The organism is Huijunlia imazamoxiresistens (assembly GCF_037132455.1).
GTDB classification, from domain to species: Bacteria; Bacteroidota; Bacteroidia; order Chitinophagales; family Chitinophagaceae; genus Flavisolibacter; species Flavisolibacter imazamoxiresistens.
Window position 1 is genome coordinate 1 of record NZ_JBBBEI010000034.1, and the last position, 52,493, is coordinate 52,493.

Below are 52,493 nucleotides of genomic sequence, written 5' to 3' on the forward strand. Positions count from 1 at the left end.
CGGAGATTTTTTTGGCGAACTCCAGGGCGATGGGCAGGCCTACGTAGCCCAGACCGATCACGGCCAGCTTTTCCTGCTTGGCAATAAGCTGATTATACATGTTTAACTTAGGTTTCTATTTTGACTAGAGGGATGATGATTCCTTATCGGGGTCGCTTACCTTTCGGCGTACTGCTCCTGGTAGTAATGCTGGTAGGCTCCGGAAGTGACGTTGTTCATCCATTCCGTGTTGGCCAGGCACCAGTCGATGGTGAGGCTGAGGCCTTCCTCGAAGGTAACGCTGGGTTTCCAGCCCAGTTCCCGGTTGATCTTGGTGGCGTCGATGGCGTAGCGGCGGTCGTGGCCGGGCCGGTCTTTTACGTAGGTGATCAGCTTTTCGCTTTCGCCGGGGGCGCGTCCAAGCTTCTCGTCCATCTGCTGGCAAAGGAGTTTCACCAGGTCGATGTTCTTCCATTCGTTAAAGCCGCCGATGTTGTAGGTTTCGCCTTCCTTACCCTTGTGGAAAACCAGGTCGATAGCGATGGCGTGGTCCTTTACAAACAGCCAGTCGCGGGTATACAGGCCATCGCCGTAAACCGGCAGCGGCTTTTTGTTGATGATATTGTTGATGAACAGGGGGATCAGCTTCTCGGGGAAGTGGTAGGGACCATAGTTGTTGGAGCAGTTGGAAACGACTACCGGCATATGGTAGGTTTCGCCATAAGCCCGTACGAAGTGGTCGGAAGCCGCTTTGGAAGCGGAATAGGGAGAGTTGGGATCGTAAGGCGTTTCTTCGGTAAACAGGCCGGTATCGCCCAGGGCGCCGTAAACCTCATCGGTGGATACATGATAAAACCGCTTGCCTTCATAATTGCCGTGCCATTGTTTCTTGGCGGCATTCAGGAGGTTCACGGTTCCGACCACGTTGGTATATACAAAATCCAGGGGCGACAGGATGGAGCGGTCGACATGCGATTCCGCGGCCAGGTGGATGACGCCTTCGGGCTGGTAGGTGGCGAACACCCTTTCCAGTTCCGGTGCGTCCAGCAGGTTTACTTTCTCAAAAACGTAATTGGGAGCTTCCTCAACGTCCTTCAAATTTTCCAGGTTCCCGGCATAGGTTAAAGCATCCAGGTTGACGATGCGGTAATCTTTATACTTGGTAACAAACAGACGTACTACATGGGAGCCAATGAACCCGGCTCCTCCGGTAATGAGGATTGTTTTCATGATTTTGTTTATTTCGACCTTTTATACTCCGGGGCCTCCCCGGTAAAGAATTTATTAAAGACCCAAAGGGCTCCTTAGGCAAAGTGATAGTGTTGGCGGTACCATTCGAAGGCGACTTTCAGCCCGTTGCGGATGTTCACTTCCGGGTCGTATCCCAGCAGGGCCTTTGCCTTGGAGATATCCGCCAGGCTGTGCAGCACATCGCCCTTGCGGGAAGGGCCGTATTTGGGCGCCAGGTCGCTGCCGGCAATGCTCTTGATCTCCTCGAACAACTCATTCAGCGACGTTTGTTCGCCGAACGCAATGTTGTATACCTGGTTCACCGCTTCCTTGTTCCGGGTAAACAGCGCCCGGATATTGGCCTGCACGGCATTGTCCACGAAGGTAAAGTCGCGGCTGGTGCTGCCGTCGCCGTTGATGGTGGGGGGTTCGTTGTCCAGCACTGCCTTGACAAACAGGGGAATCACGGCGGCGTAGGCGCCGGTGGGGTTCTGCTTGGGACCGAACACGTTGAAATAACGCAGGCCGACCAGTTCCAGGCCGTAAACGTTGGCGTACACCTTGGCATACAGCTCCATGACGTACTTGGTCACCGCGTAAGGAGAAAGGGGGTTACCGATCTTGTCTTCCACCTTGGGCAGGCCGGGATGGTCGCCATAGGTAGAGGAAGAGGCCGCATACACCACCCGCTGCACGCCCTGTTCCTTGGCGGCGGTGAAGATGTTCAGCGTGCCCGTGATGTTCACCTCGTTGGTGGTCAGGGGATCGTTGATGGAACGGGGAACGGAGCCCAGGGCTGCCTGGTGCGAAATGCCGTCGATGCCCTCGCAGGCCTGCAGGCAGGTCTGGTAGTCACGGATATCGCCCTGGATAAACTCGAACCGGGGATCGGACTCGAACTCTTCAATGTTCTTGAGGAAGCCTGTCGCCAGGTTATCCAGTACCCGCACCTTCGTTACGGTTTCTAACTGCAGCAGATGTTTGACGAGGTTGGAGCCGATAAATCCGGCGCCACCGGTAACCAGTATACGCATTATGCCTTTGTCTTTTTTCTTTTATTATTGTTTTTCTTCTTGAGGCCCATCCATCCAAACAAGTCGCGCAGCCCGCCGGGAGCCGGGGCGGCTTCCTCCTGGAAGTAGCCCGAACCGTAGGCCTGCCCGTAGCCGTAGCGGCCGTAACCATAATACCCGTAGCCGGCCCTTACCTTCACATCATTGAGCAATAGGGATATTTTGGGCAGCTTTTTCTGCTGGTAAAATTCATCGATCAAACCCACCTGCTTTTTGAAGGTATGTCCCTGGCGGACGATATAGAGGGTAGCATCGGCAAACTGGCTCAGCGTCATGGCGTCGCTGACCATACCTACCGGGGCCGTATCGATCACGACCACGTCGAAGTGCTGCTTCAGGTAGGCAAACAGCTCGCTCATCTTTGGATCCAGCAACAGTTCCGAAGGGTTGGGCGGCACCGGTCCGCAGGCCAGCACATACAGGTTTTCATAGCCGGGCACCTGTGTGGGCAGTTCCTCCAGGGTAGCTTTGCCCAGCAGGTAGTTGGTCAGGCCCACACGTTTCGGCAGGTTCAGGCCCGATAAGATCTTGGGCTTGCGGATATCAAATTCGAGTACAATGGTTTTCTTGTTGGCCAGCGACATTACCGCACCGATGTTGGTGCTGATGAACGACTTGCCTTCCCCGCTAAAGGAGGAGGTCACCAGCAGGACCGGCTTTTTAAGGTTGGAAAGGATAAACTGCAGGTTGGAACGCACAATACGGAACTGTTCGGCCACTACTCCGCGGTTGCCCGATTTCACCACCAGGGTTTCCTGGTTAAAGGAGTGCCCCAGTTCGCCGAGGATGGGAGCATTGGTAATCTTTACGATATCGGCCCGGCTGTCTACCCGGTCGTTCAGCATTTCCTTGAGGAAAATGATCAGGGCAGGGATGGCCAGCCCGACGATGATGGCAATCAGCTGGATCGATCTGCGGTCGGGCTTAATGGGTGTGGGGTTGACCACCGCCGGCTCCAGTACGCGGGAGTTGGAGATGGTACCGGCCAGCGACATGGAAATATCCTCTTTTTTCTCCATCAGGAAGTTCACCACCGTTTGTTTCATTTCCTGCTGCTTCTTGATCTCGGCGAGGTTCTGCTGTTTCAACGGCATTGCCTGGATCAGGGCCTGGGCCTCCCTGCTTTTGTTTTGCAGGCGGCCGATGGTGGCCCGAACATAGGATTTATAGTTCCGCATGGCTTCGAACAAGCTTTCGCGGATGCGCTGGATCTCTTCTTCTTTCTGTTTTACCTTGGGGCTGGTCACCGGCTGACGGGCATCGATGGACGCTTTACGTTCGAGCTGGGCCACATTATAAGCCGAGATCAGGGTATTTACCGGCCCGTCGGTCAGTCCGAAGGATGAAGGCACCACGTTAAAAATGGTGGCCGGGTTGGACAGGTAGCTCTCGATCATCTGGGCAACGGTCAGCTGGATCTGGAGCTCGTTGATGGCCTTGTCCGCTTCTTCGTACTTGGAAAAATAATTCTGGGACTGCGCGTCTTCGCCGAACAGGTTGTTTTCCTGGCGGTAGCGCAGCAGCTCGCGGGTGACACTATCCAGCTCGCCGGTCAACACCTTCAGCCGGCCGTCGATAAAGTCGATGGTCTTCCGTTTGGTTTCGTTTTTATCCTCGATGGTCACCACCTTGTATTCATTCATCAACTGGTTGATCAGATCGGCCGCATATTTCGGATGCTCCGCTTCCAGGCTGATGACCACGCTACCCGGGGCCCTGCCGGGAACAATCAGGATGCGGGAGCCCAGTTCCTTAGCAACGACATGGGTAGGCTTGTACACCACTTTGTATTCATTGACCAGCTCGTCAGGTCTTTTGGCCTGAAGGATAAAACTGCCGTATTTATTGGTAAATACCTCATCAAAGGCATGCAGCTTTGTTTCCTCGTTCACCCGAAACCGGCCGTTGGTAAATTCAAACTTCTGGCTGAAAGCGTGCGCGGAGTCGGACAGCGAAATGATCTTTAAGGTAATGGGCGCCTTATTGTATTCATTGATCTCCCGCACATTCCCCTTTACATAATAGATCAGGTTGATGTCGAGTTTTTCCACTACCCGTTCCAGCAGGGGCTTTGAACGGAGGATCTCGATCTCATTCTGGATATTTTTCTGGTTGTCCAGCACGAACATCTGCTGGAACTTATCGTCTCCCCCGCCGCCAGCAGCAGAAGAGCTTTCATCTTTAATGATCAGGGAACCCGATGAACTGTAGATCGGGGTCACATAGCGCAGGTACACAAAAGCGACAAATACGGCAAATACCACCGAAAGGATGAATAACGGCAGAAAGCGAACGTATTTATAAAACAGTTCCTTTATATTAAGAGACGAGGCCTCGTTTGTCTTTAGCTGTTCTTCCATGAAGAAGAAGTTGGTGTTTACTAATTATTTAAGAAGACTGATGAGCAGACCTACCGCGGTAGCGATGCTTAACGCGAACGCCATCTGCTGCCGCACCCTGCTCTGCTCGGTGGTGGTAATGCTGTACTTGGTTTTCTCCACCAGGATGACGTCGTTCTGCTGCAACTGGAAATAAGGCGATTCAAATAACTTGGAGGAGGTAACATCTACAATGCCCAGCTGTCGCTGGCCGTTCTTCTCCCGCAAAATTTTCACTTCCTTCTTTTTACCCGTGATCAGGATATCGCCGGACATGGCCAGTGCTTCCAGCAAGGTCATGTTTTCGACTTCCACGGTATGGACGCCCGGGCTTCCCACCTCGCCAATGACCACGAAGCGGAAGTTCATGAACCGGACGATGACCGTGGGATCGCTCAACTGTCCCGCCAATTTTGCTTTGATGGTCGTTACCAGTTGGCTTTTGGTGAGCCCGGCGGCATGAATGGGTCCCAACCGCGGCAGTTCCAAGTTCCCTTTCTGGTCCACGAGGTAACCGCGGAGCGGCGAGTTGCCCCCGCCGCCGCCGCCCCCGCCCAACCGCTGATTGAACAGCTGATCGACTTCCGGGTCCAGGCTGGAACTGGAAATCTGGACGGACAACAGGTCGTTGGCCTGGATCACCGGCTCGGCAATAAAATAGCTTTTCCGAGTGGTGGTATCCTTAAAATCTTCCAGGTAGTTGTAGACCAACCGGGGCGTTTTACAGGAACCCAGCAACAATCCCAACCCAATCAGCAATAAAAGTGTTACGCGCATGCAATTAATTTATTTTGTTTCCGTAGAGATCAGTCGGCCCTTATCGATATCCGCCACCAGGATGTATCCCAGGCTGTCGATGGCCACCCGGGCCGTCTTACCTTTGACTTCCAGCACTTTTCCTTCCAGGTCGGCCAAGGGCCCATCCGTAACGCGTACGCGCTCATTGGGCTTCACCTCCATTTTCACCAGTTGCACATTCTCATACTCTTCCAGGAAGAGCCGGATGGCCAGGATCTCCTTGTCCTTAATGATGGCCGGCTTTCCATTCCAGTAAATAAAGTTGATGACCCCGTCGGTCATCCGTACCCCGGTGCGGTCCTCATCCGATATACGTACAAATACGTACGACTTAAAGAGGGGCTCTTCCACCAGTTTCACCCGGTCGCTCCATTTGCGGCGTACCCGGTTCAACGGGCAGTAGCTCTCGAAGCCTCTTTCCGTCAACAGGGTATTGACCTTCTTTTCCCATCGTGGCCGGGTATATACGGCATACCATTTATAGCTCACTTCCAGACGTTTACGCAGGGCTTCGCCACCTCAGTCACATATATTTATTTTTTGCAACTGACAACCTGAGCCTATGCGGGTGCAAATATATGCTTTGCTGTGGGACTGACAAACCATTAAAACCATCAGAAATTGAATAAGTTATTATTAACAAGCAGGCGACAAAAAAACCTCATTTCTTTCCAGCGTATACTTTTCACCGGTACCAGGGCAAAGAGCTATTCCTTTTTCGTTGAATATCAGAGGGTAACCTTCCCGGCTTACCCAACCCCGCTGACGAGCCGGATTTCCGTAGACTAACGCAAAACTTTTAATATTTTTTGTGATAACCGAGCCGGCTCCCACCAGGGCATATGCGCCGATCTCCACCCCGCAAACGATGGTGGTATTGGCGCCGAGGCTAGCGCCGCGGCGCACCACCGTGGGGCGGAACTCGTGCTTCCGTTCGATAAAACTGCGGGGGTTGATCACGTTGGTGAACACCACCGAGGGGCCCAGGAACACATCGTCCTCCACCACCACCCCGTTATAGACCGATACGTTGTTCTGGATCTTCACCCCGCTGCCGATGGTAACGCCGTTATCGATAAATACGTTCTGGCCGATATTGCAGCGGGCGCCAAGGCGGCAGGCAGGCATCAGGTGGCTGAAATGCCAGATACGGGTGCCCTCCCCGATAACGGCGCCCTCGTCCACGACAGCCGTTGGATGGATAAAAGTTTGGGACATCTAATAATAATTTAATGCGGCCAAAATAGGCCATTGTCCAGAAAATCGGTCTATTTCTTACCTTCCGACCCCTTAATTGACGCACCTTAAACCCGAAACCATGCAAACCATACTCGGCGCCGGAGGCGCTGTGGGCACCGAACTGGCCAAATGCCTGACCGCTTACACCGGCCGCATCCGGCTGGTCGGCCGCCAGCCCCGCAAGATCAACGAAACGGACGAGCTATTTCCGGCCGACCTGCTGCAGGCCGCCGAGGTACACCGGGCCGTGGCCGGATCGGAGGTGGCCTACCTGACGGCCGGCCTGCTGTACAAGACCGGCTACTGGCAAAAAAACTGGCCGGTGCTGATGCAGAACGTCCTTGCCGCCTGCCGGGCCCACGGTACCCGGCTGGTGTTTTTCGACAATATATATATGTACAGTCCCCACCACCTGCACCGGATGACCGAACACACGCCGGTGCGGCCGGCAAGCAAGAAGGGCGCCGTGCGCCACCAGGTGGCCGGCATGCTGCAGGAGGAGGTGGCCGCGGGCCGGCTGAATGCCCTCATCGCCCGCTCGGCCGACTTTATCGGGGTGAAAAACAGCGCCCTGACCGAAACGGTGGCCCTGAACCTGCTCAAGGGCAAAAAGGCCGTCTGGCTGGTGGATGCCGACAAGGCGCATACCTTCACCTTTGTGCCGGACGCGGCGGCAGCCACCGCCCTGCTGGGCAATACGCCGGAGGCCATCAACCAGGTATGGCACCTGCCCACCGACCCCACCCCCCTGACCGGCCGGCAGTGGGTGGAACTGTTTGCCCGGGAGCTGGGCGTGCGTCCGCAGGTGCAGGTGATCTCCCGGGGTATGCTGAGCCCCCTGGGATTGTTCCTGCCCATTTTAAAGGAGTTGAAAGAAATGGCGTACCAATACGACCGCGACTACATTTTCGACAGCAGCAAGTTTACCCGCACCTTCGGCTACCGGCCCGCCACGCCCCAGGAAAGCGTGCGGGCAGTAGTGGAGGGACTGAGCGCTAAACGGTATGAATCACGTACGTGACCACGCCCCAGACAAAGAAGTTGGAAAAGGGATCCACTTCAATGGAGGCCAGGCTTTTGGTATCGGGCACCAGGCGCACCCGTTTGTCGGGCAGCACCTGCAGCCGCCGGATGAGCATTTCGCCGTTCAGCAGGGCAATGACCACCTTGCCGTTGGCCGCTTCCAGGGAGCGGTCCACGATCACCACGTCGCCATGATGGATGCCCGCTCCGATCATGGCATTGCCGTTGACCCGCAGGAAAAAGGTGGCGGGCTTGTTCCGGACCAGCTGCTCGTTCAGGTCGATGCTTCGGCCCTCCGCATCCATGGCCTCATAGCCACCCGCCGGCTTCTGCTGCCACCAGGCCGGCTCGTCCGGCGCCCTGCCCCCGGCCGGGGAAAAAGAATCCATTGCCATAAACTGAATTTTTATACTAAAAATTTTAGCAAAATTAAGTCCAATAAGCTGCTCCTCCTATAACAGTTATCCACAATCGAAAACGGGAAATCAAGGCTCTTCCATACTTACTACTTCGTAATTCTCCCCTCCTACCGGCTCCCTTGGCAATGCTTTTGCGTGGAAAAAGGTGCTATAAATCATAAAAAAATCACAACCATGAAAAAAGCAATATTTGTAGCGGGGCTGCTGCTCTTTATGGCAGGGACCGCCGATGCCCAGGAGCCCAACCGGATAGGAAAACAGGATACCGCCCTGTACAAGCATCCCCAGCGGGGAGCCAATGATCCCGCCTGGGATAAGAACAAGCGCATGCGCGACCGCCACCAGCAGGGCTGGAAGGCCCGGCCCGACAGCGGCGCCCCCGCCCCCGTGCCGGACAGCATGAGCAACCGCCGCATCTATAAATCACCAAAGACCAAGCAGAAGGCGACCCCCACCGGCCAGGAAGCTACCGGCACCAACAGTACGAATGCACCGAATCCCAAGAATGCCGGGAAAAGCCAACCGGAGTAGAGGGGAATTGGTTAATTGGTTAATTGGGCGCTAAAGCGGGAAGGGCATCCCGGGTGGTTGTCTTTTCCAGCCCTGATGCCCTTCCGAATATCCCGATTAACCAATTAACCAATACCCTATTCCATGATTTGCTCGAAATGCGTCAGCCGCCCGTCGGAGCTCATGCCTTCGATCACGACGCGGAACGCGTCGCTGATGTCGTTATTGTAAAATGACAGGGTGATGGTGCGCTTGCGCGGGCTGGCCACCAGGTTGGGGTTCCAGTAGAGGGTGGTGCGCAGGTCGCGCTGCTCGTTGCGGGGATCCACGGCGGCGTAGTTGGGCGCATAGAACTGCCGGATGGGCGTATAGCCCATGATGGTATTGCCCGACAGGCCCTTGCCCGGCTCGGCCTTCACATCGCCCCCGCGGCGGGTATAGATGGCAATGGCGCCGTTGCCGCCGCCGAAGCCGCCCATGAAGGGTGGGCGGAACACCTTCACGTAGGCCACATCGGTCACCGGCAGGCTCGAGATCATCGACACGTCGGTCTGCACCTCGTCGAGGTAGACCGAGGGCTGGCCGCCCCGCCACTGCATGCTTACATCGGCCCCGGCCGTGGTGATCTGCAAACCGGCCACCTTTCCCTGCAGGTATTGAAAAATGTTCTGGTAGCCCATCGAAGCCGGGTCGTTCACCAGGTCGAACTGGTAGGCGTCCGCCCCCTTGAACAGGCCCGAGGTGTATTTATCGTCCATCACCGCCAGGGGCGACTTCGTCTTGGCGGTTACCGTCACCGTTTCCAGCGTTTTGCCTTTGAGCAGCTCGGCCAGCTTTGCCCGCTCCTCGGCCAGGCGCCGCTGCCGGAAGTTGCCGGCGGTATCCAGGTAGGCCGTCAGGGGCGAATAATTCTTGTTGTAGTTCAGCGCCGCCAGCCGCTCGGTCATAAAGCGGATCTCCGCCCCGGTCAGCGCCTTGTTCTTCTGGTACTGGTAGTGCACCCGCAGGGTATCGAAAAAGATAAAGTTCGGCTGCACGAAGTTTCCGTTCGACTCTACCGGCACCATCATGATGCGGGAGGCGGAATCCTTCTGCCGCACGATCAGGATCACCGTGCCGCCGCCGCGCAGCTGGCTTTCCGACACGCCCACCACCTTGCCCGACAGGGCCAGGTAGTCCGCCTCGCGGGGATAGGTGATGGCGGGGAACTTTCCTTTGACCACGTCCTCCCACTTGAACCGGCGCCAGCCATGGGTCAGCATCACCAGGTCGAGCTGCTGGTTGACCGCATCGCTGTTGGTGGAAAAATAATAGTCGGGGCGGTACACCCTTCCTTTGATCTCGCTGGCCAGCAGCAGGTGGCTGACGATGTTGTTGCTGCTGTCGCGTTCGATGGCGGCATCGGTCACCGACACCGAGAGGCTGGCCGCCAGGCTGTCGGGCACCGTGATCTGGATCTCGTCCTTGGCCCGCTTGCTCAGTCCCCAGCGCTGCACGTTCATTTCGGTGGCAAAGCTGAAGCCTTCGTTCTTGACGAAGGTGATGCGCTCGGCCACGGCATTCCAGGAAGCGTCAAAGAGCGTCATGGTGAGGATGCCGGTGGGCAGGCTTTCGGTGGGGATGGTTTTGGTGGCGGCGACCGTGCTGCCGAGGTCTATATCGGTTTGAAACACCAGGTTCTGCTGCATGGTGCCCACAAGGTGCAGGGTTTTGAGGGCATCGAGCACCGTGGCCGTACGGCTGACGTTGAAGACGCGCCGGGTACCGGCCAGGGCTACCTGCACCGACAGGCCGGAAGGCTTGGCGGCCGGCAGCGGGCTGGTGCGCTCGGCGCCCCTGGCGTCCTTCCAGCGGGCGGTGTAGGTTTCGCCCGGCTGGGGCGCCAGCAGGAAGGAGCCCAGGCCGTGGTGCACCGGCCGCAGCGAATCCTGCACCACGCCCTTGCTGTTGACGATCACGCCCTTTACCACTGCGGGCCGTCCCCACTGGTCGGCCGCCTTGAAGGCCACCCTGTTTTTGAGGCCCGCCACCAGGTCGCCGCCCTCGGGAAAGAATTCGACGGAGGTAACCACCGCCGGTTTGGCCGCCGCGGCGGCCGGCTTATTGGAAAGAATGCGCAGCTCTTTCTCGTATAAAAAGGCCGTGTCGAAGTTGAGCATCCAGCGGGTGTAGGCCCGCACCCGGATAAAGGAACCGGTATATTTTTCCGGCACGTCGAACTGGCCGTTGGTCACCGCCGTCACGATGGGGCTGACGCTGTGCAGCAGCACCGCGCCCTTGTCGTCCACCCAGTCCACGTACAGGGTCTTGCTGCTTTCGGCCGGCACCACCCCTTCCATCAGGTAGGCCTTGAACCAGACGGTCTCACCGGGCGCATAGGAGCTTTTATCGTAGTGCAGGTACACCCGTTCCTGCCCGTATTTTTCGGCATAAACCGCCAGGGTGGAATCGAGGCGCTGGGCCCGGGCCCAGGAGGAGAACAGGAGGAGACCATGCAGGGCAACCAGGCGCAGCAGAAACGTGTATTTCTTCATAAGGAGATCCTTCGCATTTAAGGGCCGTAAATTACAGAAAAAAGAAGCCGCCGGGACAGCGGGTTGCGGTGCCGGCGGCGGGATAAAATAAGGAAAGGGGTAGAAACCCCCTCCCGTTGCTTGCTTGTTTATCACTGACTAATAACTTCGGATCAAAAGGCCGCTGCAATCGATTTAAAAAGCCCCCTATAGACATAGGGCGCGTCAACGATTAACTTAAACTGCCCATTGAATCGAACAGTTAGTTGGCCATCTTGTATGAAAGATGGGTATAGCGGTGGTTGCGGTAATCGGTTGCCAGCGCCTGGATAAAGATCACCCCGTGCTTGCCTTCCGGCGTGACAAAGTAGATCAGCTGGTTGGCCGCCAGCGGGGTCGTGATGTTTTTCAGGCTGATGTTCCGGGCCTTTGCCGCCGCCAGGATCTTGGCGCCTGTATTCAGGTCGTTGTTGAAGACGGCTGCCGAACCGGCCACCGGCGCTGAGAAAAGCGTAGCCCGTTTGGTCCAGGTGCTGATATCATTATTCTGGAACGGCAGCGGGTCGGCGGAAAGCGAATACAAATAATTGTTCACGGTCACCGAAGTCACGGCTCCGGAAGAATTGCGCACGGTATCCCGCCGGGTAAAGCTGCCCAGGTCGATACTGGCCGCATGAGGGGCGCCGGTAGTGTAGCTGTACAGCTTGCCGTCACTCAGGGACAGGTAGCTGGGGTCGGTTTTTTCCACCGAATCGGCTACAAAGAGCTTCCGGTCGGCCAGGATGCGGTAATCCGCGGCTACGTTGATGGTTAGGGTTTTATAGCCGTCGCCGAGGTATACCCCTTCCTTGTCGTAGGCCCACACGCGGTAGGTGGTGGGACCGGCGCCGAGGTCTTTGGCATATAATTTAAACTGGCCCGAAAACGACCGGCGCTTAGCCGTTTCCGTAATAGGCGTTTTTACCGCCGGCACGGTGGCGCCGTTTTTGAACAGGGCTACCTGGTACATATCGGCATCCGGCGATTCAATGGTGTAATCGATCAATACGGAGTCGGTTGGACTGATGTCCATTACCAGGCGCTCCCCGATGGCATAGGGCTGGCTTTCGTGTAACGTCAGCTTTACCGTAAACATGTTGAAGACGTTGGGAAACTCTTTTTTGCAGCCTGTCAGCAATACCGGGAACAGCATTGCCAAGACAGAGCGGGCGCTATTTCGCAATTTCATTTATCTGGATTTAGACTTTTAGGGATTAAGTTTTACTTACAGGGGATCAAAGGTTCCGCCGTCCCACCCGATGGTTTGCTCCAGCAGCGGGGACGAGTTCAGGAACGTGGTGTTCAGCGGGAAGAAGTAATAGTGTTCCGGCATGGAGAAGTTGCCGTTGTTGGCTACCGGGTTGAACGTATACGGCGTGATGAAGTACTTCTCGATCGACGACCGGTTGTAAATGTTCAGCGTATCCCGGCGCAACAGGTTGGGATCAATGCCCAGCGTATTAGGGCCGATGGCTTTTTCCAGCGAATCCCGCAGTCCGGCAGGCGATGTTTTGAACTGCATCTGTACCATCTGCGTGATGGTGCCCTGCAGCTTGTGCATGCGGCGGGTGCGGCGCAGGTCGTCATTGCGCTTGCCTTCGAAGGCCAGTTCCACCATGCGCTCGTTGAGGATCAATTCCCGCATCTGGGCTTTGTCCGTAGCCAGATCCAGCCCATAGTCGGCGGTACCCTGTACGATGCCCGCCCTTTTCCGCAGTTGGCGGATCATGTCTTTGGCAATATCTGTTTGTCCCACTTCGTTGGCCGACTCCGCATAATCCAGCATCACTTCTGCCAGGCGCAGCTCGATCCAGTCCATGCCGCTGCCGCCGATGTCGTTGGCCGTGCCCACGGCGGTGCGGGCCAGGTTGGGGGTGGCAAACTTGCGCACGTAAAAAGGCTTGGACGATTCGTTGCTGCCATCCACCCGGGCGCCGGCGTAGGTCCACTGGCGGCGGTTGGGTTTGGCGCTCAGCGGCCAGGTGCTCCCGTTAAAGGCAAGGGTCGCGTCGAAGCGCGGGTCGCGGTTGGCGTACAACAACACCTCGTCGTAGGGATAGGCCGCACTGCTTTGGGTGATCGGCCGGCCGTCCTTCATCAGGTAAGCGTCCAGCATGATCTTCGTCGGGTTATAGGCATCGTTGGGCGAGCCGCCTTCCGAGCCGGGCCGGACGCGGGCTTCCACGCCATGGAATTTCTTGTGGGCGATGGAAGAATACGAGCGAACGATGATCGCTTCGGTATTGCCGCGGCCTTCCACCTGGAAAATGGTGGCATAGTTGGACATCAGCTTGTAGCCGGCGGCAACGGCCGTATTGTAGGCGGCCTGGGAAGCCTTGAACGCCTCCTCCCATCTTGTCGCATCATAGGTGGTGTGTCCTTCGGGGTTGAACAGCGGGCTGGCCCACCACAGCAACGCCTTGGCTTTCAGGGCCGCGGCCGCGGTTTGATTGAGCTTGCCCCGGTCGGTGGCATCGTTGGCCCACACCACCCCCTGCAGGTTCACGATGGCCGAGTCCAGGTCCTTCACGATCTGGGCGAACATCACTTTGGCCTTCTCGCGTCCCCCGAGCTTCAGGTTCTCCGGGTTTTGCGGTTCCAGCACCAGCGGCATGCCGCCGTAGATCTTGGTCATGTTCAGGTACATCATCCCCCGCAGGGCATAAAACTGGCCCAGCAGCACCTTTTTCTGCGGCTCCGTCAAGCCCGTGCTCGGGGGGATATTTTTGATCGCCAGGTTGGCTTTGGCCACATCAAAATAGCGGTTGTGCCCTATTTCGCCGCCGGTGTACCGGGTACCGGTATACTGCACTTCATCGGGCAGCAGGAAGCCGCTCATGTTGAAAAGCTTCTTGCCCAGGTTCTCGGTGCCCGAATAGTAGTTTTCATCGCTCACCAGGTGCAGCGCAAAGTTATTCAGCGTATAATCGTAAGGGAAGGTAGGAATAATGAACTGGTAGGTATCGTTCAGCAGGTATTGTACCGCCGACTCCTGGTTCCAGATGTCGGCATCGATGGCCAGCGGATCGCGGAGGTTCAGGAAATCGTGTGTTTTTTTGCATCCGCCCACTGCGAGCAGGAGGCCGGCAGCAATGCCCAAACAAGCTTTTTTATTGAAAAAGGGTTTCATATCGCTTTATTAAATCGTTTTACTCTGTAGGTTGGAAAATGTTGTTTACAGGCCCAGGCTTAAACCCACCGACACCGTTCTCATGGTCGGGTAATCCAGGATGCTGTTGGTGTCCGGGTCTTTGTATTTCAGCGGGTTCACCAGCGTCCACAGGTTGTTGGCGGTAAGCAGGACGCGGGCGCTGTTAAAGCCGGTCCGCTTCATGATCCGCGAAGGGGCGGCATATCCCAGGGTCAGGTCGTTCACCCGGATGGTGGTACCGTTCACGGCCCAGAAGTTGGAGTTGGACTTGATGAACGGATCGTCATAGCGGGGGAACTTCGCATCGGGATTGGTTTCCGACCAGGTATCGGTCCAGAAGGCCGGTACGTTCTTGGTGGTGCTGGGTACCAGGCTCCGCGTATCGGCGTCGTAAAACGCTTTGCCGCCGATGCTGGCGCCGATGTTCACGCGCAGGTCGAGGGATTTATAGGTTACGCCCAGCTGCATACCGGTCACAAGGGCGGGGTTTACGCGGTCGAACAGCAGCGTATTGTCGCTGTCGGTGATCATGCCGTCGCCGTTGGTATCTTCATAAATAAGCCAGCCCGGTTGGGGCACCTGCCCGTTGATGGAATACTTCGGGTTTTTCGCCAGGAAGGCGTCCACTTCCTCCTGTGTACGGAACATGCTCTTCGCCTTCAAACCAATGTTGGCGCCGTTATAGATCCGCGGGTCCGTACCGAAAGCGGTCTGGGCCTTGCCCAGTACGTTCTGCCAGAGTTCGTAGCGGTTATAGAACATGCGCTCCATCACCGAGTTGCCGAAGCCGAAGTTCATGTTCGCCCGGAACTTGATATCCCTTCCGAAGTTGGTATTGTAGCCGATGCTGTATTCCGTACCCCAGGTATGGCGGATGCGGTAGTTCAACACGGGTGCCGCAAAGCCGGCGTAGATAGGGAAGTTGGCGTCGTTGCCTTTGTCGAACACGTCGTAGGCCCGGTCCTGGAAGGCTTCAAAGCCCAGGTTCAGCTTGTTTTTAAACAGGGCCAGGTCCATACCCACGTTCAACGTCGCCTTTTTCTCCCAGGTGATATCGGGGTTGGGGTACACATCCGGCCGTACGCCCGGCACATAGCTTTCCGCGTATAAATAAGAGCCGATGTTGATCTTATAGCGCTCGAACCAGTAAGTACTGCCAACGCGGTCGTCGCCGGTAATGCCGTAGTTCGCCCTCAGCTTCAGGTAATTGATAAAGTCAATCTTCTTTTTGAAAAAGGGCTCTTTGCTGATCTCCCAGCCGGCGCCCAGGCGCGGGAACAGGCCCCACACATTGGCGGCTGCGAAGTTGGAGGAAGCATCCAGGCGGGTGGTGCCTTCCAGCGTGTACTTACCGGCAAAGGTGTAGTTGAAATTGCCGAAAAAAGAACGCTTGGTGGACTGCGACGCCTTGGGGGTTTCGACGGTGGGGGTAGGATCGAACGCCCAGTAGTAGGGGTTGTTCTCGACCTTCTGGTCCAGGTAGATCAGCCCGACACCGGTTCCGCTGCCTGCCGACTGCTCGCCGCCGAGGATCACGTTGAGATCGTGCTGGCCGAAGCTGCGGGCATACTGCGTGGTGAAAAATACGCGGTAGTTGCTGCTTTCGTCGGTTCGTTGTACCAGCCGGCTATTGCTGCCGCTGAAGCGCTCTACGTTGCGGCTAACGGTATCCGTATACAGGAGGCCGTTGTTGCCGGTCATCTTATACTCGGTTACCAGGTAGGAAGGGCGGTATTCTTCGAAGCGGGTCACGCCGGCGGTGGTGGATGCCTGTACCCGGGCCGTCAGGCCTTTCAGGATCCCGGATTCCGGGGCGAAGATCAAGGAGCCGTTCAGGCCATAGGTGCGGGCCTTGCGGTCGTTGTAAAAGCCGGAAGCGATCACCGCCAGCGGGTTGTTGAAGTTGTTGCTGCCGGAAGCGTAATTCACAAAGTTGTCGCCGATCTTGATGGGCACCCACTGGGGCACGACGATCACGTTCTGCAGGAACGTTTTATCGTTATCGCTCAGGCCATTCTTGCTGTAGCTGATGTTGTTGTCAATGTTGGTATTGACCTCGGCCCGAAAGCCTTTGAAAAGCTTGGCCGTTATGCCGCTGCGAAAAGTGTACTTATCCACTTTCTGGCCGGCATAGTTGCCTTGCTGGTTCTGGTAGCCGCCGCCCATAAAGAAGGTGAGCCGGTCGGTACCGCCGGAGACGTTCAGGTTATGCCGCTGCATGATGGCCGGTTTCCAGAGCTCGTCAAACCAGCTTTTATGGTTCATCGTCTTCAACTTCTCCAGGTCCTCTTCGGAAAAGAAGTTGTTGATGGAGGTGTTGTTGCGTTTTAAGTTTTCGTTCAGCAGCCGCGCATGGTCGTAAGCGGACAGCATTTCGGGAATTTTGAGGGCATTGGTTTGTCCCAGGTAGCCGTTGTACGAGATGCGGGGCGGACCGGCCTTGCCCTTTTTAGTGGTGATCAGCACGACGCCCTTGGCACCGGCGGCGCCATAGATGGCGGCCGACGCATCCTTCAGGATGCTGATGTCTTCCACCATGGAAGGATCCAGGTTATCGAAGGTCGACTTGCCGACGATCATGTTATCGATAACATACAGGGGCTCCGCCGTACCCCCGGTGAGGGAGTTGGCCTGGGCGTCCCGGATATTGAGGGTAATGCCGGCTCCGGGTCTTCCCGATACCTGGCTGACGCCCAGGCCGGCCACCCGGCCGCGCAGGGCCGCCGCGATGTTGGCCACGGGCAGGTCCTGGATCTCTTCGGGGTTGACCCGTACCACGGCGCCGGTCAGTTTGGATTTCTTCTGGCTACCGTAGCCCACCACAACCACCTCGTCCATTTTCAGGTCGAGCTTCTTCATCAATATAGAGATCTCCCCGGATTCGGGAACAGTGGTTTCTCCGCGTTCAAAACCTACATAAGAATAGGTAAGTACAACCTTGCCCGCAGGGGCTTTTAAGGTAAAGCGCCCGTTCTTGTCGGTGGTGGTGGCCTGGGCGCTGCCACGGGCGGTAACGGTAACCCCTTCGATCGGGGCATGAGCGGAATCCGAAACCACAACGCCCGTTACGGTTTTCGTCTGCCCGATGGCCCGCACTTGACAGATGGTCAAAAACAGGGGCAGGCACCCAAATTTTAGAATTTGTTTGAAATACATATGGCTGTTTAGTTTAAGCTTGAAAGTCTGGTTCTTGAAAGACAATTGAAGAGCAGGTCGCACCGCGGGAGCGGGAAACTGCATGAAGTAATCGTTCATTTACTCTGGCAAGACAAACTTATTCGAGTCCCCAAAAACGCGGGTTCACTATTTGACTTTTTCCAGGTTCAGATTTTATCACCCCGACAAACAACTGAATATCAAATAATTAAATCTGAAATAGAAAGACACATGCGCGTCGGGTTCAAAAAATAACCGGGTACAGGGAAGCGCTTAGGGATACAGGATTGCAGACGGGCGTAAAACCTCTCCCCCGCCCCGCCGATGGCGGGGCGACCCCTCCCCACATAGGGAGGGGTGAAGCCTCGTAGCTCCGCGACAGTAATGAAGAATGAAAGAAAGAGGGATAAGAATTGAAGCCTTATGAGGCAGCCAGTCTTTGTTGCTGACTTGCAAGTACTTCTCCCGCGAAGCTACGATCCCCCTCCCTACGTGGGGAGGGGGTGGTCCCGCCTCTGGCGAGACCGGGGGAGAGGTTTTACGCCCGGGCGGCTATGCTTGTACCCTGCCCGGGTCCTTGATATACTCCGCGGGGGAAAGGCCGTACTTTTCGCGGAAGCAGGTACTGAAATACTTGGGGCTGTTGAAGCCGCAGAGGGCGGCCACTTCCGACACTTTCAACGTGCCGTCCTCAAAATATTTGCGGGCTTTGGCCAGCCGCATATCGCGGACAAATTCGACGGGAGCCGACCCGGTAAGGCTTTTGAACTTTTTGTAAAAGGTGGTGCGGCCCATATTCACCGATTCCGCCACCAGGTCGATATTGAAGGTATAGTCGGCCATTTTTTCTTCCACGATCGCGATCACTCTTTTCAGGAACGCCTCATCGGCTTCGGTGATGACGGCCTCCGCGGGCAGCAGTTCGGATGGCGCCACGGAAGTTGGGGCAGGCTCCGGCACCCTCCTTTGCGTTTGCAGGGACGCAAACAAGCGCGCCCTTCGCTGCAACAGGCTGTTGATGGAGGCAAAAAGCAAATCGCTGTTAAACGGCTTGGTCAGGTAAAAGTCCGCCCCGTACCGGATTGCTTCCAGCTGGCTTTCCACGGACGACTTCGCCGTCAGCAGGACCACGGGAATATGGCTGGTGCCGGGCGTATTTTTCAGGCGGTCCAGCAGTTCAATGCCGTTCATTTCCGGCATCATCACATCACTGACCACCAGGTCGGGCAGCAGGCTCCGGGCGGCGGCATAGCCTTCCGCCCCGTTCGCCGCCGTGGTAACGGCATAATGCCGGCTGAGCTGCTGCGCCAGGAAACTTCTCAATTCCTCATCATCCTCCACCAGCAGTACCAGTGGCTGCCCGGAAGGTTCGGGGCGCAAGCTGCTTTCCAGGGGCAGTGGCGGTTGCGGCACTGCGGCCGCAGCCGTTCCTTCGGGGGCGGCCGGCGGTAGGCTGCCGGGGGCCAGGGGCTCTTTTTTCAGCGTAAAGCGCACCGTCAGCCCGCCATAGCTGTTCGTAAAGGCTTCGATCGTTCCCTCATGCAGCTCCACCAGCTCTTTCGACAGGGCCAGCCCGATGCCGATGCCTTTCATCTGCCGGTTACCGGTGGAAGCGCCGCTGTGAAACAGCTGGAACATACCGGCCAGCTGCTCCTCTTTTACGCCGGGTCCCTGGTCCTCCACCGCCACGGCCACCCTTCCGGCCCCATCGTCGCAGGTAAGGCGCAGCCGGATGGCTTTGCCCGGGGGCGTAAACTTGAATGCGTTCGCCAGCAGGTTGTACAGCACCGTGGCAATCTTCTCCGCATCCATCGATACGTTGCAGGAGGCTTCCTCCGAAATAATGTCGAAGGGTATGTTTTTTTCCAGCTGCTGTCCCTTAAAGTGCTCCGCGGTCTCCCGGGCCAGCTGCACGAGGTCGGCCGGGGCCCGGACCAGCTGCAGCTTTTCGGCCTGCACTTTCCGGAACTCCAGCAGCTGGTTGATGAAATGCACCATCCGGTGGGCATTTTTCGTGATCACCTGCAGGTATCCCTCCCCTTCGGCGGACAGCTTTTCCCGGCGGGCCAGCTGTTCCAGCGGGTTGACGATCAGGGTCAGCGGGGTGCGGAGCTCGTGGGAAATATTGGTAAAGAAATTCAGCTTCAGCTCGGACAGTTGCTGCTCGATCACCACCTCGTTGCGGAGCTTTATCAGGGTAATGGCGAAGCGGCGGATCATCAGCAGGAGGCCGAGCGCCAGGAGCGCATAAATGCCATACGCCCACCAGGTTCTCCAGAAAGGAGGGGCGATAAGGATCGCCAGCTTCCGGTAGGTGCCTTCCAGGTAGTCTTCGCCGTCGCCTTTCACCTCAAAGAGGTATTTCCCGGGAGGCAAATGCGGAAAGACCGCACGGCCGGACACATCCTTGATCCAGTTGTTGTTAAAACCCTTTAGCCGGTAAACATACTGGTGCGCCTTCCTGCGGTAATCGGCAATGGTATACTGCAGCGCGATCGTGTTTTCGTCGTGCCGCAAACGCAGCACATCCACATAATGGATGTCCCGGCCCCGGTCCGCGGCTCCCGCTACCAGGGCCGCCTCCCGGTTGTTGATCTGCAGAGAGCTGAAAAGGACCCGGGAGGGAACGGCCGTACGGGGCAGTTTCCGGGGATCGAAGGTCACCAGGCCCTGGGAGGTGCCAAACACCAGGTTGCCTTCCGGGTCCTTGGCACAGGCACTTTCCGAAAACCCCCGCGTCGGCAATCCGTCATAGGAATCATAATTGGTCAGGCGTCCGTCGTCGGGAGCATAACAGGCGATCCCGGCTTCCGTAGCCATCCAGATATTGCCCTGGTTGTCTTCCAGGCAGCTTAATACATAGTCGTTGGCCAGGCCGTCTTTTTTATGAAGGGTTTTAAACGAGCGCTTCCCCCCGGGTGTTTTCCGCACACAGGAGATGCCGCCCCCGGCGGTCGCCACCCACATCTGCTCCCGGGAATCCTCCATGATATACAGCACGTCATTGTCCGGCAGTCCGCCGGATTGCGACCTGTCGTGCCGGTAGATCTGCACCCGGTACCGGTTGCCCTGCCGGTGTTCCGGCTCCAGGATCAGCAGTCCGCCGGTGGTCGCTACCCAGATGGCACCGTGCCGGTCCGCTGTAAGACGCCGCACCTTGATGAAGGTTTCCGCATCGTACTTCGAAGACCTGAGGGACAGGGGATGAAAAGAACAGCTGTCCCCCTTTTCCGACACCCGGAACAGGCCGGCATCATACGACCCGATCCAGATATTATGGGCAGGATCCTCCAGGATGGAATGAATGGTCACACCGGATTGATGGTTACGGATTTTTGGGTAATGCTTCAGGATATAAGCCGTCCGGTCGCTGTTTTGGGGTATGGCCTTATACAGCCCGGAGTCTTTGGTACCGATCCAGATATTGCCCCTGCTGTCTTCCTTAAGGGCGTAGGCGATAAACGAATAGTCGCTTATGGCGCGGCGATTGAAGGTAACCGGCACCGGCCTTCCTTTCAGTCGAACCGCCAGCCGGCCTCCTTTGGCCGACACCCATTGCCGGTAAAGGTTGTCGAAGCAGACGGCCCTGACCTCATTATCGGGAAAATGGTCGGATTGCGCGATGTCTTCAAAAAGGAGTACGTTCCGCTGCAGGATGATCTTCACGATACCCCCGGATTCCGAACTCACCCAGATCACCCCGGTCTTATCGTAAAATACCCGCGCAACGGAATTGTAATACTGCCGGCCGGAAAGTCCTTCAAAATCAAGCGCCGGGTGCAGCGCTCCCGCCTCCGGTTGGTAATAAGCGAACTCCCCGTTTAAAAACCGGATCCAGACGGTTCCGTTCTTATCCTCAAAAGCCTCGAACTGGTTGGAAGGGTAGCGCCGGGGGGCCTGCGCCGCAGAAAAGTAGCGGAACTGGTCTTTGCCACTTTCCAGGAGCGCTATGCCGGCATCAACGGCTTCGATCCATAAATTGCCGTTGGAGTCTTCGAACATACCTCTTAATTCATGCCGGGCGGTTATCCCCTGCCCCAGCAACGAATTGTTCTTAAACTCCTTTACAAATAATTTTCCCGACTTCGTAGTGATGTATACTTTATCCGAGAGCTTCGAACAAAGCAGGGTGGCAATGTGCTCTCCCGGCAGTTCCGCCGTATGAAAGCGGCGGTCCGCTTTGGAATACACCCCTATAGCCCCTTCGCCGGTGCTGAAAAATATATGGGATTTATTCTCCGACCGCTTGATGAAGCTTTTGGGGGCAAATACCGTTTTTTGAAATTCCTTTTTGTAGCTGCCGGAGGGGGTTTTCACCAGCTTTTCCACGCCCCCCCTGCAGACGATCCAGATACCGTGTTGGTCATCCTCATGAATGAAAAAGATCTTATCGGAGGGCAGGGAACGGGCCGGCTCCAGGGTGGCGGCAAACTGCACCACGTCCCGGGCGGAGGGGTTGTTTACCGGCAAATAAAAGACCCCGTCATTCATGGAGATCAGCCAGATGCCCTCATTGAAAATGCCGGCGATCGAGCGGAAAAAAATGTTCTTCCCCGTTTTCCGGTCCACAAGCTCCTTCACGGAAATGAAGGTTTCCGTACTCTTGTCAAATCGATAAAGCACGTTATCGTAAGTAAGGATCCACAAACAACCTTTATGATCATCCACCATCTGGACGACCCGGTTATTTTCCAGGGGCGCCCCGCTGCCAAAGGACGAAAACGCTTTAAAGGAGCGACCGTCAAAACGGTTGACACCATCCCAGGTTCCAAACCACATGAAGCCGTCGTCATCTTTCACAATGGAGGTGACCGTTCGGTGCGAAAGTCCTTCTTCCGCCGAATAATACTCTGTTTTATAGCGAACCTGCGCATAGCCCGTTTGGGCCAGGACGCAGCAAAGCAACACCTGTATTAAGTGAAACGGAAACAGCTTTCGCATGTAGGTTATTTTGCGTTCCGGAGTCCAGCTTTTTTAGTCCGCCGCACTTTTCACGAGCGGGAGCTTATCGAAGGGCCACTGCCCCTGTTTCATGGGAAAGGTTTGCAGCTTAGCCGGGTCGATCACCACGTGTTTGATGCGCTTGCGGTGCCAGGTATAGACAATATGTACCAGCCCGTCGGAGGTCTGGATAACAGAGGGATAGGAGTACTGCATTTCCGGCTCCGTTGTATAATCCAGTACCAGGGCCGCTTCCCAGGCTTTGCCGTCTTTACAGACCGCTACGTTGATCACGCCGCGCCCATTATGGCCCAAATCTTTCTGATCTCGTGTGGAATGGTTGTACACCAGCAGGTGCCGCCCGTCTTTGAGCGTGACGGCGTCCAGGCCGGAATTGTTATTGGGCAGCTCCAGCGCCTGCATTTCCGACCAGGTACGTCCGCCGTCGCCGGACCAGCACTCCACTATATGGCCGTCGGTATTGTTCGGCGTCCGGCAAAGCATCTGGATACGGCCGTCGGCATGCGTGAGTAAGGTCGGTTGTATGGCGCCCACTTTCTTCGGATCGTTCAGCGGCCCGATAAATTTCCAGGTTTTGCCCCCGTCCGTGCTCCGTTCGATATGCGCGCGCCAGCCCTGGCCTTCCGTGCTGGACGGGGAAAGGATCGTACCGTCGCTGAGCTGGATGGGTTTGTTTTTAATGGGTCCGAGGATGTTGGCGGGCAGCTTTTGGGCCTTGCTCCAGGTGTGGCCGTTATCGCCGGAGGTGATCACCTCGCCCCACCATTCCCGGGGATTGGGTCCCACTTTGTAATACAGCATCAGGTTGCCGCCTTTGGGTTGAAAAATGACCGGGTTCCAGGTGGGAAACCGTTTCCCGTCGGGCTGTATGCCGTTGGCCACGCTTACGGGAGCCGTCCAGCTGCCATCCGCTTTTTTCCGCTGCAACCGGATTTCTACGTCCGGGTGCCGCTCATAGGTGCCGCCAAAATAGGTGCAGAGCAGCTCCTTGTTTGCCAGTTCCACGATGGTCACCGCATGGCAGGACGGGAAGTCTGCGGTCCTGTATAAAAATTCCTGGGAAACAACAGCGGGTTGCGGGGCGGCCGCACGGGTTTCCGTTTTAGGGCCTTCATTGTTCTTCAGGCACAGGCCGGCTACGGCTAAAGTAAGGGATAGAAAAGCTTTAATCATATGGAAAAATAATCTTAATGATCACAAACAGGTTCACGCAATCGTTCAGAAGATAAACAACCAAAGAGCGTTTTTCAACCACAGCAGCGAGCTTTTTTTTAACTTTTTTTACCCTGGGGTTAACCTTCTTTAACTGCCGGCACCGGGCACAAAAAAAGGAGGGGTTGAAACCCCTCCCGTTGCTTGCTTGCTAGTCTATCACTGAGAAACTTAAAAATCAGGTTGTCATGGACGTTACTGCTTCAGCAGCTTGATGGTCTGGCGCTCCCCACCCTGGATTACTTCCAGCAGGTAGAGGCCTTTGCCCAAAGCGCTGCCGATGGTCAGGCTGCCGTTGGCGGCCACGTTGCCGTGCTGTTCCACCACGTTGCCCAGGGCATCGGTCACCTTCAGGGTCACCGCCTTACCCGAGCCGCCGCGCAGCTGCAGTTGGAAGGAAGTGGACGAAGGGTTGGGGTAAGCGGTCACGTTCAGCACACCCGTAGAGGACTCTTCGGCCCCGTTGCGGGCGAGGGAACCGGCTGCACCGCAGCTGCCGCCCAGCACTTTGGTTTGGGCAGTGCTGCTGCCGGCGCAGTTCAGGGCAGTGATGCCCAGGATGCCGCCGTTATAGCCGTCCTGCACCGATACGAGGATGCTATTGGTGGTCTCGCCGCTGACGGCCACCAGGCCTGCAGGCAGCGTCCACTGGTAGCTCAGGGCGGTATTTACCGCTGCTGCTTTATACCATACCTGCGTGCCGCAGGCCGGGTTGGACTGGCCGATAATGTTACCGGGAGCATAGGGTTTGGCCGGAAGAGCTACATAAAGGTTGCGGCTCACACCGGTACCGGAACAGTTCACGGCAGCTACGGTCACCAGGCCCTTGGTAAAGGAGTTCAGGAATTCGATCTCCACGGTTGCCGTTCCCGCGCCGCTGTTGATGCGGGCGCCTTCGGGCAGGGTCCACTGGTAGGCCGTGGCGCCGTCCACGGGGGCGGCACTGAAGCTGCGCACCTCACCGGGGCAAACCGGGGCGGTGGAGCTGGTGATGCTGGCGGGGATAGCCGGTTTGGCCGTGGTTTGCAGGAACAGGTTGCGGCCTACGCTACCACCGGCGAAGTTCAGGGCTTGCACCTGGATGAGGCCGTTAGAGAAGCCGGGAGCGAACTGCACCTTCACGCTGTTGGTTCCCTGTCCGGATACGATGGAAGCGTTCGCAGGAACGGTCCACTGGTAGGAAACGGTGTTGGCCACCACTGGTATGCTGTAGGTTTCTTCAGAACCGGGGCATACGCGGTTGTTGCCTTCCAGGCTGCCGGGCTGGGCCGGCACAGCAGCCGGTACGGCGGCAATGTGCACCGTGCGGGTCATGGAAGAGCCTTCCGCGTCGGTAACGGTAAAGGTAAAGGAGGCCAGGCCCTGGTGGGGCGTCAAGAACTCAACGATACCAGGCTTTGCCGGCGTCATGGTGGCAGTGCCATTTACCTCGTTATCGATGGTAAATACGGGCGATTTGGAATAACCGCGGGTCAGTTGCTTCAGGTCGATGGTCACCTTCTTGCCGGCAGCGGTCACCTGGTGGTCGCCGCCCATGAACTCGAGGTAGTCGTCCAGGTTGGTGAACCCGTCGTGGTCGGCATCGGCGTTCGAATCGGAGAAATCGCCGGCCAGGGAATTGACGTTCAGCTTTTTGAGGCGTTCCCACCAGTCGGGCAGACCGTCGCCGTCGGTATCCCAGTCAGCGGCACGGCGCAGTTCGGGATACTCTTCCCATCCGCCCACATCGGTATGCGAGTCGGGCAGACCGGGGTAATTGGTTTTGCTGCCGCGGTAGGTAAAGGTGCTGTCGTGGGTTTCGGTCACGACGCGGATGTCGTGTTCATCAAATACGGGCTGGTTGGCGCCCACGTTGGAGAGCACGCGCTTGTAGGCTTCGCGGGCCGACTGGGTGGCGATATTGCCGCCAAAGGCGAAGGGCTGGTCCACGAAGGTTTCGTAGTTGACGATCTCGCCGCCCGAGATGGTGCTGTTGCGTCCGACGCTTTGGTTGGTCTCGTCGAAACGGCCGGGCATCACGTTGCCGGCGAAGTAGCAGCGCTGCATGCCCTTGCCCACGCCTTCGTGGTTGAGCGTGAAGGCCACCTGCTTTGTAGTGGCGGCGCCGCGCTTATAGTAGTTGCCTACGAAGTTCACCTCGTTGGCACCGCCGTCGGTGGTGCGGCCGCGCCAGTTGTACACCACGTTGTTGCGGATATCGAGCTTGCCCGAATAAAACCCGTTGCCGTCGAGACCGCCGCCCAGGCTCCAGTTGCGGCCTTCGCAATGGGCCAGCAGGTTGTGGTGGAACGAGCCAATGGTACCGCCGATGGTAGCCGCATAACCGTGAGCCGTGCCCGCGGGATAATTCTGGTGGTTGGCCACGTTCAGGGCTTCGGAGATCAGGGTACGCTGCAGGGTAATATTCTTGGCGCCGCGCGAGCTGAAGGCTTCGTCGATGGTCCAGCTGATGGAGCAGTTGTCCATAATGCTGTGGTCGCCGTTGAGGCCCATGCCGTCATAGGTGGGGCCGGACCCTACCCGCACGCGCATATGGCGGATGATGTCGTCCTTGCCGCCGCAGCCGAAAGGAGCGCCCTTGATGCAGATGCCTTTGCCGGGGGCCGTCTGGCCGGCCACGGTCACGTAGTTGCTGCCGAGGGTAAGGCGGCTCTTCAGGGTGATGATGCCCGACACGTCGAAGACGATGGTGCGGGGGCCGATATCATTGCTCACCGCTTCGCGCAGGGAGCCGGGGCCCGCATCATTGAGGTTGGTCACGTGCACCACCTTGCCGCCGCGGCCGCCGCGGGCAAACTGCCCGTAGCCTTCGGCATCGCGGAACGCCAGCTGGCGGGGACGGTAATACCAGACATTACCGTGGGTCACGTTGCCTTCGGCATCTTCCTGGTCCACACGCCAGTAGTAGGTATTCATGCTGTACTGGCTGGTGGCGGTAAAGGAGGTGCCGGACTGGCGCCCTTTGTACAGGGGTGAAGCGGTGGTGGCATTGGCTACCGAGGTGGAGTCGGTACCGAAATAGATACGGCTGGCCACGGCATTGGCGGCGTTGGTCCACGAAAGGGTAGCCGAGCCCTGGTCGGCGTTCACATGCTCGTCGGCATTGGCCGGGAAGGGCGTTTGCGCCTGGTATTTCGGGTTGGCGGTGTTGATCTCAATAGCGTTGATCATGAAGTTGCGGATGCTGGCGCCGGTGGTGCTGTCCGCTACGAACAGCGCTACCACGTCCTGGCCGGGCACCGCATCGGCATACATGTAGGCCGTAGGTACGTTGGCGGTAACCGTTTCGCGGATGCTGAGCACGAGGTTATCGTACTTTTTCACCCCGTTCATGTAAATGTCGATCGGGGCGGCGGCGCCGGGGGTCAGGGCGTCCACGTTGTTGTGGTAGGTAAGCAGGCTGTGACGGCCGGCGGGCAGGCCGCTGATGCGCATTTCGATCTGCGCACCCCCATTGCCGTTGTTCACCCGCACGCCATCGCACACCAGGCGGGCAAAGAAGGGCGTCTGGATACCTGCCTTGTACCAGTTGGTGGACAGCTTATCGCCATACGGCTTCTTGCGGATAAGGCTGATCTGCACGCCGCCGTTGAGCGAGAACCGGGCGGTGTCCACGACGTTGGAGGCCAGGGCCCAGTTGAGGTAACCGGGTTCGTGCACTTCCGCTTCGGGACGGCCTGCCTGGTTCAGGTCGATCTTATAGACCGGGTTTTGCGCCGAAGCGCCTTCGGCCCCAAGGGTACAGATGGTGGTCAGGAGGCCATAGCCCAGCCCCCTGCATGCTTTGTAAAAAGGCTGCATTTGTTTGATTTAATCGTTAGGTATAGATGTAAGTAATGGACAGTAGCATCCCCCTCCCGTCCATCTCGCCTGAGGCGAGACGGCACGGGACAAGACCGGGGGACAGAGGTTAATTCTGGATCTTGATGCTCACGTTCAAATACGGATTGCCCAGGTAATCGGTCGCCACCGCGTTCACGACCATCGCCCCGTACTTTCCTTCGGGGGTGCGGAAGAATACGTACTGGCCGGCCTTAATGCCCGCGGATACGTGGGTGAGGTTGAGGGTCACTTTCTTCGCCTCGGCTTCGATGGCCTTGCCCGATTTCAGCAGGCTGATGAAATTTGCCGCCGAACCGGTGGCCGCCGAGAACAGCGTGGTCCGTTTGTTGGCCCAGCCCGACAGGTCGTAGGGCGCAAACGGGTTGGTGGGCGCGGAAGGAGAATACAGGTAGTAGGTGGTCGTTATGGTGCCGTTGGTTTCCACCTTAAAGGCGCGGTAAATGCCCAGGTCGATATCAGCCGCATTGGCGGCCCCTTCGGTATAGCTGTAGGTGGTGCCCTTGGCCAGGGAAAGATAGCTTTGTGCCTGCTTGCCCACGGTATCGGGGAAGTACAGCTTGCGGTTGGACAGGTGGCGGTAATCCGACAACACATTCAGGACGATCGTCTTATAGCCATCGCCCAGGAACACGCCGTCCTTGTCCAGGGCCCAGATACGGTAGGAGCTTTCGCCCACGCCTTCGGCCTTCAGGGTCAGCTGGCCGGAATAGCTCCGGCGCTTGGCAGTTTCGTTAATGGGGATTTTGATAAAAGGCGTGGTAGCGCCCACTTTCAGCACGCAGACCATGTACATGTCCTGGTTGGGCGAGTTGATGGTATAGTCCACCACCACGCTGTCGCCGGGGTTCAGGTCATTGCGTTCCGCCGCGGCGTTGGGCTTGTCGTTGTGAAGGGTAAGGGTCACATCGAACATATTGAAGATGTTCGACGCCTCTTTTTTGCAGGATGCCATCAGGCCGCAGAGGCCGATGATCAGGGCGTATATCCTGGTAGGAATATGTTTCATGTTGATTGGTCGTTTGTTGGATAGAAGTTAGTAGGATGTCGGATTAAAGCGGGTCGAAGGTGCCGCCGTCCCAGCCGATGGTTTGCTCCAGCAGCGGGCTGGAGTTCATAAAGGCGTTGTGGAAGGGCAGGAAATAATAATACTCCGGCATGCTGAAGACACCATTGTTCGCAGGAACGACGACCTTGTACGGATACTTGAAAAAGGACTGCACCGAACTTTTATTCGACAGGTTCAGGGTATCGCGGACACGCGTGCCCTTTGCCGGGTCGATGATGGTTTCCAGCTCTTTCTTCTTGGCATCGCTGACGGGTTCGAACTGCAGGGAGCCGAGCTGGCCGCTCAGCAGGTGCATGCGGCGGGTGCGGCGGAGGTCGTCGCCACGCTTGCCTTCAAAGGCAAATTCCACCATGCGTTCGTTCAGGATCAGGTCGCGCATCTCGTCTTTATTGCCGGCCAGGGCCAGGCCGTAATCCTGGGAACCCTCCACGATGCCCGCCCGTTTGCGCAGGGCCCGTACCAGGTCCTTGGACAGGGCCAGGTCGCCGGTTTCATTGGCGGTTTCGGCATAGTTCAGCAGCACTTCGGCAAAGCGCAGCTCGATCCAGTCCATACCGCTGCCGCCATAGTCGCCGCTCTGGCGTACGCTGCCGGTGGCCAGGTCGGGGCTGGAAAAGCGCTTGACGTACAGCCCCTGGCTGCCGTCGTTCGTTCCGTTGTCGGCCAGGGCATTGATGTAGGTCCACTGCTTGCGGTTTTCTTTGCCGCTAAGCTTCCAGGTGCTGCCGTTGAAGGCAATGGAGGCCGCAAAGCGGGGATCGCGGTTCTGCCAGAACAGCACTGCATCATAACCGCTGTTGCTGGCCGTGATGGGAATGCCGTCCTTCATGGTATAGGCATCGACCATCCGGGTGCTGGGATAATATACTTCGGAAGGCTGGCCGCTTTCGGAGGCGGGCCGGCTGCGGGCTTCCACGCCATGGCCGCGTTTCGGCTGGAGGGCGGAATAAGATTTAATGATGATGGCTTCCTTGTTGTCCTTGCCTTCGAGCTGGAAGAGGGTGGCGTAGTTGGGCAACAGGTCGTGCCCGGCCGCCTTGCAGATCTCATAAGCCGCCTTGGCCGCCTGGTGGGCCGTATTCCAGCGTTCGGGGTCGTAGGCATGCTTGCCGTCGTTGACGGGGTTGAACTGCGGGCTGGCCCAATACAGGAGGGCCCGGGACTTGAGGGCGGCGGCAGCGGCTTTGGTGAGTTTGCCCCTTTCCGTATTGGCATCGTAGGTCACCCCTTCGAGGTTCACGATGGCCGAATCCAGGTCTTTGACGATCTGCTCGAACATGACCTTGGCCTTCACCCTTCCATTGAGGTTCAGGTTGTTGGGATTCTGGGGTTCCAGCACCAGGGGAACACCGCCGTAGTACTTCGTCAGCTGGAAATAATTCAGGGCCCGCAGGGCGTAAAACTGGCCCAGCATTTCGCGTTTGATATCGCCGGGTATGGTTTTGCTGCCCGGCAGGTTCACGATGGCCAGGTTGCTCTTGCCGATATCGAAATAGCGGTTGTCGCCGATATTGTCGCCCTGTTGCTTCGAGGCGATAAACCGCGGATCGTTGGAGATCAGGAAGCCGTTGAAGTTGAACACCTTTTTGCCCCAGGAGTCGTTGGCGGAAAAATAGTTTTCGTCGCTGACCAGGTGGATGTTGAAGTTATTGGCGGTATACTGGTAGGGAAAGTCGGGCAGGGACATGTCGTAGGTTTCGTTCAGCAGGAACTGTACGGCTCCCGCCTGCTCCCAGATCTGGGCGTCGATCCCGTCGCGGTCTTCCAGCCTCAGGTAGTCCGATGTTTTTTTACAGCCGCCGAGCGTCATCGCTGCTGTCAGCGCCGCCAGCAGGTATATAGAAGATTTCGTTTTCTTTTTCATGATCAGGTAAAACGTATGCGTTCGTAATTGGATGTATTAAAAGCCCAGGCTGAGGCCTACCGAAAGGGTACGCAGCGTGGGATAGTCGTAGATATAAGAGGAATAAGGGTCTTTGTACTTCAGGGGATTTTTGAGCACCCACAGGTTGTTGCCCGTAGCCAGGATCCGTGCGTTGTCCAGCCCGATGCGGCGGATAATATGGGAAGGAACCTTGTAGCTGACGGTCATATCGTTCACCCGTACCATGGTACCGTCCACGGCCCAGAAGGTCGACTCCCAGCCCGACACGATTGAAGGATCATCGGTGCGGGGGAAGCGTCCGGCCGGGTTTTCCGGGGTCCAGCGGTCGGTCCAGAAGGCCGGCACGTTCTTGGCGGCGGTGGGGGCGCTCCTGCGGGCTTTGGAGTCGTAGAACTCCTTGCCGCCGAAGCGGGCGGCCACGTTCACGTTCAGGGCAAAGGACTTGTAGATCAGGCCGAGCTGGCTGCCGGTGGACAGGCGGGCATCCACCCGGTCGAACATGAGCGTCCGGTCGCGGTCGGTGATGATGCCGTCGCCGTTGGCGTCCTTGAAGTACAGCCAGCCGGGCTGGGGCACCTTGCCGTCGATGGTGTAGTTGGGATTCTTCGACAGGAAGGCATCCACTTCCGCCTGGGTGCGGAACATGCCCTCGGTGACCAGGCCGAAGTTGTTGCTGTTGTACTTGCGGGGGTCGGTACCCAGGTTGTAGATCCAGTCCTCGGGGGAGTTTTCCCACAGCAGGTAGCGGTTGTAGAACATGCGGTCGGTGACCCCGTTGGCGAAGCCGAAGTTGATGGACGCCTTCAGCTGCAGTTCGCGGGCCAGGCGGGCCTGGTAGCCGATGGAAAATTCCGAGCCCCAGGAGTGGCGCTGCTGGTAGTTCACGATGGGGGCTTTAAAGCCGGCGAAATACGGGAAGTTCGCGTCGTTGCCTTTATCGAAGGCATCGTAAATATAATCCTGGAAGAAGTCGGCGGTGAGGTTCAGCTTATTCTGAAACAAGGCCACATCCACGCCCCCGTTCAGGGTGCGCTTTTTTTCCCAGGTAATGTCGGGGTTGGGAATGATCTGCTGCTTCAGGCCGGGCACCAGGGTTTCGCCGTATAACGTACCGACGGCATCCACCCGGAACCGCTCCTGCCACAGGCGGCTGCTGACCCGGTCATCCCCCGTCAGGCCGAAATTTGCCCGCAGCTTGAGGTAGGAAACAAAGGGAACGGCATCGTGGAAAAAGTCTTCCTGGCTCACCACCCAGCCCAAGCCCACGCTGGGAGAAATGCCCCAGATATTCTTGTTGACGAAGTTGGAGGAAGCATCGAAGCGGGTGATGCCTTCCACGGTGTATTTGTTGTCGTAGTTGTAGCTGAAGCGGCTGAAGAAGGAGCGCTTGGTGGATTCCGAAATGGTCGGGAACGGCTGCGTGGGCGCTTCGTTAAAGGCCCAGTAGGCGTCAAAGCCGGGCACCTGCGGGTTGAGGCCCAGCCAGCCCGCCTCGTCGCCGCGGGAAGCGCTTTGCTCGGCGCCGGCGATGGCGTTGATGCTGTGGCGGCCAAAGGTGCGGGCATACTGCAGGGTAAAGGTGCCCTGCCAGCTGTTGCTTCGGCTCAGGCCGCGCGACAGGCGGCTGTTATCGCCCGCATTCACCAGCACGGAATCCTTCGTCAGGCTGTCGCCGTACAGCAGGCCGTTGTTGCTGATGCGGTTGAACTTGTAGATCCAGTAGGCGGGGCGGTATTCATCGCTGGTGCCGCTGCTGCCGCCCTGCGATACCTGCAGGCGGGCGGTGAGGCCTTTCAAAGCGCCGGCTTCGGGCTGGTACATCAGGTTGGCATTGATGCGGTAGCCGCCGCTTTTGGACGAGCGGTAATAACCGGATGCGATCTGGCCCAGGGGGTGGGAATTGACGCTGTTGTCGTTCACCCAATGGCCGTTGATGCTGGTGGGCACCCAAAGGGGCACCTGGATGAGCTTTTCCAGGAAGGCCTGGTCGTTCTCGCTGGTGCCGTTCTTGCTGAACAGCACGCGCTGGTCCACGTTAAAGCCGATGTCGGCCTTCAGGCTTTTGGCGACCTTGGTGGTCAGGCCGCTGCGGAAGGAGTACTTATCCTGCTTCATGCCGGCATAGTTGGCATTTTCGTTCTGGTAACTGCCCCCGGCAAAGAAGGTCATGCGGTCGGAGCCGCCGGACAGGCTCAGGTTGTGCCTTTGGGTAAGGGCGGGCTGCCACAGTTCGTCGAACCAGCTTTTATTGTTCAGGCCTTTGATGTATTGCAGGTCGGCCTCGGTGAAAAAATTCTTGACATCCTGGTTGTTCATCCGGTAGGTATCGTTCAGCAGCACGGCATGGTCGTAGGCGGAGAGCATTTCGGGCTTGCGCGTGGCGTCGGATACGCCCAGGTAGCCGTTATACGACAGCTTGGGAGCGCCGGCCTTGCCCCTTTTGGTGGTGATGAGCACCACGCCCTTGGCGCCGGCGGCGCCGTAGATGGCGGCCGAAGCGTCTTTGAGGATGCTGATGTCTTCCACCATGGAAGGATCGAGGTTATCGAAATCGGATTTGCCGACAATAATGTTATCGATCACGTACAGGGGCTCCGCCGTGCCGCCCGCCAGGGCATTCGCCTGGGCATTGCGGATGTTCAGGGTGATGCTGGCGCCGGGGCGTCCGGAAGCCGAGCTGACACCCAGGCCCGCGATGCGGCCGCGGAGCGCGCCGGCGATGTTGGGAGCGGGAATGTCCTGGATCTCCGAGGCCTTGATCGAAGCGATGGCACCGGTGGTCTGGTTCTTCTTTTGCGAACCGTAACCGACCACGACCACGTCGTCCATGTTGGCGGCCTTGGCCGCCATGCTGACGGAGACCACGGCACGTCCGCCCACGCTCACCTCCTGGTTCAGCATGCCCACGTAGGTGATCACCAGCACGGCACTGCCTTCAGGAACCTTGATGCTGAAGGTGCCGTCCTCTTTGGTCTGCACGCTCTGCGTGGATCCTTTCACCATAACGGTGGCGCCGCCCAGGCCCCCACCCTTTTCGTCGGTCACCCGGCCGGTAACGATCCGGTCCTGGCGCTGCTCGGTGGTTTTCAGCGGCTCGTAGGTCACCTGTTTGGCGGCGGGCTTCTCCACGGGCTTTTCCGAAAGGATAATGGTTTTCTCATCGATGCGGAAGCCCAGGGGCTGGTTCACCAGGGCCTTGTTCAAAAACTCTTTCAGCGGCATGTCGCGGGCCTCCACCGTTACGGGGCGGGAGTGCTCCAGCAGCTTTTTATTGTAAAAAACACTGTAACCGGTCTGCTGCCGGATGACGGAAAACAGTTTCTTCAGCGGGACGTCCTTTCCGGAAAAAGTGACGGTCTGGGAAAGCCCGGACGCGTACACGTTCAGGGCGGCTGCCACGCAGATCGCGAATATGCGGCTCTTGGGCAATAATTTTCTGGCAGTTCTTGTTAGTAATCGCATAGACTTTCAGTTGAAGCAATAAGAGGGCGCTCCCCGGTTTTGCGGGGCTTTCAGAATACAAGTTGGGTAATGGTAATGGCAGTTAGCGGTTGCGACCCGTAAGTAAAGGAGGAATTTTTCTCATATGGAATGCGTTTTTAGATGGGAAAAATGAAGTAATCGTTTGTTCGTAATCGTTTCGTAATCGTATAAAAAGTATCAGGGCAAGACGGTTATCTTTTTTCCTTCGAGCCGGAAGCGCACGTCCGACTCTTCAAGGGCTTTCAGCACGCTGGACAGCTTCATATCGCGGCCCAGCTCGCCTTCGAAGGTTATGGGCGGCACGCCGGCTTCGTAGGTCACCTCCAGGTCGTACCAGCGGGCCAGCTCCTGCATCACTTCTTCCAGGCCGGCGCCGTCGAAGTTGAAGAAGCCGCGGCGCCAGGCCATCACTTTATCCACGTCGGCTTCCAGGGTTTTTATCGACCTGCTGCCGGTGGTCACCTGCGCCTGCTGCCCGGGTTTGAGAATGACTGCGGGGGCCGCTTCCGGCTTTCCGTCGGGGGCGGTTACCCTTACCGATCCTTCCAGCAGCGTAGTCTCCGCTTTTGGCGCATATGCATTGATGTTAAAATGTGTTCCCAGCACCTGCACCGTGCCCGCATCGCCCGTGGGGGTATTGATCTTCACCCGGAAAGGCATGCGGGTTTTCTTTCCCTGCAGCAGCACTTTGGCCACTTCGAAATATACTTCGCCGGTAACCTCCACCACCCGTTCTTCACGGGAAAAGCGGATGGGGTAACGGATGGAGCTGGACGAGTTGAGCCAGGCATGGGTGCCGTCGGGCAGCACTATTTTAAACTCCCTGCCCCTGGGGGTGGAGAGGGTGTTATAAACCATTTCGCCTTCGCCGGCGCCGGCTTTGCCGTAGGCCAGCTGGCCGTCCTGCAGTTCCACGCGGCTGCCCTGCTGGCGGGCCACCAGGCCGTTGCCCATGCTGTCGAGCAGCACGTGCGAGCCGTCGGAGAGCGTCAGCACCGCACCGGGCTTGCCGGGCAGCACGTCCTGCTGGGCCGGTGCCTTGGCCACCACCGCTTCCGGTTTGCGGTGGTGCAGCACCATCCAGGTGCCGGCCAGCACCAGCAGTACTACCGCTGCGGCCCATCCGAACTGGCGAAAGGGAAACAACGGCCGCACGGGTGCTTCCCTATGGACTTCCTTTAAAATCGTTTGAAAATGGGTGTCCTGGTTGTCGTTCCTCCGGGCATAATGAGCGAGCTTTTGCCGAAGGCTTTCCGCCTGGGTGAGTTCCTCGTATTTTGCCCGGTTTTCTTCCGAGGCATCGAGGTAGGCGGACAGCATTTCCTGTTCCCCGGGGGTGAGGGGGGCGTAGGCCGATTTCAGGATAATTCTGGCAAGCTCCGTATCTGGATAATTTGTTCTCATAATAAGCCCAAAGGCAATCGTTTAATCCGAACGTTTAATCGTTTAATAGGAATACAACCAAACAGTCCGTTTCAACCACAGCAGCGGCAACTTTTTCTTAACTTTTTTTAACAGGTTGCTTAACCTTTTTTAACCCATTGGTTGTCAGGGTGCCTTTAAAAAGGGAGGAAAAAAACTTTTTTTAAGGAGGGGCATAAAACCGATCCCCCGCCACTGAAAAAAGGGTAAAGCCCGGAAGCCTTACCCTTATAAGTTACGTGTCTGAAGGTAAATTAAAATACGGCCGTCGCCATATTCACCTGGCGGGTGAACGTGCTGCCCGTGGCATCCTTTACCGTGAAGCGGAAGGAAGCCAGGCCGGATTTTGAAGGGGTGAACGACACGATGCCGTTTTCGCCCAGGGCCGCCGCACCATTCACCGCGTTCGACACGCTGTAGGTACAATTGTCCCGGTAGCCGCGTGACAGCTTTTTCAGGTCGATGGCCACCGGCTTGCCCCCTTCGGCCGTGAAACGGGGAGCGGCCATCCATTCGAGGTACTGGTCCAGTCGGGTAATGCCATCCTGGTCGCTGTCGGCATTGGCATCGGAGAAATCGCCTTTGGCGGAACGCGGGTTGCTGCCGTGCAGCTGCTCCCACCAGTCGGGCAGGCCGTCCTGGTCGGTATCGAAACTGCCGGTACGGCGCTCTTCGGGATATTTTTCCCACCCCCCCACGTCTTCCTGCGTGTCGGGCAGGCCGGCCTTGCCGGATTTGCTGCCTCTATACGTATAGGTGCTATCGAGGGTTTCCCGGATGATGCGGATGTCATGGTCGTCAAACACCGGCACGGTGCAGCCTACGTCGGACAATACGTCTTTATAAGCATCCGTGGCGCTCTGGGTGGTGACAAAAGGCTCGAAGAACGGCTGGCTGACGAAGGTCTGGTAGCTGGCCTTGCCGGATTCCTTGCGGCCCTCGGCCTGGTTGCGCTCGTCGAAGTGGCCGGGCATCACGTTGCCGTCGAAGAAATAGCGCTGCATGCCGCCGCCATAGCCTTCGTGCTGGGCGTTCAGGGCATAGAAGAACTGGGTAGAGGCGCCGGGCTTATAATAATTACCCACGAAGTTCACCTCGCGGGCGCCGCCGTCGGTGGCCCGGTTGGCCCAGTTGTACACCACGTTGTTGCGGATATCCATTTTTCCCAGGTAGTCGCCGTCGCCGTTGACGCCGCCGGCCAGGCTCCAGTTGCGGCCCGAGCAGTGCGCCAGCAGGTTGTGGTGGAAGCTGCCCACCTCGCCGCCGATGCTGCCGGCAAAGCCATGGGCCTTGCCTTCGCCGTATTTACTGTGGCCGGCAATGTTCAGGGCCTCGGAGATGATGGTGCGCTGCAGGGTGATGTTGTGGGCACCGCGGGAGCTGAAGCCCTCGTCGATGGTCCAGCTGATGGAGCAGTGGTCCACGATGCTGTTGTCGGCACCGGTCAGGCCCATGCCGTCGTAGGTGCGGCCGGCACCCAGGCGTACCCGCATGAAGCGCACCACGTTGTCGTCGCCAACGATGCCCAGCGGCGCGCCGGCAATGCAAATGCCTTTGCCGGGAGCGGTCTGGCCGGCCAGGGTGATGTATTTCTGAGAGAGGGTCAGGCGTTCCTGCAGGCGGATGATGCCCGATACGTCGAACACGATGGTGCGGGGGCCGATATCGTTGGTCACGGCTTCGCGCAGGCTGCCGGGACCCGAATCATTGAGGTTGGTGACATGCACCACCTTGCCGCCGCGTCCGCCGCGGGCATAGCGGCCGTAGCCTTCGGCGCCGGCAAAGGCCAGTTGCCGCGGGCGGAAATACCATACCCGTCCCTTAGTGGCTTTGCCGTCGGCCCCAATTTCATCCACCCGCCAGAAGTAGGTATTCATGCCGTACAGGTCGTTTACGGTTTGTTCGGTGGCTTTTGTCCGGCCTTTAAAGGCGGGAGAGGCAGTAGTAGCCGCGGCCACGGTGGCCGAGTCGGTACCCACATACACTTCGTGGGCCACAGCCTGGGGCGCCGCTTTCCATTGCAGCACCAGGCTGCGGTTGTCGGCGTCGGCATGCTCTTCGCCGTTGCGCGGGAAGGGCAGGCGCGCCGCTTCCTTGATATTAGAGGTATTCAGCTCGAAGCCGTTGATAACGATGCCCGTGGCGGCGGCGCCCGGAGCGTTTTCGAACAGCACCACCACGTCCTTTCCTTTCTGGGCGGTCACCTGCAGGTAGGCGGTCTGGCAGTCGCTATTTCCCAACACCCGCTGCGAGGGCACCAGTGCGCTCACCTGCCGCTTGCCGTCCACCGAAATGGAGAGGGGCCCGGGTTTATTGGTGGCTCCGCGGAGGCTGTTGTGATACGTCAGCAGGGTATGCTTGCCGGCGGGCAGGCCGCTGATGCGCAGTTCCAGGGCGCCGCCGGCGCTGCCTTCGAGCACCAGGCCGTCGCCGGCCAGCTTGGCATAGTTCGGCGCCTGTACGGCGGTCTTATAATAGGTTCCCGACAGGCGGCTGCCGGCGCCCTTTTGGGAAAAAGCAAAGGTGATGCCCCGGAGCGACAGCTTATTGGCCCCCTCCGACTGTACGGGCCAGGGGATAAAGCCCAGTTCATTCACTTCGGCCTCGCGGCGGTCGGCGATATTGAGGTCAACCTTCAATTGGGGGGTCTGGGCCTTCGAGAGCGCGGGCAGCAACAGGCAGGAGGCAAGGCCACAGAAGAGGGCCGCGGAACTTTTCATGTAGATGTTATTTGTATTACCCCTTAGGGCAATCGTTTATTAGCATACACCCAAAGGCGCCCATTCAACCACATCCGGGAAAACTTTTTTTTCGCTTACCGCAGGCACTGGAGCTTTTTGCGGATAAAGGCGATGGCGCGGGCGTTCTGGTTGCGGACGGTTTGGATGTTCAGTTGCAGTTTTTTGGCGATGTCCTGGTAGGGCATTTGTTCTTTGTACAGCAGTTCAAACACGCGCCGGCATTCGGTGGGCAGGTCTTCCGCCGCCTGGAAGATCAGTTCCAGCGCCGAGGTTTCCAGCTTTTCGTTCTCGAAATGGGCTTCATTGTGGTTGAGGGTACCGAGGTAGTCGTTAAAATGCTTTTCCTGCCGTTTTTCGCGTTTGAGGTAGTTGAGGCTACCGTTTTTGACCGCTTCGTACAGGTAGCCCTGGAGGTGGTCCATACCGGAGAAGGTCACGGTGGAGCGGAAGGTTTTGATGAAGACGTCCACTACGATCTCTTCCGCCGCATGCCGACTCACCACCAGCTTTTCCGCGAAGTAGCAGAGCGAGCCATAGAACCGGTTGTACACCTCTTCCAAAGCTTTTTCTTCCCTATTCTGGAAGCGGTATAGTATTTCAGCGTCGGATTGGAGTGCCCCGTCGTAGCGGAATTTCATCGTTAGTTTTACTGATTGAACAGGAACATAAAATTAGAACGAACGCTCCCCCTGCGAAATGGGACATTTAGTTGTAATGATGTACTATTTTATTGCAACCACCACCCCTGTTCCCTGCGCCGGCATGGATTTGCGCCTATTTATAAAATAAAAAAAGCATACGACCGGAAACCGGTACGTATGCTCTTGTGCTTTGGTGTTCTATCCTAATAACTATAACCTTTCCGGGAATTTCCAGGATATGCCGGGCTGATCGTAAAATCACCATAGGGGTATAATTTCCCATCCCCACTGATATCCGGAACGCCCCATGCAAAACCTGTGTATTTACTGTCTTTGGGGAAATTGGCATCCATTACCGTAAGCTCAGTAGCGCCGTTTTGCCGGTAAACGGCCGGGTTGTCAAAGGCATTCCAAAGGGGATCCATATGCTTCCAGGTACCCTTGTCGGACCACTCTACGCAGGCATGTCCCACGTAGGAACCATAATAATTAAAGGTCATAAACTTCATGACAGCCGGAATGCCCAATGCCCGCAACATGGTAATGGTCACAACGGACCACTCGTCGCATACGCCCCGGTAGCCTAAATTGCCGATTACCAGTTTATCCGCCCAGGTAAACTCCAGGATGTTGGTGATGTTGGCATCATACAGCATTTTCTCCCGCACTTTCAGCCAGATCCTATAAGCTTTGTCCGAAACTTTTTTTCCGCCCTTGGCCCAATTGATAGCGGTGGTATAGTAGTGGTTCAGGTGGTGAAGATCATTTTCCTCCAGCCAATCATTTTTACGTTGCCTGGCTAATGAAGGCTCATTTGCAGCAGTTATGGGGAAAGGGACAAAGGGCGTCAGGGTTTCCTGGTGATCCGTAGAAACTTTTCTGATCTGGTTGCCTTCTTTGGCTTCGATCTCCCAGCTTAAGGTGTTGCTTTCCCAATTCACCACTGGCCTTTCCGCCAGGATGCTTTCTTTAGTAAATCTTGAACGGGCCGCTTCCAATGCGTGGGCTTTTAATGACTTTTCCCGAACCACGTCAAATGCTTTTACCGCCAAAATGCCCGGGCGCAAATTGGGTTGTTCTTCAAGACCTTCCGCCCTCTTTAACCGGAATGCGATGATATCATTTTTGTCAGGGGACTGGATGATGACGGAATAGTTTCCATCCGCATCCGGACGTGTTTCATGCCATATTTGCGAGCCATGCTCCAGGTTCCATTTTTTATAGCGCGGGTCCTTTACGATTTCCGGGTGACGGCCCACCAGGTGCACAGCATGATTGAAGTTCAGTGCGGTTTTAAGCGGCTTCGCATTGTCGGCGGTTTGATTGGCTTTGCCCGGAACATCGTTGTTGGCTTGGGGCTCCCCGATGACATCCTTTTTGCAAGAGGTCAGGTACATGCCGGTCAGTAAAATGCTAAACAGAAAAATGCGTGAATTGCTCATAAGTCAAGTGTTAAGGGTGAATAGAATGAACCGCGACGGGCTCTTGTGCCTGCAGGGAGCAGCTGCCCGTGGTCCAAGGAAACAGTATAGATGGCGGGGACCGGTGCTTGCCGCACCATGCCCGGCGTTTACGGTAATACAGAAAAGGGAACAGATGTATCGGGGCAGGAGGCGAAGCCGCCAGCCCCCGGGCACGTGCAGGGTAAAGGAAGGGATCCGGTACGTTCTGCTTTTTCAGGGGGTTCTATCTATATAACCGGCCCGGGGAAGATCGTTACCGGCATTTTTAGAAAAAAGAAAAAAGATTTTTGAAAGGGAGATGCCTTAGCTCATGGCACAAGCCACCCATTACAGAAGAGAGCGCTCTGGAATTTGCCGAAGATGGGCAAATGCGTTTCATCCGGCAGCTCATTCAAAAATAACCGGGGGCAGCAGTCTTCCAAAAGCAGGGTAACGTGCTGCTTTAAAGCTATCATGCCGGGGACCCGGTTTGGAGCTACAATCATAAAGCTAATGGTTACCTCTACATAAGACCTTAGGATGAAGTGTCCTTCTCCGGAATACAATTCCGGGGTACGTGGTCTGGCCTAAAATCGACGATGCACGGCATTAAACAAGATTACCTGGAGCGGCCTACATATTTCTTCGGTACTGCCCGCCCACCTCGTACAATGCATGGGTAATTTGTCCCAGGGAGCAGTATTTGACGGTTTCCATCAGTTGCTCAAAGACGTTATCGTTGTTGATGGCGGCCACTTTCAGCCTTTTCAGTTCTTCTTCGCTGCGGTGTTCGTTGCGTTTCTGGAAGGCCTGCAGGTTAAGGATCTGCTGCTCCTTTTCTTCAGTGGTGCTGCGGATCACCTCGCCGGGAAGGACGGTGGGCGAGCCGGCCTTGTTCAGAAACGTATTCACCCCCACCAGCGGCAGGGCGCCGGTATGCTTCTGGTGCTCGTAATACAGGCTTTCCTCCTGGATCTTGTTGCGCTGGTACATCCGCTCCATGGCGCCCAGCACACCGCCCCGGTCGGTCAGGCGGTCGAATTCGGCCAGCACGGCTTCTTCCACCAGGTCGGTCAGCTCTTCCAAGGCAAAGGACCCCTGGAGGTAATTTTCGGTCTTTACCGTTCCCAGCTCCCGGTTGATGATCAGCTGGATAGCCATGGCCCGGCGCACACTCTCCTCGGTAGGCGTGGTAATGGCCTCGTCGTAGGCATTGGTGTGCAGCGAGTTGCAGTTGTCATAGATGGCATAGAGCGCCTGCAGGGTGGTGCGGATGTCGTTGAAGTCGATCTCCTGGGCATGCAGCGAACGGCCGGAGGTCTGGATATGGTACTTTAGCTTTTGCGAACGGTCCGAAGCCCCGTACACGCCCTTCAAAGCCTTTGCCCAGATGCGGCGGGCCACCCGCCCGATGACGCTGTACTCGGGGTCCATGCCGTTGGAAAAGAAGAACGACAGGTTGGGCGCAAAGGCGTCGATGGGCATACCCCTGCTGAGGTAATACTCCACGTAGGTAAAACCGTTGGCCAGGGTAAAGGCCAGTTGGCTGATGGGATTGGCGCCGGCCTCGGCAATGTGGTAGCCCGAGATGGATACGCTGTAAAAGTTACGGACCTTATGCTGGTTGAAGTACTCCTGTACATCGCCCATCAGCTTCAGGGCAAACTCAGTGGAAAAAATACAGGTGTTCTGGGCCTGGTCTTCCTTTAATATATCGGCCTGCACCGTGCCGCGTACCTGCGCCAGGGCCTGGGCTTTCAGGTGATGGTAGGTTTCGGACGGCAATACTTCTTCGCCCGACAAGCCCAATAGGGCCAGGCCTAAGCTATTGGCCTCTACCGGGTGAGCACCGCTATATTCCGGCCGTGCCGCCTGCTGGTATTTATTCGCGAAAGCCTCCTCTACCCTATCCCATTGCTTATGGGTTTCGATCCACTTTTCGCACTGCTGGTCGATGGCGGCATTGAGGAAGAAGGCCAGCAATATTGGCGCCGGGCCGTTGATGGTCATGGACACGGAGGTTTTCGGATCGCAAAGATCAAAGCCACTGTACAGCTTTTTAGCGTCGTCCACGGTGGCGACGCTTACCCCCGAGTTGCCCACCTTGCCGTAGATGTCGGGGCGGTAGCCGGGGTCTTCGCCGTAAAGCGTAACGCTGTCAAAGGCGGTGGACAGCCGCCGGGCGGGCTGACCGGCCGACACATAATGAAAGCGCTTGTTGGTGCGCTCGGGACCGCCCTCGCCGGCAAACATGCGGGTAGGATCTTCGTCCTGGCGGCGCAGCGGGAACACCCCGGCGGTATAGGGGAATTCTCCCGGCAGGTTTTCCTGCAGCTGCCAGCGCAGCAGGTCGCCCCAGTCGTTATACCGGGGGAGCACCACTTTCGGAATGCGGGTACCGCTGAGCGTGGTAGATGTCAGGGACTGCCGGTGCACCTTGTCGCGTACCTGGTATTCAAAAAAGTCGCCCCCATACATTTTCCGCACTTCGGGCCAGGTATCCAGCAGCTTTTTGCAGGCGGGATCCAGCTGGCCTTCCAACTGCCGGCGCAGGCGCTCCAGGTCGGGAGCAAAGGAAGCGTCACTGCCGGCGGCGTCGAGCACACCCTTCAGCTGGTACAGCTTCGTAGCCAGGGCGCCCTGTTCGGCGGCCCACTGGTTGTACCGGCGGTTGTGCTCGGAAATCTCCGACAGGTAGCGCACCCTCTTGGGCGGGATGATCTGGGAGCGGTTGGCGGTGTCCCGGAGGTGGGGATGTACTTCCACCGGGCCGAAATTGGTCCCGGTCTTTTGTTCGATGGCCAGCACCAGCTTTTCAAACAGCTCGTTCACGCCGGCATCATTAAACTGGGCGGCGATGGTGCCGATTACCGGCAGGTCCTCGTCTTTTGCCGTCCAGAGGTTGTGGTTGCGCTTGTACTGCTTGCGCACGTCGTGCAGGGCATCCAGGGCCCCGGCCTTGTCAAATTTGTTGATGGCCACCAGGTCGGCATAATCGAGCATGTTGATCTTTTCGAGCTGGGAGGCGGCGCCGTATTCGGGGGTCATCACATACAGGCTGAGGTCGCAGTAGTCGAGCACCGAGGTATCGCTCTGCCCTACCCCGGCCGACTCGAGGATGACCAGGTCGAAACCGGCTCCTTTGCAGATATCGAGGGCTTCCTGTACGTGGCGGCTCAGGGAGGCATCGTTGGCGCGGGTGGCCATGGAGCGCATATAAGCACGGGGCGAGGAAATGGCGTTCATGCGGATGCGGTCGCCCAGCAGGGCCCCGCCGGTCTTGCGGCGCGAGGGGTCGACCGAGATCACGGCCACGGTCTTTTTGGTAAACGTGTAGAGGAAGCGGCGCACGATCTCGTCGGTCACGGACGATTTGCCGGCCCCGCCGGTGCCAGTGATCCCAAGGACAGGCGGTGTGGACGAGCCCTCTGCTGGCGCAGGAGGCACAGGCAGTCCATTTTCCGCCAGGGTGATCGCACGGGCTATCTGCCGTATATCTTTTGCCTCTTCCAGCGGAAGTTTATCGCTGTTCCATTGCCCGGTTGCCTGCCAATAATCGGCGGCGCCACCCTCCCGGGTCCGGACAATGACATCTTCGATCATGCCTTCGAGACCCATTTTCCGTCCGTCGTCCGGGGCGTAAATACGGGCAATGCCGTACTGGTGCAGCTCCTCGATCTCCGCGGGCAGGATGGTGCCGCCGCCGCCGCCGAAAATTTTGATATGGCCGCAGCCGGCCGTGTCGAGCAGGTCTTTCATGTACTTGAAAAACTCCAGGTGCCCACCCTGGTAGGAGGTGATGGCGATGGCATGCACGTCCTCTTCAATGGCGGCCTCTACAATTTCATGGACGGGGCGGTTGTGCCCGAGGTGGATGATCTCCACCCCTTTGCTTTGCAACACGCGGCGCATAATATTGATGGCAGCATCGTGGCCGTCGAACAGCGAAGCAGCCGTCACCATGCGCAGGGTGGTCGAAGGAGTCTTTTCCATAAGAGCGTAAAAGTACAATTTACGACTTGCGTCAGGAATTGGTTAATTGGTTAATTGGGCATCAGGCCGGACAGGCAAATAGGAGCCTTCCCCCTAAAGACCTAATATCCCAATTAACCAATTAACAAATTCCCCATTCCTTATCCGGCCTAACATCGTTAATTTTGCGGCTCAATTTTATAGTATGACGCGTAAGCAGGAACTCGTACAGGACGTTGTGATCAAGTTCGCCGGCGACAGCGGCGACGGGATGCAACTGACCGGAACCCAATTTACCAATAATACCGCCCTCCTGGGAGCCGACCTCTCGACCTTCCCTGACTTCCCGGCCGAGATCCGGGCGCCCCAGGGCACCCTGCCGGGCGTGAGCGGCTTTCAACTCCGTTTTTCCAGCGAAAGCATCCATACCCCCGGCGATGCCTGGGACGTGCTGGTGGCCATGAACGCCGCCGCCCTCAAAACCAACCTTAAAAACCTGAAAAAAGGCGGCAAGGTCATCGTCAATACCGATGGCTTCGACGTCAAGAACCTGCGCCTGGCCAACTACCCCGAAGGCCAGAACCCTTTGGAAAACAATAGCCTGGAGGGCTACGAGGTCATCCGTATGGACGTGACCAAGATGACCCGCGAAGCCCTGAAGGACATCCCCATGGGCACCAAGGAAAAGGATCGCGCCAAAAACATGTTCGTCCTCGGCTTCCTCTACTGGATGTACGACCGCGACATGAAGAGCACCGAGCAGTTCCTGGAAGAAAAGTTCTCCAAAAAGGCCGAGATCCTGGAAAGCAACCTCAAAGTGCTGCGGGCCGGCTACCACTACGGCGACACCACCGAAACCTTTACCACCCAGTATAAAGTGGACAAAGCCCGCATCGAAGCCGGCAACTACCGCTCCATCATGGGCAACCAGGCACTGGCCTACGGCCTCATCGCCGCCTCGGTGAAAAGCGGACTGCCCCTGTTCCTGGGCACCTACCCCATCACCCCGGCTTCCGACATCCTCCACGAGCTGAGCAAGCATAAAAACTTCGGCATCCGCACCTTCCAGGCGGAAGACGAGATCGCCGGCATCACCTCCGCCATCGGCGCGGCCTATGGCGGCCACCTGGGCATTACCACCACCTCCGGCCCCGGCATGGCCCTGAAAACCGAGGCCATGGGCCTGGCCACCATGCTGGAGATCCCCCTGGTGATCGTGGACGTGCAGCGCGGCGGCCCCTCTACCGGCCTGCCCACCAAAACCGAGCAGAGCGACCTGCTGCAGGCCTACTACGGCCGCAACGGCGAATGCCCCATGCCGGTGCTGGCTTCCTCCACCCCCAGCGACTGCTTTGATATGGCCTACGAAGCCGTACGCATCGCCGTGGAGCACATGACCCCGGTGATCCTGCTGAGCGACGGCTATATCGCCAACGGCGCCGAGCCCTGGAAATACCCCTCCTCGGAACACCTGGCCCCCATCCACGTGAAGTTCAAGACCGAGCTGGGCCACGAGGAAGTGAAGTTCAAGCCCTACCAGCGCGATGAAAAGGGCGTCCGCCCCTGGGCCGTGCCGGGCACCCCCGGCCTCGAGCACCGCATCGGCGGCCTGGAAAAGGAAAATATTACCGGCAACGTCAGCTACGACCCGGAAAACCACCAGCTGATGGTGAAGCTGCGCCAGGAAAAGGTGGACAAGATCGCCTCCTACATCCCCGACCAGGAGATCGACAACGGTCCGCTGAAGGGCGATGTACTGGTGCTGGCCTGGGGCTCGACCTATGGCGTGGTGAAAACCGCCGTGGAAGAGCTGCTGAAGGAAGGCCACAGCGTGGCCCATGCCCACCTGCGCTACATGCGCCCCTTCCCCAAAAACCTCGGCGAGATTCTGCACAACTACAAAACCGTGCTGATCCCCGAGATCAACAACGGCCAGCTGGTAAAGATCATCCGCAGCGAATTCCTGATCAACGCCAAAGCCTACAACAAGATCATGGGCGTACCCATCACCAAGGCCGAACTGCTGGAAACGATCAAGGTGCATTTGAAGCCTGCCCTGGCGTAAGGGAAAGGGAATTGGTAAATTGGTTAATTGGGGTATTAGGGCCTTCGGTCACTTTATCCTAACTATATCAGAATAAAAAAGGTCAATGAACGCAACTTCATTGACCTTTTTTATTTTATTAACTAATAAACAACCAGTAAACCGGAGTATACCCAACTCAGGAACATAGGAGCTCAGGAACTCAGGAACTGAACTCTGGAACTTCAGTTAGTAGTCAATAACCGGCATCCGCGTACTGGCCGCCGGGTTGCCGCTGGAGAGGGCGGCGACGGCAAAGGCGATGACCGCCACGATCAGTCCCCACATGAAGATGGTGTAGGAGATGCGGAGGTAGCGATATTTGCGGGCCAGCACCACGCCCAGGAAATAAATGTCCTTGATCATACTGTTGTAGAGGTATTCGGAGTCCTTGAGCATTTCGTTCATGGCCCAGTTGTATTCGGTCAGGCCCATCTTGTGAAAGTTGCCGAAGAACAGCAGGTTGGTCTTTTTGGTGCGGATGTCGTCCTCGGTAAAGCGGCCGCTGCTGATCGACGGCCGGGTGGCCAGGACGGCAAAGATGATGGCCGCCAGGCAAACCGACAGCAGGATCACCGTGGGAATAATGTATTGCGGGTAAAACGCCAGGCGGGCCAGCAGCACCGTCAGGCTGACCGACAGGATGATGGAATTGACCGAGATCATGATGTTGGCCTTGCTGTCGGCCATGGAACTCAGCTCGAAGTGGTTGTTGCTGGTGGTGCGGAACATGGTCTGCACGCCCCGGGCGGTGTTCTTCTGCTTTGCCTTTTCGTCCTCCGTGCCGTCGAAGGCGGCTTTGGCGGGCACGTAGGGAAAGAGCTCCTCCTCGCCTTTTTTTTCTACTTCCTTCTTCACGTCCTTTTTCTTTTTCAGCGAAGCCAGGTTCTCTTCCTTGCGGGGCTCGAGGAACTCGCGGCCGTAATCGGTAAAATAGGTATGGCCCGAAAGAAAGCTGAGGTTGTTCTTCCGCCAGTCGTTCTTCGAGATCTTTTTGCCGTACAGGGTCTCCTGTTCCTGCCGCAGCAGCTGGTTGCGGGCCTTAAAGTCCTCGGTGGCCAGGTGGTAGAGGTCGGCGTCACAGAGGATTTTTTCCACCAGGCTTACCGGCGACTGGGGCATGCGGGTGGCTTCGATGCAGGAGCTGACCCGCTGCACCAGGGCTTCCTCGAGGCGGTTGTCGCCCAGGAAAGCGGTGGCGATGCGGATGCTTTCCTGCTCGTGGCCGGCGGCGCTGCCGATGGAATAGCCCGTATCGTGAAACCAGGCCGCCAGCAACAGCACCAGGCGGTCCTCCTCTTCCAGCTTGTAGTGATCCGCCATATGGCTGCAGGCTTCCACCACGTCCTCGGTATGCTCGATATTATGAAAAACAAACTGCGGCTTCACTTTATGGGTGAAGATCTCCGTTACATAGTTCCGTGCTGCCGCTAACAATTGTTCATGCGTCTCGTTCATGGCTGGTGCATTGTTTGATATTAAAGGTATTAAATGATGAGAAAGATATTTCAAACCCAATGCCCGGCTTCCCGAATCTGGTGGGCCGGCCTGTGCGGGCTGCTGCTGGCATGCTCCAACAGCCATCGCTCCTCCCCTGAAGGCTACAACCTGCGGAAGCCGGTCAAGCGGGAACTGGGAAAAGACCTCAACGAGATTTCGGGGATCGCCTTCAGTCCCACCCTCCAGAGCCTGCTCTCCATTTCGGACAGCAAACGCAAGGTGGTGCGCATCGACCTGCAGCGCCAAAAGCTCAAAAACCATGTCGAAAAGTTCTACCACCAGAGCGACTTCGAAGATATTGTGCTGGTAGACTCGCTGGTGTATGTGCTGATCAGCGACGGTACGATCCTGTCCATGCCGCTGAGCGCCCGGGATTCCACACAAACAGTGGCCTACCCCTTCTGGTCGAAGGACAAAAACGATTTTGAAACGCTGTACTACGACCCCTCCGAACAGGCGCTGGTCATGCTGTGCAAGGATTGCGCAGCCGAAAAAGGCCAGCACGTACGTACGGCCTACCGCTTCGACCTGGCCCGGAAACAATTCGACTCTTCGGCCTTCTACACCATTAGCACTGCAGAGGTAAAAGCCCTCCTCAAAAAAGACGATGCCGACTTCCGTCCTTCGGCCGCCGCCATTCATCCCCTGGACGGCCGCCTCTATATTCTTTCCTCTGCAGGGCAGCTGCTGGTGGTGACCGATACCCGTGGCAAAGTTTTGGCAGCATACCCCCTCAACCCCGACCTGTTTCCCCAGGCCGAGGGCCTTGCCTTTTCGCCCAGCGGCACGATGTTCATTACCAACGAAGGAAAATACGGCAAAGCCAACCTGCTGGTGTTTCCTTATTATAAACGGCCAAGGGCACCAAAGGGCGTACAGAAACCCGCACCCTCCGAATGAAAACAGAATCTTAAACCGATGATCATGAAAAGAGAATTGTTGCTGCTCGTAAGCTTCTTTCTATCTATCGTTACCCTTGCACAAACCGACAGCATCAACCAGCGCATCTTTTTGATCGGCGATGCCGGCGAGCTGGTAGGCGAAACCCACCCCGTGGTAGACTGGCTGAAAAAGAACGTGGACTGGAACGATGAAAAAAATACCGCCCTCTTCCTGGGCGACAATATTTACCCCCTGGGCCTGCCCATGGAAGGCGACCCCACCTACCCGCAGGCCAAGAAAATCCTGGATTACCAGATGAGCCTGGTGAAAGGCAAAAAGGCCAGGGCCTTCTTCATCCCCGGCAACCACGACTGGCGCAATGGCAAGATGGGCGGCTGGCAACAGGCCATGAACCAGCAGAACTATATCAACTCCCAGGAGCTGCCGAACGTGCAGGCCTACCCGCTCAACGGCTGCCCCGGCCCCGTAGAGGTGGTGCTCAGCGACAAGGTGGTGACCGTACTGATCGACAGCGAATGGTTCCTCTACATCCACGACAAGCCCGGCCCCGGCTCGGACTGCCAGTCCAAAACCCTCGACGAATTCATTACCGAGCTGCGCGAGATCCTCGCCTCCCACCCCGACCACCTGATGGTGATCGCCATGCACCATCCTTTGCGCTCCTATGGCGTGCACGGCGGCGACTATTCGTGGAAAAGCTACATCTTTCCTTTTACCGATCGCTACCCCAACCTGTACTTTCCCCTGCCGGTGCTGGGCGCCGTTTATCCCATTGCCCGCGGCTACTTCGGCAACCTGCAGGACGTACGCCACCCCCTGTACCGCACCATGGCCGGCGCCATCGAGGAAGCCATGAAAACCCACCGCAACCCCATCCACGTGGCCGGCCACGACCACAGCCTGCAACTGCTGATGAAGGACAGCATTCCCTATATCGTCGCCGGCTCGGGCAGCAACATCAGCCGGGCCCGGGTAAAACGATACACCCGCTTTGCCGACGTCAGCTTTGGCTTCTCCGTGATCGAAGTGTGGAACAGCGGCAAGGTCCAGACGAAGTTCTACAACATCCAGAGCGCCGACATGTCGAAACCCACCTTCGTGCAGGACCTGAAGCCCATCACTCCCGACAGCACGCACCTCTCCCCCGCCACCATCGACACCCTGGCGCCGCTGCCCGAATACGTGGTGGCCCGGGCCAACCCCAGCCTGAAAGGCAGCGGCTTCAAACACTTTTTCATGGGCAAAAACTACCGCCGCGAATGGACCCAGGAAGTAAAGGTGCCGGTGCTGGACCTGGGAAAGGAACAGGGCGGGCTGGAGCCCAAACGGCAGGGCGGCGGCAAACAAACCAAATCGCTGCGCCTGGTGGACTCCACCGGCAAAGAATGGGTGCTCCGCTCCATTGAAAAATTCCCCGAGGCCGCCATCCCGCCTGACCTGCGGCAAACCTTCGCCCGCGACATCGTGGAGGACGGCATCTCGGCCTCCTACCCCTTTGCCTCGCTGTCGATGCCGCCGATCGACAAGGCCGCCCAGGTGCCCTACCTCCGCCGCAAGCTGGTGTACATCCCCGACGACCCGCGACTGGACCGCTTCCGCAAAGGCTTTAAAAACACCATGGCCATCCTGGAAGAACGTGAGCCCGACCATATCAAAAAGACGTATAATACCGACGAGCTGGTGCTGCGCCTGGCCAAGGACAACGACGACCACATCGACCAGAAGGCCGTGCTGCGCGCCCGCCTGGTGGACAACTTTGTCATGGACCTCGACCGCCATGAGGACCAGTGGCGCTGGGCCACCCGCGATACCGGCAAGGGTAAGCTGTACTTCCCCATCCCGCGCGACCACGACCAAGCGTTTTACGTCAACCAGGGACTGATTCCGCACCTGGCCAAAAAACCCTGGTACGTACCCGAGCTGCAGGGCTTTGAAGCCGAAGCCGATAACATCAAAACCTTTAACCGGGCGGCCCGCAACTTCGACCGTGCCTTCATGAACCAGCTGTCCGAGGCGGACTGGAAGGTCCAGATCGATACCTTCCTGGCCCGGATGACCGATGCCGTCATTGACAGCAGCCTGCGCCGTCAGCCCAAAGAGATCCAGGGATACTCGCTGCCCCGGATCACCCGCACCCTGAAGCAAAGGCGGCAGTATTTTCAAAAAGAAATGCTGAAGTACTATAAGTTCCTTTCCAAAGAGGTGAACGTGGTGGGCACCAACCAGCGCGAGCTGTTCCGCGTGGAGCGGCAGGAGGACGGCCAGGTGCACGTGCTGGTAAACAAGATCGATAAGGATGGCCAGTTGTCCTCAAAAGTGTATGAGCGCCTGTTCGACCCCAGCGTCACAAAGGGGATAAACCTCTACGGCCTGGCCGACGACGACAGCTTCGTAGTGGCCGGCGGCACTTCCCGGATCACCACCCGCCTCATCGGCGGCTCGGGCAAGGACCATTTTATCACCAACAGCACCGGCGGGCGGGTAAAGATTTATGATGTATCGTTCGAGGAAAACCGGTTTTCAGGCACCGGCAGGGTGGACAAGAAAGTCACCAAAGACCCGCAGAACAATACCTACAACCGGCTGTTCTACCAGTACAACTTCCTCAACCCCGGCATTTCGCTGGAATACAATGTCGACGACGGCCTGTTTGCCGGCGCCAGCCTGGAGCTTACCCGGCGCGGCTTCCGCAAGGAACCCTACGCCATGCGCCAGTATATCAAGGCCACCCATGCCGCCCTCACCAAGTCGTACCATTTCCGCTACGAGGCCGACTACCAGAAGGTGCTGAAGAATGCCGACCTGACCGTTCGCGGCGACCTGAAGGCGCCGATCAACGTCACGAACTTCTTCGGCCTCGGCAACAACACCGTTTTCGACAAATCAAAACCCGGGGGTATTCAGTATTACCGCACCCGCTACAATACCGGCACCTTTACGGTTGCGCTGCGCAAGCAGCTGCAGTCGTGGATGCGCTTCAGTTTTGGCCCCGCCTTCCAGTATTTCCACCTGCATGAGGAGGAAAACAAGAACCGTTTTGTGGCCAATACGGCCCTGAACGGGCTGGGCGCCGCCGACCTCTACCGGCGGAGGATGTACGCGGGTCCCGAGGTCAGCCTGGAGATCAACTCGAAGAACAATGCGGTGCTGCCCACCCGCGGCGCGGTGGTCCATACGTATGCCCGCTCGCTGTTCGGCCTGAACGGCTCCAGCCAGAACGTCACCCAGTTGGGGATGGACCTGAGCATCTTTATGAGCATTGTGCCCCAAACCCGCTTTGTGCTGGCCACCCGCTTTGGCTGGGGACACAACATCGGACATTTTGAATTTCAGCAGGCCCAGTACCTGAGCGGGCCGGACAACCTGCGGGGTTATCGCAAGCAGCGCTTTGCCGGCCGCACCATGGCCTTCAACAATACCGAGATCCGTGTGAAGCTGGCGGACTTCAACACCTACCTGTTCCCCGGTGCCATTGGACTTCTGGCCTTTCATGATGTCGGGCGTGTCTGGAACAGGGGCGAATCGTCGCATCGCTGGCATACAGGTTATGGCGGCGGCCTCTGGCTGGCACCCATCCGGCGCTTCGTGGTGACCGCCTCCCTGATGGCGTCCAAGGAAGAACGCGGGATGCCGCTGGTGACCTTCGGCTTCCAGTTTTAATACGCCTTTGGCGGGAACACAAAAAAAGCAGCCGTTGCGGGCTGCTTTTTTTGTGTTTTATTGTTGAAGCTATTCGGGGCTTATTTCACGATGGAGAAGTCGATCCTGGTAGACTTACCGTTCACCGTGGCTTTCAGGCTGTACTTGCCCGTCTTGGCGGTCCAGCTCTT

General features: G+C 57.4%; 28 protein-coding genes. 5 read left to right on the forward strand and 23 right to left on the reverse strand.

The genetic code is table 11. The features are described 5' to 3' along the window. Nucleotides 1-156: 156 nt before the first annotated feature. The 6 genes from rfbB to V9K67_RS24125 form a co-directional block, all read right to left on the reverse strand. Nucleotides 157-1,209 carry a dTDP-glucose 4,6-dehydratase gene (gene rfbB, locus V9K67_RS24100; protein ID WP_336727140.1) on the reverse strand — a complete coding sequence of 351 codons (1,053 nt, stop codon included), beginning with the start codon at nucleotides 1,207-1,209 and terminating at the stop codon, nucleotides 157-159. A gap of 74 nt (nucleotides 1,210-1,283) precedes the next feature. Then, a complete protein-coding gene (locus V9K67_RS24105) occupies nucleotides 1,284-2,243 on the reverse strand; it encodes an SDR family oxidoreductase (protein ID WP_336727142.1) in 960 nt (319 codons plus the stop codon). After that, the gene (locus V9K67_RS24110; protein ID WP_336727145.1) at nucleotides 2,243-4,642 is read right to left on the reverse strand and encodes a GumC family protein; all 2,400 of its coding nucleotides are present in this window, start codon (nucleotides 4,640-4,642) and stop codon (nucleotides 2,243-2,245) included. The genes V9K67_RS24105 and V9K67_RS24110 overlap by 1 nt, the downstream gene beginning before the upstream one ends. 24 nt (nucleotides 4,643-4,666) lie before the next feature. Beyond that, nucleotides 4,667-5,437 carry a polysaccharide biosynthesis/export family protein gene (locus V9K67_RS24115; RefSeq protein WP_336727146.1) on the reverse strand — a complete coding sequence of 257 codons (771 nt, stop codon included), beginning with the start codon at nucleotides 5,435-5,437 and terminating at the stop codon, nucleotides 4,667-4,669. A gap of 9 nt (nucleotides 5,438-5,446) precedes the next feature. Next, on the reverse strand, nucleotides 5,447-5,947 hold the full coding sequence (locus V9K67_RS24120) for a UpxY family transcription antiterminator (RefSeq protein WP_336727149.1): 501 nt from the start codon (nucleotides 5,945-5,947) through the stop codon (nucleotides 5,447-5,449). Nucleotides 5,948-6,094: 147 nt separating this feature from the next. Next, a complete protein-coding gene (locus tag V9K67_RS24125) occupies nucleotides 6,095-6,676 on the reverse strand; it encodes an acyltransferase (protein WP_336727152.1) in 582 nt (193 codons plus the stop codon). A gap of 100 nt (nucleotides 6,677-6,776) precedes the next feature. Here V9K67_RS24125 and V9K67_RS24130 point away from each other — a divergent pair, with 100 nt between their 5' ends. Next, a complete protein-coding gene (locus tag V9K67_RS24130) occupies nucleotides 6,777-7,718 on the forward strand; it encodes an NAD-dependent epimerase/dehydratase family protein (protein WP_336727155.1) in 942 nt (313 codons plus the stop codon). On the opposite strand, the gene V9K67_RS24135 is transcribed toward V9K67_RS24130, so the two are convergent. Then, nucleotides 7,693-8,115, reverse strand: a complete 423-nt coding sequence (locus V9K67_RS24135) for a LexA family protein (RefSeq protein WP_336727157.1) — start codon at nucleotides 8,113-8,115, stop codon at nucleotides 7,693-7,695. The two genes, V9K67_RS24130 and V9K67_RS24135, sit on opposite strands and share 26 nt — an antisense overlap. 198 nt (nucleotides 8,116-8,313) lie before the next feature. Here V9K67_RS24135 and V9K67_RS24140 point away from each other — a divergent pair, with 198 nt between their 5' ends. Then, complete coding sequence (locus tag V9K67_RS24140) at nucleotides 8,314-8,670, forward strand: hypothetical protein (RefSeq protein WP_336727160.1); 357 nt, start codon at nucleotides 8,314-8,316, stop codon at nucleotides 8,668-8,670. Nucleotides 8,671-8,786: 116 nt separating this feature from the next. Here V9K67_RS24140 and V9K67_RS24145 read toward each other — a convergent pair whose 3' ends face one another. From V9K67_RS24145 to V9K67_RS24215, 15 genes are all read right to left on the reverse strand, one after another. Further along, nucleotides 8,787-11,183: a hypothetical protein gene (locus V9K67_RS24145; RefSeq protein ID WP_336727163.1), complete on the reverse strand. Its 2,397-nt coding sequence runs from the start codon at nucleotides 11,181-11,183 to the stop codon at nucleotides 8,787-8,789. A gap of 241 nt (nucleotides 11,184-11,424) precedes the next feature. Next, the gene (locus V9K67_RS24150) at nucleotides 11,425-12,390 is read right to left on the reverse strand and encodes a hypothetical protein (protein WP_336727165.1); all 966 of its coding nucleotides are present in this window, start codon (nucleotides 12,388-12,390) and stop codon (nucleotides 11,425-11,427) included. Between the two features lie 36 nt (nucleotides 12,391-12,426). After that, nucleotides 12,427-14,331: a RagB/SusD family nutrient uptake outer membrane protein gene (locus V9K67_RS24155; RefSeq protein ID WP_336727166.1), complete on the reverse strand. Its 1,905-nt coding sequence runs from the start codon at nucleotides 14,329-14,331 to the stop codon at nucleotides 12,427-12,429. A gap of 45 nt (nucleotides 14,332-14,376) precedes the next feature. Further along, entirely contained in the window at nucleotides 14,377-17,508 is a 3,132-nt protein-coding gene (locus V9K67_RS24160; protein WP_336727167.1) for a SusC/RagA family TonB-linked outer membrane protein, read from the reverse strand. 552 nt (nucleotides 17,509-18,060) lie between these two features. Next, nucleotides 18,061-22,449 (reverse strand): hybrid sensor histidine kinase/response regulator transcription factor, encoded by a 4,389-nt coding sequence (locus V9K67_RS24165; RefSeq protein WP_336727168.1) that lies wholly within the window; start codon nucleotides 22,447-22,449, stop codon nucleotides 18,061-18,063. Nucleotides 22,450-22,482: 33 nt separating this feature from the next. Then, a complete protein-coding gene (locus V9K67_RS24170) occupies nucleotides 22,483-23,643 on the reverse strand; it encodes a sialidase family protein (RefSeq protein ID WP_336727170.1) in 1,161 nt (386 codons plus the stop codon). 234 nt (nucleotides 23,644-23,877) lie between these two features. Beyond that, the gene (locus V9K67_RS24175) at nucleotides 23,878-27,483 is read right to left on the reverse strand and encodes a T9SS type A sorting domain-containing protein (protein ID WP_336727172.1); all 3,606 of its coding nucleotides are present in this window, start codon (nucleotides 27,481-27,483) and stop codon (nucleotides 23,878-23,880) included. A 109-nt stretch (nucleotides 27,484-27,592) separates the two neighbouring features. Continuing rightward, nucleotides 27,593-28,531 (reverse strand): hypothetical protein, encoded by a 939-nt coding sequence (locus tag V9K67_RS24180; RefSeq protein ID WP_336727174.1) that lies wholly within the window; start codon nucleotides 28,529-28,531, stop codon nucleotides 27,593-27,595. A 43-nt stretch (nucleotides 28,532-28,574) separates the two neighbouring features. Next, a complete protein-coding gene (locus V9K67_RS24185; protein WP_336727176.1) occupies nucleotides 28,575-30,455 on the reverse strand; it encodes a RagB/SusD family nutrient uptake outer membrane protein in 1,881 nt (626 codons plus the stop codon). 36 nt (nucleotides 30,456-30,491) lie between these two features. Continuing rightward, nucleotides 30,492-33,938: a TonB-dependent receptor gene (locus V9K67_RS24190; RefSeq protein ID WP_336727177.1), complete on the reverse strand. Its 3,447-nt coding sequence runs from the start codon at nucleotides 33,936-33,938 to the stop codon at nucleotides 30,492-30,494. A gap of 198 nt (nucleotides 33,939-34,136) precedes the next feature. After that, entirely contained in the window at nucleotides 34,137-35,363 is a 1,227-nt protein-coding gene (locus V9K67_RS24195; RefSeq protein WP_336727179.1) for a FecR family protein, read from the reverse strand. Nucleotides 35,364-35,635: 272 nt separating this feature from the next. After that, nucleotides 35,636-38,101 carry an Ig-like domain-containing protein gene (locus V9K67_RS24200; protein WP_336727180.1) on the reverse strand — a complete coding sequence of 822 codons (2,466 nt, stop codon included), beginning with the start codon at nucleotides 38,099-38,101 and terminating at the stop codon, nucleotides 35,636-35,638. Between the two features lie 95 nt (nucleotides 38,102-38,196). Beyond that, on the reverse strand, nucleotides 38,197-38,760 hold the full coding sequence (locus tag V9K67_RS24205) for an RNA polymerase sigma factor (protein ID WP_336727183.1): 564 nt from the start codon (nucleotides 38,758-38,760) through the stop codon (nucleotides 38,197-38,199). 206 nt (nucleotides 38,761-38,966) lie between these two features. Continuing rightward, the gene (locus tag V9K67_RS24210; protein ID WP_336727185.1) at nucleotides 38,967-40,205 is read right to left on the reverse strand and encodes a transglutaminase-like domain-containing protein; all 1,239 of its coding nucleotides are present in this window, start codon (nucleotides 40,203-40,205) and stop codon (nucleotides 38,967-38,969) included. Between the two features lie 633 nt (nucleotides 40,206-40,838). Next, entirely contained in the window at nucleotides 40,839-44,198 is a 3,360-nt protein-coding gene (locus tag V9K67_RS24215) for a methylmalonyl-CoA mutase family protein (protein ID WP_336727187.1), read from the reverse strand. 184 nt (nucleotides 44,199-44,382) lie between these two features. On the opposite strand from V9K67_RS24215, the gene V9K67_RS24220 reads away from it, so the two are divergent. Further along, complete coding sequence (locus V9K67_RS24220; protein WP_336727188.1) at nucleotides 44,383-46,242, forward strand: 2-oxoacid:acceptor oxidoreductase subunit alpha; 1,860 nt, start codon at nucleotides 44,383-44,385, stop codon at nucleotides 46,240-46,242. A 207-nt stretch (nucleotides 46,243-46,449) separates the two neighbouring features. On the opposite strand, the gene V9K67_RS24225 is transcribed toward V9K67_RS24220, so the two are convergent. Then, nucleotides 46,450-47,718 (reverse strand): Pycsar system effector family protein, encoded by a 1,269-nt coding sequence (locus V9K67_RS24225; protein WP_336727190.1) that lies wholly within the window; start codon nucleotides 47,716-47,718, stop codon nucleotides 46,450-46,452. 36 nt (nucleotides 47,719-47,754) lie between these two features. Between V9K67_RS24225 and V9K67_RS24230 the strand changes: the two genes are divergently transcribed. Both V9K67_RS24230 and V9K67_RS24235 read left to right on the forward strand, forming a co-directional pair. Continuing rightward, the gene (locus V9K67_RS24230; protein ID WP_336727191.1) at nucleotides 47,755-48,660 is read left to right on the forward strand and encodes an SdiA-regulated domain-containing protein; all 906 of its coding nucleotides are present in this window, start codon (nucleotides 47,755-47,757) and stop codon (nucleotides 48,658-48,660) included. Between the two features lie 24 nt (nucleotides 48,661-48,684). Further along, nucleotides 48,685-52,323: a BamA/TamA family outer membrane protein gene (locus V9K67_RS24235; RefSeq protein ID WP_336727192.1), complete on the forward strand. Its 3,639-nt coding sequence runs from the start codon at nucleotides 48,685-48,687 to the stop codon at nucleotides 52,321-52,323. Nucleotides 52,324-52,493 lie beyond the last annotated feature (170 nt).

Excerpts from the sequence above, each read along its gene's own strand:
- V9K67_RS24140 (WP_336727160.1), top strand. The coding sequence starts at position 8,314 with ATGAAAAAAGCAATATTTGTAGCGGGGCTGCTGCTCTTTATGGCAGGG.
- V9K67_RS24220 (WP_336727188.1), top strand. The coding sequence starts at position 44,383 with ATGACGCGTAAGCAGGAACTCGTACAGGACGTTGTGATCAAGTTCGCC.
- V9K67_RS24150 (WP_336727165.1), bottom strand. The coding sequence starts at position 12,390 with ATGAAATTGCGAAATAGCGCCCGCTCTGTCTTGGCAATGCTGTTCCCG.
- V9K67_RS24205 (WP_336727183.1), bottom strand. The coding sequence starts at position 38,760 with ATGAAATTCCGCTACGACGGGGCACTCCAATCCGACGCTGAAATACTA.
- V9K67_RS24210 (WP_336727185.1), bottom strand. The coding sequence starts at position 40,205 with ATGAGCAATTCACGCATTTTTCTGTTTAGCATTTTACTGACCGGCATG.
- V9K67_RS24185 (WP_336727176.1), bottom strand. The coding sequence starts at position 30,455 with ATGAAAAAGAAAACGAAATCTTCTATATACCTGCTGGCGGCGCTGACA.
- V9K67_RS24175 (WP_336727172.1), bottom strand. The coding sequence starts at position 27,483 with ATGCAGCCTTTTTACAAAGCATGCAGGGGGCTGGGCTATGGCCTCCTG.
- V9K67_RS24110 (WP_336727145.1), bottom strand. The coding sequence starts at position 4,642 with ATGGAAGAACAGCTAAAGACAAACGAGGCCTCGTCTCTTAATATAAAG.
- V9K67_RS24115 (WP_336727146.1), bottom strand. The coding sequence starts at position 5,437 with ATGCGCGTAACACTTTTATTGCTGATTGGGTTGGGATTGTTGCTGGGT.
- V9K67_RS24135 (WP_336727157.1), bottom strand. The coding sequence starts at position 8,115 with ATGGCAATGGATTCTTTTTCCCCGGCCGGGGGCAGGGCGCCGGACGAG.
- V9K67_RS24165 (WP_336727168.1), bottom strand. The coding sequence starts at position 22,449 with ATGCGAAAGCTGTTTCCGTTTCACTTAATACAGGTGTTGCTTTGCTGC.
- V9K67_RS24180 (WP_336727174.1), bottom strand. The coding sequence starts at position 28,531 with ATGAAACATATTCCTACCAGGATATACGCCCTGATCATCGGCCTCTGC.
- V9K67_RS24215 (WP_336727187.1), bottom strand. The coding sequence starts at position 44,198 with ATGGAAAAGACTCCTTCGACCACCCTGCGCATGGTGACGGCTGCTTCG.
- V9K67_RS24105 (WP_336727142.1), bottom strand. The coding sequence starts at position 2,243 with ATGCGTATACTGGTTACCGGTGGCGCCGGATTTATCGGCTCCAACCTC.
- V9K67_RS24170 (WP_336727170.1), bottom strand. The coding sequence starts at position 23,643 with ATGATTAAAGCTTTTCTATCCCTTACTTTAGCCGTAGCCGGCCTGTGC.
- V9K67_RS24195 (WP_336727179.1), bottom strand. The coding sequence starts at position 35,363 with ATGAGAACAAATTATCCAGATACGGAGCTTGCCAGAATTATCCTGAAA.
- V9K67_RS24230 (WP_336727191.1), top strand. The coding sequence starts at position 47,755 with ATGAGAAAGATATTTCAAACCCAATGCCCGGCTTCCCGAATCTGGTGG.
- V9K67_RS24225 (WP_336727190.1), bottom strand. The coding sequence starts at position 47,718 with ATGAACGAGACGCATGAACAATTGTTAGCGGCAGCACGGAACTATGTA.
- V9K67_RS24155 (WP_336727166.1), bottom strand. The coding sequence starts at position 14,331 with ATGAAACCCTTTTTCAATAAAAAAGCTTGTTTGGGCATTGCTGCCGGC.
- V9K67_RS24145 (WP_336727163.1), bottom strand. The coding sequence starts at position 11,183 with ATGAAGAAATACACGTTTCTGCTGCGCCTGGTTGCCCTGCATGGTCTC.
- V9K67_RS24125 (WP_336727152.1), bottom strand. The coding sequence starts at position 6,676 with ATGTCCCAAACTTTTATCCATCCAACGGCTGTCGTGGACGAGGGCGCC.
- V9K67_RS24190 (WP_336727177.1), bottom strand. The coding sequence starts at position 33,938 with ATGCGATTACTAACAAGAACTGCCAGAAAATTATTGCCCAAGAGCCGC.
- V9K67_RS24160 (WP_336727167.1), bottom strand. The coding sequence starts at position 17,508 with ATGTATTTCAAACAAATTCTAAAATTTGGGTGCCTGCCCCTGTTTTTG.
- V9K67_RS24235 (WP_336727192.1), top strand. The coding sequence starts at position 48,685 with ATGAAAAGAGAATTGTTGCTGCTCGTAAGCTTCTTTCTATCTATCGTT.
- V9K67_RS24200 (WP_336727180.1), bottom strand. The coding sequence starts at position 38,101 with ATGAAAAGTTCCGCGGCCCTCTTCTGTGGCCTTGCCTCCTGCCTGTTG.
- V9K67_RS24130 (WP_336727155.1), top strand. The coding sequence starts at position 6,777 with ATGCAAACCATACTCGGCGCCGGAGGCGCTGTGGGCACCGAACTGGCC.
- rfbB (WP_336727140.1), bottom strand. The coding sequence starts at position 1,209 with ATGAAAACAATCCTCATTACCGGAGGAGCCGGGTTCATTGGCTCCCAT.